This is a genomic window from Sinorhizobium meliloti (assembly GCF_017876815.1).
Classification (GTDB): Bacteria; Pseudomonadota; Alphaproteobacteria; order Rhizobiales; family Rhizobiaceae; genus Sinorhizobium; species Sinorhizobium meliloti.
In genome coordinates, this window is the sequence record NZ_JAGIOS010000001.1 from 786818 (window position 1) to 844488 (window position 57671).

Here is a 57671-nt window from a genome sequence, read left to right on the forward strand (position 1 = left end):
CGAAAAAGGGATTGGTGTCGGTTTTGGTGATGAGGCATGCCGACACCTCGGCTGCCTGCGAGGGCGATGCGAAAGCCACGCCCATGGCGAGCGCGCCGAATGCGGCAGAAAGAACTGTCTTCTTCATTAAATCCTCCCAAGGATGAAAAATGCCGGCGCGCCGGCTTCAGGACCCGCTGCAGCATTCTCCTCAGCTGCAGACGGCGCTTCCGATGGTCAATCAAGCATCAAAAATCCACCGTGTCAATAAATAAATCAAATTGAATTATTATCTCGTTGTGGCATTCTGCACGTGGTATCGCCTCGGTCCGACCGGGAGGATTTGGGCATCGGCGATCGTGGGCTGGATGCGGACAGCCCCACGCGAAGCGAGCGGGTGCCGTGATCGGAGTGCGATCGCGGTAAAGCTTTAAGGTACTGCATGGCCGTACCCGGATCGGGGTGGAACCGTACGGTACCAATGGGAGGAAACGGTGGCATGTCACTGACAGATGGCCCCTATGCGGGGCCGCCCCAGCCGGATGTGGTCGACCCGAGCGGCGGGGCCAATCAAACGCGCGTGCGCGCCTATAACGAACGGCTGGTCATGTCGCTGGTGCGCCGTCACGGCAGCTTGTCCAAGGCCGAGATCGCGCGCCGATCCGGTCTATCGGCGCAGACCGCCTCCGTCATCATGCGGTCGCTCGAAGCCGACGGGCTGCTCGTCCGCGGCGCGCCGGTGCGCGGCCGGGTTGGACAGCCCTCCATCCCCATGCGGCTCAATCCGGATGCGGTCTATTCCTTCGGCGTGAAGATCGGCCGGCGCAGCGCCGATCTGGTGCTGATGGATTTTCTCGGCACCATCCGGCTGCACCTGCATCAGATCCATACCTATCCGCTGCCCGAGGAGATCGTCAGCTTCATCGTCGGGGGCATCGGCAAGCTCGAGGGACAGCTTGGCCCCGGCGAGCGCGGCCGCATTGCCGGCGTCGGCATCGCCACGCCGTTCGAACTGTGGAACTGGTCGGAGGAAGTCGGCGCGCCGCGCGAAGAGATGGACAGGTGGCGCGATTTCGACCTGCAGGCGGCGGTCGCCTCGCGCATCCGGCATCCGGTTTTCCTTCAGAACGACGGAACCAGCGCCTGCGGTGCCGAACTCGCCTTTGGTGTGGGCGCCAGTTATCCCGATTTCGTCTATTTCTATATCGGCTCCTTTATCGGCGGCGGCGTCGTGATCAACTCCGCCCTCTTTTCCGGACGAACCGGCACCGCCGGCGCCGTCGGCCCGCTGCCTGTCGCCGGCAAGGACGGCAAGTCGACGCAGTTGCTGAAAATCGCCTCGGTCTTCGTCCTGGAAAAGCTCCTGCGCGAACGCGGCATCGACCCGGAGCCGCTCTGGTACTCCGCCGACGACTGGATCGATTTCGGCGAACCGCTCGAAATATGGATTCAGGATGCGGCGGCAGCGCTTGCGCAAGCCGTCGTCTCCGCGGTTTCCGTCCTCGATTTTTCGGCGGCCGTGATCGACGGCGGCTTTCCGCCCTGGGTGCGTGCGCGCCTTCTTGCCGCGACGCGAAAGGCCCTCCAGACGCTCGACCTGCAGGGCGTCACGGTTCCGGACCTCGTCGAAGGCACCGTCGGCAGCCACGCCCGCGCGATCGGCGGCGCAAGCCTGCCGCTCTTCTCCCGCTATCTGCTGGACACCAATGTCCTCTTCAAGGAGCTTTAAGCCGTTGCTGAAAGGAATAAGCCCCATTCTGAGCCCGGAGCTTCTCTCCACATTGAGAGCGATGGGGCACGGCGACGAGATTGCGCTCGTCGACGGAAACTATCCCGGGCTGGAGCACGCGCGCCGGCTCATCCGGTTGGACGGGCACCCGCTTGTCCCCGTGCTCGACGCCGTATTGAGCATCCTGCCGATCGACGATTTCGTGCCGGAGGCGATCTTCCGGGCAACCGTGAAACAGGACCGCGACGCGCTCGACCCGGTGCATCGGGACATCATTGCCTGCTGTCGGAAACATGAGCCGGCACAGCCGGTCGTTCCTTTGCTCGGAGCCGATTTCTATCAGCGGGTGAAGGCGGCCCATGCGGTGGTGCAGACCAGCGAACCGCGGCTATACGGCAACGTCATCCTGCGCAAGGGCGTCATCTACCCTTGAGATCGTGACGCAACAAAGAACCCGCCGGCGAGCCGGCGGGTTCTTTCTCGACCAGCAATGCTTGGGTCAGGCAGCAACGGCCCTTCCGGTGCGGGCATCGAGCGAGAGCGCGCCCGGGCCGAAGCCTGCCAGCACCAGGAAGGCGCCGGCGATCGTGATGTTCTTCATCATCATGATCTGGTTGAAGACCGTCAGCAGACCGTTTGCAGCCGGCGGGAAGTCCGGGACGTTGATTGCGCCGCTATGGAAGACGAAAGCGGTGACCACGCAGAAGGCGGCGAGCAGATAGGATGCGATACGGGTCTGAAACCCGACGAGGATCGCAAGACCGGCAACGAGTTCGAAGAGACCGGCGAGATAGGCGAGCGCCGTTGCGGCAGGCCAACCGGCACCGGTGATCATACCGGCCGTCGCCGACGGGTCGGTGAGCTTGCCGAAGCCGGAGGTTATGAAGATGATCGAGAGAAGAATGCGCCCGATGAGCACGATGACATTCTGGGACATGCGCGAGGCTCCTGTTGGGAAACGTGTTGGCAGCAGAGATAACAAGCTTTTCGAAATCCTCTAGCCGCCCGCCCGGCGACAGATCGTTCACAATCTAGAGACGGAATCGATTCGTCGTCAACTGATGCCTTGCCGCTTTGGCCTCGGTCGGCCAAACAAGCGCTTTTCTGTTGCAAGATGAGGCGACAGAGTCAAAACTCCCCGACGCGTAAAGGGGAACGCAGGGGTAATCGCAATGGCTGAAGTCATCCGGAGTTCCGCCTTCTGGCGGTCCTTCCCTATATTCGAAGAGTTCGACAGCGAAACCCTGTGCGAGCTATCGGGCATCGCCAGCTACCGGAAATGGTCCGCGGGCACGGTCATCTTCCAACGCGGCGACCAGGGCGACTACATGATCGTGGTGGTTTCCGGACGCATCAAGCTTTCGCTGTTCACGCCGCAGGGCCGCGAACTCATGTTGCGGCAGCACGAGGCAGGGGCGCTGTTCGGCGAGATGGCGCTGCTCGACGGACAACCGCGATCGGCGGATGCGACCGCCGTCACCGCCGCCGAGGGCTATGTGATCGGCAAGAAGGATTTCCTCGCCCTCATCACGCAGAGGCCGAAGACCGCCGAGGCGGTGATCCGCTTCCTCTGCGCGCAATTGCGCGACACGACGGACCGGCTGGAAACCATCGCGCTCTATGATCTCAACGCCCGCGTCGCCCGCTTCTTCCTGGCGACGCTCCGCCAGATCCACGGTAGCGAGATGCCGCAAAGCGCCAATCTCCGGCTGACGCTCAGCCAGACGGACATCGCCTCGATCCTCGGAGCGAGCCGGCCGAAGGTGAACCGCGCGATCCTGTCGCTGGAGGAGAGCGGTGCGATCAAGCGCGCCGACGGCATCATCTGCTGCAATGTCGGTCGCCTGCTGAGCATCGCCGATCCGGAGGAGGATTGATGCCGCTTGCCCAAAAGCGGGCGGTTTCAAAGACTTGGAGCGGTTGAGCGTAAGGCCGAGGATGCATCACCGCATAACCCCGCTTTCCGGAGGGATCATCGCCAGCCTCGCCGCGGCGCTGCTGCTCTATCTCTATGCCGGAACCATCCTCGACACCCAGCGTGAACTCTTTTTCGACAGTCTCACTCAATGGGTCCCCTCGCCGAGGTCGCCGGACATCATCGTCGTCGACGTCGATCGTAAGGCCTATGAGGCGCATGGCGGCAGCTGGGACAGGGCCGCAACCGCGGATCTGATTACACGCTTGGCCGCGGCCGGGCCGAAGACGATCGCCGTCGATTTCGTTTTCAGTTCCGCCTGCGACCCGGCTTCGCCCGCAAACGCCGCGCTCGCTGCGGCGATCGGCAGAGCCCCGGTGGCCCTCGGCTTCTTGGCGGCCGGCCGCGTTCTCGCACGGCCGCGCCCCGTGCCGCCTCTGGCCCTCAGGCGCCAGCTGGCCGTCCCCGCGCAGTGGTTTATCGAAGGTGCGGAGACCTCCTGCCCGGCTTTCATGGACCGGGCGAAGGCCGCGACGGCCGCTTTTCTCGTCGGCGACGAGGATGCGCGGGTCCGGCGTGTTCAGGCTTACGCCATACTCGGCAACGATGCCTACCCGGCGCTCGGCATCGAAGCGGGGCGGCTTGCCGCCGACAGCAGCACGCCCGTTCTCGGCGGAGAACCCGCCTGGCTAAGGCTCGATCACGCGATCATCCCTCTCGATGAGAGCGGCAACCTGCGTTTCCCGGCAAGTTCCGGAGAGGCGATCGCCGCCCGCACGATCTCTGCCGCCGACATCCTCGCCGGTCGACTGGAGAAAAGCCGTCTGGCGGGAAGGCTCGTCTTGATCGGCAGCAGCATGCCGAGCCTTGGCGGCCTTCGGCCCACCGCCTCCATGCCGCTCCAGCCATCGGTTCAGATCCACGCCGATATCGCCAATGCGATCATGACGGGGTTCGTGCCTTACCGTGGCAGCAATCTGCCATTGATCGAGGCGGTCTTCGCCTTCGCAGCGGGAGTCGCTGCAGCCTACGCAGCAACCAGGCTTCGCCCGATGGCATCCCTTATGTTGGGCGCTGCGGCGGTGCTCGCAACAATCGCCTTTGCCGGTGCGATCTATGCCTCCACCGGTTGGCTCTTCGACGCAGTCGGCACATCCTTGGCACTGGCTGCGGTCCTCATCGTCACCAGCGCATTGCAGCTCGCGCGCACGCGGCGCGCAGAGGCGATCGCCCGGCGGAAATTCTCGCAATATCTGCCGCAGTCCGTGGTGGCGCGCTACATAGACGAGCCCGATCGCGGGCGCATGGCCGGTGAGGAACGCCCGGTGACGGCGCTTTTCACCGATATCGAGGGTTTCTCGACAGTTTCGCAAAAGCTTGATCCCCGCGAACTCGTGGCCCTGCTCGACATCTATTTCGCCGAGGTGAACGCGCTCGTCTCCGGGCATGGCGGCATGGTCGACAAGGTCGTCGGCGATGCCGTCCATGCTCTCTTCAACGCGCCCGAGGACCTGCCCGGCCACGTAGACAAGGCGATCGGCTGCGCCGCAGCGATCCATGCTCTGACCGAGGAGATGCGCAGACGTCCGCAATTTGCCGAACACGGTTTCGGCAGGACCCGCATCGGCATCGAAACCGGGCCGGCGGTACTGGGAGAGGTGGGCGCCGGCGGGAAGCTCGACTACACCGCCCATGGCGATGCGGTGAACCTCGCCGCTCGCCTTCAGGAGGCGAACAAGTTCCTCGGCACCGCCATCTGCATCGGCCCGGCGGCGGCTGCGCAGTCGAAGGCGGCGCTCAGATCCCTTGGCCGGCATGACATCAGGGGCTTCGGATCGATGGAGCTATTTACGGTAGCGGGCGATGGGCTGAACAAGCACCTTGGAGCGGAATGAGGGAACGCCGCCCCTCATCCCGCTGCCGCGACCTTCTCCACGCAAGCGGGGCGAAGGAGACCCCGCGGCACCCGCTCAAATCCCCTCTCCTCTTGTGGACCGCAGCGTGAGAGGGAGCGAGCGTGCGCTGCTTGCCCCTTCGCCCCGCCTGCGGGGAGAAGGGGCCGGCAGGCGGATGAGGGGCACACATCGACAGCAACCGCATCGCGGGATGCCAGCTATCGCCCCTACCTCAACCCGACGCTCGCATAGGCCTGGCGAATCCGCGCCTGGCCCCAGCGCGTCGGTTCGCTGGGTGCAGCACCCGGGCGGTTGATATCCACGCCCTGGCCGGCGGCGACTGTCCGTGTAACGCCGCCGCCCTGAACGGACACCACGCCATGTTCCACGAACACCGCGAAAGCCGCTCGGCTCGGGCCGCAGAAGAATTTCGTTCCCCGAACGCCGATCATGCCGAAGGCGGTGCGCACCGCGACGTCCGTCTTGGGCAAACCTTCGGGCCGGTCGAAGACCATCCGGCCGAGGCCCAGCTCCAGGGTTCCGCCCTGGCCGGCGATGTAGCTGTCGATCAGGAGTTCCGTTTGCGGCCCCAGCAGGATACGCGTTTCGCTGAGCGCGAGATCGGCGAAGCTGTTGCTGCTCGTCAGGACATAATCCTTGTCGAGAACCGCGCCGCCGATCGCCAGCCGTTCCTCGTCCCCGCCCTGCCGGCGGCGGACATTGCCGCGGATTTTCGCAGCCTTGCCCACGACCGGAGCTGCTGCCGTCGAACGGCCGCCCGATACGGTGGCAAGCAGCAGGCCGCCAAGAAAGATCCGTCTCCTCATCTCGAACTGCCGCATCGGCTTCTCCGCTGCGTTTCGCAGCGCTCCCTGTTCGGCCTCCGGCTCCTTACGAGGATAGACCGAGGCGTGCCCGATGCAAGACGCATCTTGGGGGCTGCTTCAACTCACCGTTTCATCGCCTTCACCGCTGTTTCCCGCGGAACAGATGCCGGGTCGGGGCGGCCCTAGGATGGTGTCGGTTAGAGGGAGAGCACCATGAAGAAACACGTTGGATCGAGCCTGTATCACCTGATCGCGGCCGCCGTGGTCTTGCCTCTGGTCGCGACCGCGCCCTCCGCGGCGCGTGCAGGCGATCTCACCGCCGCCGAGCAATGCGACCGCGAGGCCGGTAGCGAATTCGATCTCGAACGCAACAGGGCTTTCCCCGCCGTTGCGACGGAGGACATCCGCATCGGGGTGGCACTTTCCGCCTGTCGGGAAGCCTATAATCAGAACGGCGGCGCCCGGACGCAGTTCCAGCTCGCTCGCGTTCTCAACAGGGCTGGACAGAAGCTGCAGTCGGCACGAATTCTCGCCGAAGCCGCTGGGAATGGCCATGCTCTGGCAATGGCCAGCTATGCCGATCTCCTTGCCGAGCGCGGCATGGCCGGTACGTCCTCCGGCGATTTGCTGACGGCCCGGCGCTTCGCGCAGGCGACCACGGACGGATTGCAGTGATGAGGGCGGCGGACCGGTCTTCCGCATAGGTCCGACCCGCCCGAAAATGCCGCTTGACGCCTGCGAGCAGGCGCAGGAGCGTGACCCGCGAGACATCAACGCGGGACGCACATGACGAAGCTCATCATTTTCTCCGACCTCCACATGGTGCCCGAAGGCGAGACGATCATCGGGCTGGACCCGTACCGGCGGCTCGCCAACGGCATCGCCCACGTAAACCGCTACCATGCGGATGCCGACCGGGTGATCTTCGCCGGCGATCTGACGCATCGGGCGGACCGCGCTTCCTACGAGCGGCTGAAGGCGCTTCTCGGCGAACTCACCCCCCCGGCGGCGCTCATGATCGGCAATCACGACCGGCGCGATGTGTTTCTCGACGTCTTCGCGGAAGCGACGACCGACGCAAACGGCTTCGTCCAGCAGGTGCTCGATTTCGCCGATTGCCGCGCGATCCTGCTCGATACGCTGTTTGCACCGCCCTACGACTATCCGGTGAGTCACGCCGGCCACCTATGCGACAGGCGCCTTGCCTGGCTCGACCGGCAACTCGAGGAGGCCGGCGGCCGGCCGGCGCTGATCTTCATGCACCACCCGCCGCATATCAGCGGCTTTGCCGGCATCGATATGATCCGCCTCGTCAACGAAGACGACTTCTACGCCCTGGTGAAGCGGCACGGAAATGTTCGTCATATCTTCGCCGGCCACGTCCACCGCACCATCAGCGGCTCCAGTCGCGGCATTCCCTTCTCGATCTTCAAAAGTCCGGTGCACCAGCAGCCTATGCCCTTCGACACCGCGGACGCGTCCCTTTCGGTGGACGAGCCGGCGGCCTACGGCATAGCGCTGGTGACCGGCGACGGCGTGCTCGTGCATACGGAAGACTACGAGATAGCAAGGCGCGACGCGGTGGGAGCGTGACCTTCCGGCGCAAGAGGCAGGCATTCCGGCGCCACCCGCTTCGTGATAGGCTGGCGCCATGAGCCAATCCGTTCCCGCCCATCAGAATTTCGACTGCCAGAGCTGCGGCGCGTGCTGCGCGTATTCGGCCGACTGGCCGCGCTTTTCGCTGGAGACGGAGGAGGAGCTCGAGCGCATTCCGGCGGACTATGTGGCTGCGGATCTCGGCGGCATGCGCTGCGAGAGCGGCCGCTGCACGGCGCTTGAAGGCAAGCTCGGCCGTTCCGTCGCCTGCAAGGTCTACGACATACGCCCCATCGTCTGTCGCACCTGCATGCCGGGGGACGACGAGTGCCTGATGGCGCGGGAGCAACTTTTCGGGGCGGCATGCTGACCTATGATCATCCGGAACATTCGCTTGCGCTCCGTATAGTTCTCCTTTTGTCCGGCCTGTCGTGGAGAAACATTCGGCCATCAGGCTAATTTGCCGGATGGATGTTCGGCGATGGCACGCGTATTTTCTGCCACGACATCAGGGCGTCGAAAGCGCCCGCTACCGTTCCGTGGAGGACAGCGTTCAATGAGCCCGAACCCGCTTCAGAAACCCGCGATCGACGCCGCACCTGCGCCCTTCGCCGACTTCGCACCGCCAGTCCGGCCGCAAAGCACGCTGCGCCGGGCGATCACGGCCGCTTACCGCCGCCCGGAAACGGAATGCCTGCCGCCTCTCGTCGAGGCGGCCACGCAATCGAAGGAAATACGGGACGCCGCCGCAAGCACCGCCCGCAAGCTGATCGAGGCGCTGCGCGGCAAGCATAGTGGTTCCGGCGTCGAGGGACTGGTGCAGGAATATTCGCTTTCGAGCCAGGAAGGCGTGGCACTCATGTGCCTTGCGGAAGCGCTGCTGCGCATTCCCGATACGGCGACGCGCGACGCGCTGATCCGCGACAAGATTGCCGACGGCAACTGGAAATCGCATCTCGGCGGCAGCCGTTCGCTCTTCGTCAATGCCGCGACCTGGGGACTTGTGGTCACCGGCAAGCTGACCTCGACGGTCAACGACCGCAGCCTCGCGGCGGCGCTCACGCGTCTCATCTCGCGTTGCGGCGAGCCGGTGATCCGGCGCGGCGTCGACATGGCCATGCGGATGATGGGCGAACAGTTCGTCACCGGCGAGACGATCCGCGAAGCGCTGAAACGTTCTAAGGAGCTCGAGGAGAAAGGCTTCAGCTACTCCTACGACATGCTCGGCGAAGCGGCGACCACGGCCGCCGACGCCGAACGCTATTACAGGGACTATGAGAGCGCCATTCACGCAATCGGCAAAGCCTCCGCCGGCCGCGGCATCTATGAGGGCCCGGGCATCTCCATCAAGCTCTCGGCGCTGCATCCCCGCTATAGCCGCGCGCAAGCCGCGCGCGTCATGGGCGAATTGTTGCCGAGGGTGAAGGCGCTCGCTCTCCTCGCCAAGAATTACGATATCGGCCTCAACATCGACGCCGAGGAAGCCGACCGGCTGGAACTGTCGCTCGATCTCCTCGAGGTGCTCTGCCTCGACGGCGATCTCTCCGGCTGGAACGGCATGGGCTTCGTCGTGCAGGCCTATGGCAAACGCTGCCCCTTCGTTCTCGACTTCATCATCGATCTTGCCCGGCGCTCCGGCCGGCGCATCATGGTGCGGCTGGTGAAGGGTGCCTATTGGGATGCCGAGATCAAGCGGGCGCAGCTCGACGGGCTCGCGGATTTCCCGGTCTTCACGCGCAAGATCCACACCGACGTCTCCTATATCGCCTGCGCAGCCAAGCTGCTTGCCGCGACCGATGTGGTGTTCCCGCAATTCGCGACACACAATGCCCAGACGCTCGCCGCCATCTACCACATGGCCGGCAAGGACTTTCACGTGGGCAAATACGAATTCCAGTGCCTGCACGGCATGGGCGAGCCGCTTTATGAAGAGGTCGTCGGCCGCGGCAAGCTCGATCGCCCCTGCCGCATCTATGCGCCTGTCGGCACCCATGAGACGCTGCTTGCCTATCTGGTCCGGCGCCTCCTCGAAAACGGCGCCAACTCCTCCTTCGTGCATCGCATCAACGACCCGAAGGTTTCGATCGACGAACTGATCGCCGACCCCGTCGAAGTCGTCCGCGCCATGCCGGTCGTCGGCGCCAAGCACGACAGGATCGCCTTGCCGGCCGAACTCTTCGGCGATGCGCGGACCAATTCCGCCGGGCTCGATCTTTCCAACGAGGAAACGCTTGCGTCGCTTACGGAAGCGCTGAGGGAAAGCGCGGCAATGAAGTGGACCGCCCTGCCGCAGCTCGCAACCGGCCCCGCTGCCGGCGAGACGCGGACGGTTCTGAACCCCGGCGACCATCGTGACGTCGTCGGCTCGGTGACCGAGACCTCGGAAGAGGACGCACGGCGCGCCGTGCGCCTTGCCGCCGACGCGGCGCCGGATTGGGCGGCCGTGCCGCCCTCCGAGCGGGCCGCCTGCCTCGACCGCGCCGCCGAGCTGATGCAGGCCCGCATGCCCACGCTTCTCGGGCTGATCATCCGCGAGGCGGGCAAATCGGCGCTGAACGCCATTGCCGAGGTGCGCGAGGCGATCGATTTCCTGCGCTACTATGCCGAACAGACGCGCCGCACGCTCGGCCCCGGCCACGGGCCGCTCGGCCCGATCGTCTGCATCAGCCCATGGAATTTCCCGCTGGCAATCTTCACCGGGCAGATCGCCGCCGCACTCGTCGCCGGCAATCCCGTGCTCGCCAAACCCGCGGAAGAGACGCCGCTGATCGCCGCCGAGGGCGTGCGCATCCTGCGTGAGGCCGGCATTCCGGCAAGCGCGCTGCAGCTTCTTCCGGGCGACGGACGCGTCGGTGCGGCGCTGGTCGCCGCGGCCGAGACCGCGGGCGTGATGTTCACCGGATCGACGGAAGTCGCGCGGCTGATCCAGGCACAGCTTGCCGACCGCCTTTCGCCCGCCGGCCGGCCGATCCCGCTGATCGCCGAAACCGGTGGCCAGAATGCGATGATCGTCGACTCCTCGGCGCTTGCCGAGCAGGTGGTCGGCGACGTGATCACCTCCGCCTTCGACAGTGCCGGCCAGCGCTGCTCGGCACTGCGTGTGCTGTGCCTGCAGGAGGATGTGGCCGACCGCATCCTGACGATGCTGAAGGGCGCGCTGCACGAACTGCATATCGGCCGCACCGATCGTCTTTCCGTGGATGTCGGCCCGGTCATCACATCAGAGGCGAAGGACAACATCGAGAAGCACATAGAGCGGATGCGCGGGCTCGGCCGCAAGGTCGAGCAGATCGGGCTCGCCTCGGAGACCGGAGTGGGCACCTTCGTGCCGCCGACGATCATCGAACTCGAGAAGCTTTCCGATCTTCAACGCGAGGTCTTCGGGCCGGTGCTGCACGTCATCCGCTACCGGCGCGACGATCTCGACCGGCTGGTGGACGACGTCAACGCCACCGGCTACGGCCTGACCTTCGGGCTCCACACGCGCCTCGACGAGACGATCGCGCATGTGACGAGCCGTATCAAGGCGGGCAACCTCTACATCAACCGCAACATCATCGGCGCGGTCGTCGGCGTCCAGCCCTTCGGCGGCCGCGGTCTTTCCGGTACCGGTCCCAAGGCCGGCGGTCCGCTTTATCTCGGCCGCCTGGTTACGACCGCACCGGTGCCGCCGCAGCACAGCTCGGTGCACACGGACCCGGTCCTTCTCGACTTCGCCAAATGGCTCGACGGCAAAGGCGCGCGCGCGGAGGCCGAAGCGGCCCGCAACGCCGGCAGCAGCTCGGCACTTGGCCTGGATCTGGAACTCCCCGGCCCCGTCGGCGAACGCAATCTCTATACGCTCCATGCGCGCGGCCGCATCCTCCTCGTGCCGGCGACGGAGAGCGGTCTATACCACCAGCTCGCCGCTGCGCTCGCGACCGGCAACAGCGTCGCGATCGATGCCGCCTCCGGTCTGCAGGCTTCGCTGAAGAACCTGCCGCAGACCGTCGGCCTGCGTGTCTCCTGGTCCAAGGACTGGGCCGCCGACGGCCCGTTCGCCGGTGCGCTGGTCGAAGGTGACGCCGAGCGCATCCGCGCGGTCAACAAGGCTATCGCCGCCCTGCCCGGCCCGCTGCTGCTCGTGCAGGCCGCATCGAGCGGGGAGATCGCCCGCAACCCGGACGCCTATTGCCTGAACTGGCTCGTGGAAGAGGTTTCCGCCTCGATCAACACGGCTGCAGCCGGCGGCAATGCCAGCCTGATGGCGATCGGCTGAGCGCGCCGATTGAACAAAGGGCTGCCCCTCTCCTCGGGTTTAACCCGAGGACTAACCCTCTCCCCGCAGGCAGGGAGAGGGAACGAGTAGGCCGCGCGTTCGATAAAATGGTGCGCTGGAGGGCGCCGCGTGTCCCTTCTCCCCGCCTGCGGGGAGAAGGTCGCGGCAGCGGGTTGAGGGGCAGACGCCGGCTGCCCCCTTGGCCTAACGATCGGGAATCCGCTATCAAGCTCGAAACGGACAAAGCGGATGTTCACGCTCCAACGCATCGAGACCTCGGCACAGGAAATCAAGAAGAGCCGCTTCCTGGCGATTGCCGGGCCGATCGAGGACGAACTGTCGGCCAAAACCTTCATTGCCGCCCGCTCGGATCCTGCGGCCAACCACAATTGCTGGGCCTGGCGGGCCGGCCAGAGCTATCGCTTCAGCGACGACGGCGAGCCAAGCGGGACGGCGGGCAAGCCGATCCTTGCAGCGATCGACGGTCAGTCGCTGGACCGCGTCGCCGTGGTCGTGACACGCTGGTTCGGCGGCGTCCTGCTCGGCAGCGGCGGACTGGTCCGTGCCTATGGCGGCACTGCGGCGCTTTGCCTGCGGGCGGCGGAAAAGATCGAGCTCATCGAACGACAGCGTGCCGAGATCGCCTGCGACTTCGCCGATCTCGCGCTCATCAAGGCGCGGCTGGCAGCGCGCGGCGTGTCGATCGCCTCCGAGACCTTCACCGGCACCGGCGCAGTGCTGTCGGCCGAGATACGGCAAGACGCGGTGGACGACGTGCTCACCCTCGTGAGCGATCTCACTCGCGGCAAGGCGCTGGTGACACTCTGCGACTGACGGGAGCTTTCATCTGCGCCACTATCGTCATAGTTATGCGGACGACACGGAGCTGAGTTCCGGCATCAAGATGGAGAGGATACATTCGATGAAAACAAGGATCTTGGGACGAACGGGCGCCACGATTTCGGAGATCGGTTTCGGCGCCTGGCAGATCGGCGGCTCCTGGGGCGACGTCAGCGAGGAGGATGGCAAGCGCGCGCTCAATGCCGCCCTCGACAGCGGCATCACCTTCATCGACACGGCGGACGTCTATGGCGACGGGCGTTCCGAAAAAATCATCGCCGCGGTGCTGCAGGAACGGGGCGGAGAGAAACCATTCGTCGCCACGAAGGCGGGCCGCCGGCTCAATCCGCCCTGGCGGAGGGCTATACGGGCGCCAATATCGAGGCCTTCATCGACCGCAGCCTCGCAAATCTCGGCGTCGAAACGCTTGATCTCGTCCAACTCCACTGCCCACCGACGGAGGTCTACTACCGGCCCGAGGTCTTCGGCGCGCTCGACCGGCTGGTGACCATGGGCAAGATCCGCCATTACGGCGTCTCGGTCGAGAAAGTCGAAGAGGCCCTGAAGGCTATCGAATATCCAGGCGTCGCCACGGTCCAAATCATCTACAACATCTTCCGCCAGCGGCCGCAGGACCTATTCTTCGCCGAGGCGAAGAAGAAGGATGTCGGCGTCGTCGTGCGCGTACCGCTCGCCTCCGGCCTTCTTTCGGGCAAGATCAGCAAGGACACCGTCTTTGCCGCCGACGACCATCGCAACTTCAACCGTCACGGCGAAGCCTTCGACGTCGGGGAGACCTTTGCCGGCGTGCCGTTCGACGTGGCGCTGCAGGCGGTCGACGAGCTTCGCACGCTGGCGCCCGCCAATGTGCCGATGGCGCAATTCGCCTTGCGCTGGATCCTCGCGCAGGACGCGGTTTCCGTCGTCATTCCCGGCGCCCGCAACGCCGCGCAAACGCAATCGAACGCCGCCGCCAGCGCCCTTGCGCCGATCGACGGCGCGACGCTCGCGGCAATCGCAGCGCTTTACGAGCGGCTCATCAAGGTTCATGTTCATCAGCGCTGGTGACAGATGAACCGGTAAGAGGCTGATGACGAGGGAGGCATTCGATCTCGAACGCTTCGTCGCGGCGCAGGAAGGCATCTATCCGGCCGCGCTCGCGGAGCTGCGCGCCGGCGCCAAGCGGACGCATTGGATGTGGTTCATCTTTCCGCAGATCGCGGGCCTCGGCCATTCGCCGACGGCGCAATATTATGCGCTGTCGGGCCTTGGCGAGGCGCAGGCCTATCTCGCACACCGGGTCCTCGGCCGGCGCATTCTCGAATGCACGGAAGCGGTCAATGCGGTCGGGGGGCGCAGCGCTCTTGATATCTTCGGCCGGCCGGACGATTTGAAGTTCTGCTCATCGATGACGCTCTTCGAAGCGGCAGCGCCTGATGTCGACGCTTTCACCCGGGCGATCGACCTCTACTTCGGCGGCGTTCGGGACTCGAGGACGATCGAGATTCTCGGCAAGAGCTGAACTGCGCTCAAAAGGACGCGGCCGCTCCCTGCGACAGGACGAGCAGGAACAGCACCGCACAGACCGTCAGGCCGGCGATGATGAGCATCAGTTCCTTCATCATATAGCGATACATCGCGTCCCTCCTTTGCGGACGGCGAGTGCTGCTCCAGCACCGCACGTCCTATTCGGCGTGCAAAGGTCGCTGTCGCGCTTCGCATTGCTGCATTCTTTGATCCTTGAACCGGTCAGGGCCCAAGCGAAGATGCAGCGGGTCTAATATGGGAATCCGGTTATGCGGCTTTAAGTTCCGCGCGAAGCACAAGAGTGTGAACGCTTCAGGCAAGCGCCGATGAAGCCTCGCAGGCACGCGCCGTTTAATCCCACCTCACCCGCCTGAAATGAGAGTTGCGAGCGCTGACCGAAACACTATCTCAGGAGTTCGTCGCGCCGGGACGCGGGCGGAAAGCCGCATAGAGTTTCCGTCCCGCGCTAAGGCGCCCTTCATCGCACAAACCATGCAGGAGCTTGCTCATGCTTGTCAGGCTGACCGTACAGACGATCGTCTGGTTCGGGTTCATCGGAGCCGTCCTCTTCCTCTCGGCCGGAACGCTCGCCTGGCCGGCGGCGTGGACCTATCTGTTCCTCATGCTTGCGCTTTCGTTCCTCGTCGGGCTCCTCCTTGCCCGGCACGATCCCGCGCTGCTCAAGGAAAGACTGGCTGCCCCCATCCAGGAGGGCCAGCCCCTGGCCGACAAGGTGCTCCTTTCGGTTATCCTCCTGTTCCTCGTCGGCGGCTTCGCCTTCATGGCGCTCGATGCCGCGAGATTCAAATGGTCTTCCATGCCGGTCTGGGTGCAGGCTCTGGGCGCGCTGCTCGTCGTCCTCTCCATCGGTTTCAGCTATCGGACATTGCGCGAAAACAGCTTCGCATCGCCGGTCGTCAAGGTGCAGACGGAGCGTGCGCAAAGCGTGATCACCACGGGACCCTATCGTTATGTCCGTCATCCCTTCTATACGGGCAGCCTTCTCTTCGTCGCCGCGACCTCTTTGTTCCTGGGCTCCTGGTGGGGGCTGCTCGTGGCACTCGGACTGGCGGCATTGCTCGCGATCCGGATCGGCATAGAGGAGAAGGCGCTTCGCACCGGGCTCGCCGGCTACGATGCCTATGCGGAACGCGTGCGCTACCGGCTCGTGCCCTACGTGTGGTAGCCGGCCCGGCCGTTCGCCGTTGACTCCTCCGATGATGAGAGGAGAATGTCATCTTCCGCGTCACTACAGTGCCCCGCGTCCTGCCGGACGCCCAAAAGCCGCTGTAGCACTTTGAAGCGCTGCATTTTTTTCGTGAGTCGCAACGGCTTGGGGAGACTGCAGCAGGATAGAAGAGGCGCCTACGATGACGATCGCCAGGAGACTTCAGGACTATATCGACAGCGAAGGGATCACCTACGACACCCTCGCCCATCACCGTACCGCAACCACCAGTCAGACTGCCGAAGCCGCCCATGTGCCGGGCAACAGGCTCGCCAAATCCGTGGTCGTTCACCACGAGATGGGCTATGCGCTCGCCGTCGTTCCGGCCACGCATCGGGTCGAGCTCTCCACCCTGCAGGACGTCATGAACCGCCGTCTCGGCCTCGCCTCGGAGGAGGAGGTCAGCGAGCTCTTCAACGATTGCGAGACCGGAGCCGTCCCGCCCATCGGCGAGGCCTATGGCGTGCCGGTCATCCTCGACGAAAGCCTCGACAGGGCAAACGATATCTATTTCGAGGGCGGCGACCACAGGACGCTCGTGCATATGAGCGGCACCAATTTCCGCAACCTCACGAAGGATGCGCGGGTCGCCCGGTTCAGCCATCCGTCGTAAGCCGGGCCGCTTATCGGCGGCGGGCCATATCGGGGCTCACTGGGCGATCGCCGTCGTGGATATGGCGATGCAGGACGCGCTTCCCGCGGGAATGAGCATCCCCTGCCCCTGGCCCTTGCCGAGGTTGTATGTCTGGACGCCCGAGAGCGTATCGGCCGCGGTGCTGCCCGGGGGCAGGAGCGGAAGGACATCCTTGCATGCCCTGGGGAAGGGCGCCACGCGCAGCATTGCGCCTTCACACCCGCCCTTCGGCAAGGGAGCCGCGAAGACGAAACCGCCCGCCGGACCTTCGTAGCCGGGGGTCTTGTAGCTGAGGCCGACGATCGCCTGGATCATATGCTCGTCCGCCTTTTCGGCGTTCCAATGGGAGCGGACGGCATATTGCGACCCGGTCACCAGCATTTCGCCCAGCAGCGGAAATGCCGTCGTGCATCTTTTCATGCCGGCCTGCTTTATGTGATCGGCGAAAACGTTGCTCGGCACCTTGGCCGGCGTCTCCGCGGCCCGGACCGAGCCATCGGCGGATTGAGCCAGACCGATCACGCCCTGAAAATACAAGAGAGCGACGGCGGCGAAGCCGAGAACGAGGGTGCCCAGGACACCGAAGAACATTCTGCGCCAGAGGTGCTCCCCGGCAGGAGTCTGTGGGAATGAAGCTCCGCCGGTCTGCGGCCGGCGGAGCCGGTCGTTTGCATCTGTCTCGGTCATGAGGTCTGCACTTCTACTCTATGGCCTCCAGTGCCGGGTTCAGGCCCTTCAGAGGCAGGTTGATGCTGATGGTTCCGTCGCCCGTGCCGTAGGAGACCCCGACCGTCGCCTCCCGGGCGATGTTGTCACGCAGGATGGGGCCTACCGGCACCGTCGCCAGGCAGACGCCGCGGTCGCAGCTTTCCACCTCCACCTCGACCGGCTTCTTGCGGTCGGGGAACGAAAGGCTCACTCTCGACCCCTTGCCGGCGGCCGGAGGCACCCTCAGGATCATCATCGGCCTGCCTTCCGCGGTTGCGGCGAGCGACCAGCTGAAAATGCTTTTTCCGGACTCGTCGGCGACGTTTTGCGTGATGTTGCAGATCTTCTGCTTCGTCTTGAAATTCTCGTCGCAAATGAGCGTCCAGTTTCCGAAAGGATGGATGACGCGGCGATACATTCCGATCGGCACATCGGGCGGAACGGCCACCTCGGAGGGCTTTATCCGGTAGCGAGGGGCCGTCTCCCCCTCCTGTCCGACGGAGGCGCCGGCAGACAGGATGAAACCGGTGACGGCCGCCAGGCCGCCGGTGAGGCGCCCCATCGTCCGGCTCAGTTGAGCGTGATGCTGAGGCCGGCACCGACACCGACGTTCCCCCCGGCCGCAGCACCGGTCAGGTTCGCCCGGACGCGTCCGTCTTCGCTGGTGTAGCCGGCACCGAAGGCGAGCGCCCCTTCGCTTCTCCAGAAGCCGCCGCCGAGCGCCACGCTCAGCTTGCCCGGCTCATTGTCGAAGCGCAGCGAGGCCGCCGCAAGTCCGATGGCGGCGGCTTGCCGCGCTTCGCTCCGAACCTGCCCGATCTCGCCCGAGAGCTGCGCGAACCGTTGTTGCGCATAATTGTTCACCGCGCTCACCTTGGTCTCGATAACCTGGTCGGTGTAGATGGCCGCCTGATCGATCGCCCACTCGGTCTTTTCGTCCGTGTAGCTCTTGCTTTCCGCGACGCTTTCGTCGAGCTGGCCGACATTGACGGCGTCGGTCGCCTTCACGCCCTTGGCCACATTGGCGATGAGCACCGGCTTGTCGGGATCTCCTCCCTCGAGCGTCAGCGTGTTGAGCCTCTTGCCGGCAGCGTCGGTATCATAGACGGCAGCGTTCTCCAGATCGCCCTGGAAGCTCTCGATATAGGTTACGCGGCTGTCGATCTCTTTCACTTCGGTATCGAGCCGATCGACCTTCACGTTCGTGGCGTAAAGCTGGCTGCCGTTGACCGCGTCGGTCGAGTTCGCGTTCAGGTCGCCCGCGGCGACATTGGTGATCTTGGTGCCGTTAGCCCCCTCCAGCGTCAGGGTGCCCTTGCTTTTGTCGTCATAGCCGACGCCATTCGCAGTGGCATTCGCAACGACGTCGAAGAGCTGGCCGCCGTTGACGGCATCCTTCGAATCCTTCGCCACCGTACCGTTTGCCACATTCGTGACCTTCATGCCGCCGGCATCGATGCCATCGGTCGTGACGCTCGGCCCCCCGGTGATGACCAGGCCGTTGCTGCCGAGCATGGTGCTGCCGATCACGATCGAACCGCCGGTGATAACAGTGGTCGGCGCATTCGGATCGGCGGGATCGGCACCCACCGTGATGCTTTCGGAGACGTCCAGATCGTCGGCCAGGTCGAAGCTCACGGTGTCGCCGGTCTCCGCCTTGCTGACGACGATATTGCCGTCGCCGCTGCGAAGATCCACCGTCTCGCCCGGCGCGACATTGGACGCGTTCGCACCCTGCGCCGAGAGGCTCCAGCCGGCACCGGCCGTGCCGCCCACCGCCGCCAGCGCGTCGCCGACATTGCTGTAGTCGGTGCCGCCGATCGTGTATTTCGGGGCGATCCACTCATCCTTGACAGGGTCATAGGCGGCTCCCCCGCCCAGGGCGACGGCCACGTTGGATACGCGGCTGCGAAGCCCGAAGAGCTGGCTGCCGTTGACGGCATCGGTCGATGCCGCGCTCAAGGCGCCGGGCGCAAGATTGGAGATCCTGGTGCCGCCCATGCCCCCGGCAAGGGTCACGCTATCGAGGTTGAGTTCGCCCTCATCGATCACGCCATTCGTATTGGCGTCGGTCCAGTCATATTTGACCGCCCGCTGGTCGGTATTGCCCGATGCGGTCTCGACTTGCCTGAGCTGGGAAAAGTTCACCGCGTCGGTGTCGGCCTCGCCCGCAGCGACATTGGTGATTTTGCCGGCCGCTTGGATGCCCGCCGCCGTCACGCGCGGGCCGAGCGCCGTGTCCTCCCCGTTCGCGTCCTGCGTCGTGAAGCTCAGGCCGTTCTCGTCCAGCACCGTGGATGCACCCGTGTCGGGATCTCTCGCCGTCACCCTGTTCACCTCGATCTCATCGGCCAGATCGATGCTCACGTCGTTGCTCAAGATCTGATTGCTGATCACGATATTGCCGTCGCCGCCTTTGAGGACCAACTCGTCGCCCGGCCCGATGCCGTCGATGCTGCCGCTGTCCGTCGTGAGCTTCCAGCCTGTCTTGGCGATCGTCTCGACCGATTTGAGCTGGGCCACGTTGGCGGCATCGGAGTCGGCCGTGCCGGCGGCGACACCTGTGATCTGGCGGTAGACGCCGGTTTCGGCGTCCGGATTGCCGACGGCGACCGCGCCGCGCGTGCTCTGCGTCGCCTCGATGGCGTTTTGGTCGGCCGTCGAGGCCCCGCCCGGCACATAGCCCGCCACGTCGGCACCCGTATCCGAAACCGAGCCGGAACCCAGCGCCACGCCGCCGACTTCGGTGACGTCGGCACCATTGCCGAGCACGAAGGCATCGGACACATCGATATTGTTGCCGTTGCCGATGACGCGGCTGCCATCGGCGGCATCCGCCAATGTGTTGTCGTTGCCGAAGGTGCCGGCGTTGTCGGCGGCGATGGTGTTGTCGTTGCCCAGCGAGTAGGAGCCGGTACCGGTGATATCGGTCGGATCGCCGATGGCGCCGCTCGAAGCGCCGCTGACGGTATTTCCGACGCCGATGCTGATGGACTTCAAACCGGAAGCCACGGCGCCGGTGCCGATTGCGATGGCTTCATCGGCGCTCGCCAGCGCCTCATTGCCGATGCTCACCGCGTCACTGACCACGAGGTCGGCGCGCACGGCGGTCTCATGTTCGCTCTCGGAAAACTGGATTCCCGCATTGGTGCCTATGGCGACGTTGTTATCGCCTTCCCGGGAACCGCCCGCCGAATCGCCGATCGCTATGTTTGACGACCCCTTCACCTTCTGACTGGCCGCAACGCCGAGGGCGACATTGTTCTGACCGGAGGTGGAACCAGTCCCTGAACCTGTGCCGATCATGATATCGCCCGCCGATCCCGACGTGGCTCGGGTACCGATGCTGATGGAATCGTTCAGGGAGGTACTGCTATTCCAGCCTATGCTGATGGACCGGTCGTCGTTGGCCAGCGCATCCGTGCCTATAGCGACGGCGTCGCGCGCACCGCCGTCCGCCTGCGCCGGATCGGCGGCCTTCGTTTTCGCACGCGAGCCGATTGCAATCGACCGATCCGCATTGGCTTCGTTTCTGGCACCGATAGCAATGGCCTCGATGCCCGGCGACTGATTGAAGGCTCCCAGGCTGACAGAGGTTTGCCCGCCTTTGATTCGGTCATTCCCTTCAAACCCGGCGTTGTTGACGAGGCCGATGCTGACCGATTCGTCGCCATCGGCCCAGCTTTCGGTACCGATACTGACGGATTTGTCACCCACAGCCTTGGCTGCATCGCCAATACTGACGGCTCCGCTGCTGGCTTGACTGCCCGTTCCGATGCTGACGGACCGGTCGCCGTTGGCCTTGGTATTGGTACCGATAGCGATGGCGTCGATCGCGGCCACGTCATCCGGAATATCTAGATTGGCTTCTTTCGTACTCGCGCGCACGCCGAAAGCGATCGACCGGAGACCGCCGGCTGTGGTTTCGGTACCGATGCTGATGGAGCCCTGCCCCAGGGCATTGTTGCCGGCGCCGAGGCTTAGGGATTGCTCGCCGCTGGCCACGTTGCTGCTGCCGATGCCGATCGAGAGTTTGCCTGTTGCCGTGTTGCCCGCGCCGATGCCGATGGATTGCTCATTGCCGGCCTGATTCTGTCTGCCGATGGCGAGAGACCGGTCGCCATTGGCCTGTGCATCCGTACCGATTGCAATGGCATCAGACGCGCCGCCCGGGTCCGCTTCGTTGGCCACCGTATCCGGGTCGTCGACTACCAGCGATTTCGTACGCGCACGCACGCCCATGGCGATCGACTGGGAGCCCCCGGCCTTGGTCTGCTCGGCCTCTCGCCAAGCGAAGGCATCATCTCCACCGATTGCGATTGCCCGAACATTGGCCGCGTATGCAGACTGCCCGATGGCAACCGATCCGTTTGAATTCGCGTAACTACCGTTACCGAATGCAAGTGAACCGCTGCCGGCCGAGACCGATTGGCGTCCCAGCGCCACAGAGTTGCTACCAAGCGATTGCGCGACTGAACCTATGGCAATGCCGGAAACCCCAGAAGAAGTCGCCAGGCCGCCGATCGCTATTGCTGAGGCCCCCGTCGCCTCGGCTGTAGATCCAAGGGCGGTTGCGCCAAACCCGGTTGCAACAGACCCAGAACCCACTGCAGTGGGGCAATAGTCCTTCGTGAAATCGATATCAGATGGGGTTCCCTGATTTCCATTACTGGCGATTGAAGTCGAGCAAGCGTTGCCCGTCGCCGCATCGGCGCCGGTCTCGTTGTTGTTATCGCCCGAGACTTGAGTGGACTTCGTCACCTGCTGCGCCGCGGCAATCGGCGCTAGACCGATCGCCATTGCCACTGCAACCGCGGCCCCTGTGACCCCGGACATCCAGCCGCCCCGCCCCGCCCCGGCGCCGGCCCCGAGCAGGCCACCTCCCCGGCCGCGGCCGAAGCCCGGCACCCGGCACGACAGCCGCAGCACCGCCATCAACCGGCGGCGGAGTGAGCTGTTCGCCCCCGCGTCCGGATGCCAGTGTCTTGCCAAATCCCGGTTTCGGCGGGTGTCGGAAGATGGATGATTCCTGTAGGTCAAGATACACTCTCGCAAATCTGATGAACATGCCCGGGGGCAGGGCCCGGACGGGTGCGCTTCATGTCCCCTTATTTCTCGACCTGAACGCGGTAGGTCGTAACCAGCGTTGCGCCCGGCGGGAGGGCTTCCGAAACCCGCCAGCGGATCTGGCGGTAGTCCGACGCTTCCGCCTCGACGCGGCTTTTCGTGCCATCCTCAAGGGTAACGGTCTTGTAGGCCGGCACCCCCTGCCAGGACTCGCCGTCGATCAGCACTTCGAAGGCGGCCTTGAGCGAGACCGCGCGCCCGGCGTCGACAAAAGAGGTATTGGACGGGATCGGCCCGTTGATGACCAGGCCGGAAAGCGGCTCCTTCGCCACGTTCTCATAGCGCCCCGTGTACTGCAGAAGGTCTCCCGGAGCGGCGGCCTCGGCGGGCGAGAAGGTTTCCTTTCCACCTTCCCCGATCTCCACGCTCTGTACGCCGAGATTGGCTGAAAGCGGGCTCGCCGGCTTCTGATCCTGCGCCGCCGCACTCCATGACAGGAGCATCAGGCCGGCCGCAAAAATGGACGATGTAATCGAGTGCCTCACACGTTGTCTCCATCTGAAGCGCCGCGCGTCTGACGGACGTCGATACGGCGTTGAGCGCTGCAAGGCCTGACCTCGAATCGGTCCCGGCACGCAGGGGCGGCTTGGCGCAAGTGGCCGGCCCCTGTGTTTCGGCCGTCGTCACTTGCGCCGTGACGGTACAGCTGCTCGGCCCGGCCGCAAGTTTGCCCCCGCTGAAGCTGATTTTGTTGCCGTCGGTTACGGAAACACTGCCTTCGCACTGGGAAACTGCCGGCGTGCCGGCGAGCACCAGGCCGCCCGGCAGGGTGTCGGCGAAGGCAAGCCCTGTCTGCGCGGCCGCATCGGCGGGGTTTGTGAGCGTGAAGGTCAGCGTGAAGGTCTCGCCCTTCTTCACCGAACCTGCTGAGAATTTCTTGGTCAGCGACGGTTTCAGTTCGGTGATCTGGACATAGCCGTCGGCGCCTTTGTTGTTTTCGTTGGAGTTGACTGCGGTCAAGGAAGAGGAAGGAGTCCTGACGAACAGGCCGCTTTTGTTGCTGTAGCATGAGCCTCCGCCCTCCGAGGCGGTTCCGCTGCTCGTGGCGTTGTAGGGATATCCGCTGCCGGCTTTGCCTCCGGTATATCCGCCCCCGCCCCCGCCGCCGCTGCCGCCGTCGCTACTGCCGCTGATATCGGCGGCAGATGCGCCGTTACCGGAACTATTGCAATTGGCATTCGCTGTGGGAGTTCGGGCGTTTCCGCCATCTTTCGGATCGGGAGCGGTCGAACCGGACGAGGCTCCGGCCGCGCCGCCGCCGCCGCCGCCGCCGGCTTTCAATACGGTTGTTCCTCCCAGTGCCAGCGAGGTCCCGCCACCACCGCCGCCGCCGGGAGAGCCACCGGTAATGCTCGTGGTGTCGCCGCCATCACCGCCTCGTCCCGTGCCGGAGCCTCCGGCCCCTCCATTGTCGCTAAAGCCATTGACGCCGCCGCCGCTGCCAACCGTGCCGGTGATCGTGTCACCCGGGACAACATTCACGATCGCGTCGATGATCCGGGCTGCACCTCCCTTGCTGAAGGGGGTCCTGAGGAAGTTATCACCCGTCCCGCCGACGCCACCGACCAACCGCACCTTCACCCGCGTTACGCCCGCCGGGACGGTATAGGTGTAGAGCTCGCCGCCGACGCCGGTCGTAACGCCGTCGAAACCTTCCAGCCCCGTTGCCGGCTCGACGCTGCCGGGCAGGCGCACCACCCCCTCGACGACGCCGGCAACGATCCGCTTGCTGTCGTCGGCAAGGAGCTTCACCTCGGCCTCGTAGCGGCCGAGGCCGTTGCGCACCGCGATCTTGTGGGTGCCGGAGAGCGCCGGCGGATAATAGTCGACGAGGGCCTCGCCCTTGTCGACGAAGACCTGGACACCGGGTTCGGTCGCCCGTATGTCCTCGGCCCCCCACCGGCCCCGGCCGGAGGTCTCGAGCGTCACGTCCATCGAGGCATGGGTGGGAACGCCGTCGGCGTCGACGAACCGGATCAGCACCGGGATGGCCGAGGCCGGATCGGCGAAGGCCGCGGGCGGAGCCACGAGTTCGATCCGCGCCGGACGCCCGGGCGCCAGAACGGTGATTTCATTGCGCTCGCGGACATTGCCGAACGGGTCGGAAAAAGTGGCCTCGAGCCTGTTGCGGCCGCCTTCGAGGCGGATCGCGACATATTCGGCCGCCTGAACGCCCCCTGAAGCGTAGACGACCCGCTGGCCGACCTGCCCATCGGAGACAGGTTCGCCGTTGAGATTGAGCCCCAGCTTCCCTTCCGCCGGTCCCTTGATGCGGACCGAGACGATGTCGCTGTTGACCAGGCTGTCGGCCTCGAGGTCCAGAAAGCCGAGTGCCGGCGAGAGCCCGCGGATCTCCGCTTCCAGATCGCGCGTGCGGTCGAGCGCGAGTGCCTGCGGCGCGTCGGCCTTCCCGGATTCTGCCGACTCTTCCTCCGACTGTTCCCGCGCGACGATCTGCGTTTCGGTGGTCTTGGCCGCTTCGCGGCGGGAAGACGACAGACGCCCGAAGTAATCCACCCATTCCTCGCCTCCCGGATTCAGCCGCTCGGGAACGCTTACAGTCTTGCTGGCGGCGATGTTTTCGGCATAGGCCTGCCGGCGAGACTCGAGTTCGGCAAGCACCTCCTCGCGGCTCACGCCCTCCCTCGGCGAGACGGCGAAATATTCGCTCACCACCTGCCCCGGCAGCAAACGCAGATAGCGGCTCTGCGGGCTCAGCGCGTCGCGCGCCGTGGTCGACCGAAGCTTTACCGTTGCCGGCAGCGTGGGCGTCGAAACGGCGATGACATGCGAACCGGGCGGCAGTCCGGGCAGCGAATATTTACCGTCGATATCGGTGACGACGCTCGCTCCGTTCGAGAACTGGAGCTTGACGCCCGGAACTCCCGGCTCCACGCGCTCCAACGCACCGTCCGCCGCATTGCGGCCGGCCGCCAGATAGCGATCCTGCTGCCCGTTTCCGTTGAGGTCGGCATAGACCTTTCCGAGGACGACGCCCTCGTCGCTGAAGACGCCGCCGTCGCGCTGGATGCGTACCAGAGCGCGAGCCTCGTTGGAAAGCACTTCCCCCCTGCCGGCCAGGTTGCCCGAAGCAAGGGCGACGTTGGCAAGCCGGCCCTGGGCGGTGGGGTCGACGGCAGCCATATAGGTCAAGGCCACCGTGTCGTCGGGACCGACGAAGCCGAGGTCGAAGGTGAGATTCCGGCCGGGGAAGCCGGAGACCTCGACCGGCTTGCCGTCGAGCCGGGCCGTGCCTTCGAGATAGGATATACCTTTCGGCAAGCCGTCACGGATTGCGGCGCTGACGAGCCCAATGCCGGTCGTATTGGTCAGGGTGAGCGAATAGACCAGAATATCGCCGGGCGCGGGATTGGCCTCATCGACCGATTTTTCGAGGCGCAGGACCGATGAAGCGTCCGGATCGAGCGGAATGTCGATGCCGCTGAAAGCGCCCGTTGTCGTAAACGCAGCTCCGTAGGAGGCTTCGGCATCCACGTTGCGGCCCAAAGCGGGGAACACCTTGCGATCGGAAGGGAATGAAAAGCCTTCGGGCGGCAGCACTTCGATCCGGTACGCGCCCGCGTTCTGCGCCGCGCTCACGACATAGAAGCCGTCGGCATCGGACACGATGCGCTCGATCTCCGCTCCGGATGCATCGTAAAGGATGACCGTTGCGCCCGGTATCGCGACATTGCTGGCGGAATGGAAGACGAACCCGCCCGGATTGACGGTGAGAATGGCGGACACGGTCTGACCGCCGCATGTGGCGCTCGCGGAGACTTTCGTGTTCCGGTCCCCGGACACGACGCTGTCGCCCTGCACCACCGGCAAAACCCGCTGAATCGGAATGAGCGCGGTCGTGAAGAGGCCGGTATTGGGTCCGGTTTCCGTCGCGACGGCCGTCTCCAGATCCGCCTCCGGATCGGTCGCGATCCGGATCCGGACGCTGTCCGCACCCGGGGTCGTGTTGCACGCGGCCGCGCTCAGATGGAGGCGAACGTTGCTGTTGAGGGCTGCGGTCGAGATCGGCCGACCGTCCGGCGCTGCGTAGGTCAGTGCCGCCTCGCCGCCCTCTACGGGCGTACGAACGAGATTGGACCGGACCTCGACCAGATCCTCCCCCGACTGCTGCCATGTAGAGGCCTCGTTGAGGATGAAGCCTTCCTGGGCATTGCCGGCGACGGCGACCTCGAAAGCGAGGTTGGCCGAGATGCCGCCCGGATAATCGCCTGCCCTGAAGAAGGCGACGGCATCGACCGCCGACGGATCCTGCGGAAGGGTCGTCACATATGTGTGCGTAGGCTGTCCGGCGACATGATACAGGCCTACGAAGCCGGCGGCGGATTCCGCGTTGACGACGCGCGTATTGAGCGGCCGCGCGTCGCGCACGAGGATGCCGGAGGCCGCAGCCCCGTCGATGAGAATGGAGCTTCCGTCGAGCTGCGCGTAGGCTGCCACGGCATTCGCGCCGTTGTTGCGCAGCCGCAGTCCATAACGCAGCCTGCCGCCTGCCTGGACTTCATTCTCCGTGGCGGATTTTTCGAGAACGAGGCCCGTGGAGGACATGATGACCGTGCCGGTGGCTGCATCCGCAACACTTCCGTCCTTCGCACTCAGCCGGAGAGCCGCGAGCTGGCCATCATGCGAGGACGCCGGCGTTGCGAATTGCACGATGACGGGAAGCTCGCCACCCACCGGCAGCTCGATCGCCATGTCCGGCGTCAGTTCCCACTCGCCGGGATCGGCGGTTCCGTTGCGATTCTGATCTATGACGGCGCGGATATCAACGAGATTGGCATGGTGGCCGGCGACCTGCTCGAGGGTGGCCGACGGACTGAGGGGAGCGTTGCCCGTGTTGCGGATGAAGAATGCGAACTGGCCGACCGAAGCCGGCGCCATGAAAACGGTCTGGTCGGAAACCACCTCGATGGCTTTCACCGAATTGACGCGGGTGACCACGACATTGGTCGATACGGACTCGTAGATGCCGAGTTCGGTATTGAAATACGAGACGACGGCCTGGCTTTCGATGAGCGCGCCGGCAGGAGCGGGAACGGCAAGGGCGACGGCCGGGCACAGGGCGGCGAACGCCGCCAGACAAGCCATGACCCTGCCAACTATCCCGCGTATTCCCCGCATTATTTTCCCGATTGTGCTCGCCTGGAAGTGCCCGACATGCGGTGCGGGCAGGAGACGCCCCTGCCCGCCCGCCGACCGAGGAGGGCTACTGGTCGATCCTCACCCGGACGGTGAGCCGCGCGACCTGCCCCGAGGGCACGGTGCCATGCTCGGAGCGGATGGCACCCGTCGCGCCATCGGCCGGCTGAAGCGTCAGCTCCGCCTCAGTATCGCCGGTTGTCGCCGTGCCGGACGATCCGACATAGGTGGTGTAGGCCGGCGTTGCATCGTCGATTTGCAGCTCCGTCGCGTCCGCCGTGCCCATATTGGTCGCCGTGATGCGGTAGACGATGCATTCGCCCGGATTGGCCGCCTGCCCCGCCTGGGTGAAGCTGCCGTCGGCAGTTCCGTCGCATTTGGCGTCGACCGCCTGCTCCTTGACCACGACGACATTACCGGAAACGATGGTGACGGTTTCGGTGACCGTGTTGTTGCTCGGATTTTGATCCTCCACCGTTGCCTCGCCTGGCGCAGTGAGGGTGCTGTTCACGACGATTCTCGCGCTCTCGGAAAGTCCTCCCACGGCGCTGGCGGGTGCCTGGACCCGCGAAAACAGCAGCACCCTGTCCCCGGGAGCGAGTTCCGTCTTGTCGAGCGCGGTCAAGATATTGGCAATGCTGGTCACCGTAGCGTCGGTGGAGTCCAGCACGCCGTTGCCGTTCGCGTCCACGCGAAGCGTTTCCGCGAAGCTCGGAAAATCAGGGTTGTAGCCGATGGGACCGTTGGTGATCGCGACGTTGCCGAGGTTCTCCAGCGTGTGGGTCATCACCACGACGCCGCCGGGCGCCGCCTGAGCGGTCTGGTCGGTGCGAATGGCGAGGTCGACGACCTGAACGACAGTGACTTCGTCCAGTTTGGTATCGACGACCGCCGCACTGCTCGCCGAAGCGGCGCGGAAGTAAACATCCGTGTTGCCGGGCGCAGCCGTGTCCGGCGGGGTTACGACGGCGGTGAACGTCGCGGACGCGCCCGGTGCGATCACGCCCGTATTGGTGACCGTGCCGTCGGCATTCCTGAACACCACCTGCCAGCCGGCCGGCATGGAGCCGGGCGCGAAATTCGAGCCGCTGAAGGACAGATTGAAGCTGTCGGAAACCGAACGATTGTTTTTGACCACGAGGGTGAATTCGGCGGCCTCGCCCGGATTGGTTTTGACGGTCGTCCACGGGTCGCCGTTATCATTGGCGACATTGAGACCTGCCGCCAGTTCGCCCGCGTTCTGCAGATCGACGGTACCGCCGCCGACCTTACTTGCGATCCGCAGCCTTGTCTTGTTCAGCACCGCCGTGTTGCTGATGGAGGACGCCGTCATCGTCGCCTCCCAAGCTTGCGAACCCTCCTCGCGCGCCGCTCCGTCCGGCAAATTGGCATGCACAAGAAAGTTCGACACCGAGTTCGCGCCCAGCTGTATGTCCGGCCGGCCGTCGGAGTTCGTATCAAGGAGCGGCGTGCCCTCGGTGGTGGTAAAGCTGAACGTCGTGCCGGCGGGAAACGTGCCGGCGGGAAAACTGTTGCTCGGTTCGACGGAGAGATTGAACCTCTGCGTGGTGTTCGAGTGATTGGTAATGATCACGTCAAAAGGCACAGGGATACTTGAGGACAGATAGCCCTCTGTATAGGCAATGGTATCGTTCGCAGCGTTGTCGTCATCGGTGCTGGATGCCAGTCCGCCGTCGGTATAGTTCACGTCCGGCAGATCGCCACCGAATCGGCCTGCATAGGAAGGATCGGCCGCTCTATCCGCCAGCGTGACAGCCGTCGCCTGGCCGTCGTTGATGACGAGCCGCGCTTCGTTCGAGGTTTGCAGGTCGGTCTGGTCCGAGTCGATCGTACCGGTGTTGGAAATCGTGCCGGCTGCGCCAGTGGCGACCGTACCGACGAACTCGATATAGCCGCTCTTGCCGACAGGCACGGCGGACAGCGTCGCTTTCACCGTGCGGTCATCAAGCGAATACGAATAGAAGATCTTGTGGCCCTGGCCGTTGGTGTGGTCTCCATCATCCTCGCGGGCGTCCGTCATCGCGCTGCCGTCGGACCACCGACCCGTTCCCGCCACATATGTCAGTTCGCCTGGCAGCAGGTCCGTGATGATCACATCCGTCGCATCCGCTCCACCGGTATTGCTGTAGTTGAAGCGGACGCGCACGGTGTCGCCGGGGGTGAGCGAACCTGACCCGTCCCCGTCGTCGAGCAGGCTCATGGTCTTGGTGAACTCGAAAACGGCACCGGTCGTGACGGTCACGGTATCCGTGTTGGTGTCGTTCGGCTGGTTCGGCTGGTTCGCCGTGCCCGCGGTGAAATTGCTCGCCGTTGTCAGCGTGCTCGCCGCGGTGATCTTGAAGGTGGGACTGCCGGTCGCCCCGGCCGCGACATTGACCTCTACGACGACGCAGGCGCTTTCGCCCGCGTTGAGCGAGCCGGTCTGGTCGATCGATGTCAGCGTATCGGGCACGCCGTCGCAATCGCCATCGGCATAGATGCCGACGAAGGAAAGGCCGGTACCGAAGTCGGAAGTCGTAAGGTCGTACCTGTCCGCCGCGTTACCGACATTGGTGATGGTGTGCGGAAAGAGCACCTTGCCGCCGGCGACGGCGGATTTTGTCGTATCGGTCTCGATCTGAACGCCGGCGATGGTGTTGATCGTCGTCTGGACCAGGTTGGAGGTGACCGAAAAGGTCTGCCCGCCAGACTCGAAGGTCGCAACCGCCTGATTGCCGATGACGGTACCGGCCGCAGGCGGCGCCGCAAGCGCCGAAGACGCGAATGCCATTATACTCGCAGACGCAACCAAAAGATGCGCCGACAATTTTCCTGCGCCACCGATTTGTCTGCCGGTAGCCTGCTTCCAAGACGCTAGAATTCGCTCGCATAACTCGCCTTCCCGTGACCGATTTCGAACGGGAGTTGCAGGAGATGCCCACTTATATGCAAATAACCAAAACAATTTTAGGGGAAATTTCGACTCGACGCTGCCGTCGCCAACATGCGGGGCCCTGCCGAATCCGGGCCCGACTGCCGGCAAATAGCTGTTTTGTTTACAACCACAGGAAGAAAACACGTGCGATGAAGATCGCATATCATCGCCGGCGCGGTGTTCTCGCGAGCAACGGAAAAAGCTGCTTTGCCCTTGAAGGCGGGGGGTGATTCGGAAAATGCCTGCGAGGCGCGCTTCAGTCGGGGACGCCATCGTTCGGGATAGGTGAAGGTCAAGCCGCTTGTCGTCTCCCCCCTTGTGGGGGAGAATATTTGCGGCGGGCTCTCGTTTCCACTTCTGCGTTCTGCCCGTGGCATCGTTTGGGCATGCGAACGTCAAACCGTTTACCATCTGCCCCCAAGGCAATGGTCCCGCGAGAGGATCAGAAGTGCATATGCCCTGGCGGCAACGCGAAGTGCTTCCTCACCGGAAACGCAGGTTTTCTTTTGTAAGCTCGTCGACCGATGAGCAGCCCATCAGCTTCATGCCGCGTTCGATCTCGACACGCATCAGTTCGAGCGCCCGTTCGACGCCAGCCTGTCCTGCCGCAGCGAGCGGGAAGAGATAGTAACGGCCAAGCCCGACCGCCTTCGCTCCCAACGAGAGCGCCTTGAGCACATGGGTGCCGCGCTGCACGCCGCCGTCCATCATCACATCTATCCTGTCCCCGACGGCCTGGACGATCTCGTCAAGCTGGTCGAATGCGGTGCGTGAACCGTCGAGCTGGCGCCCGCCGTGATTGGAGAGCACGATTCCGGTGCAGCCGATCTCGACCGCGCGCTTGGCATCCTCGACCGAAATCACGCCTTTCAGGCAAAACTGGCCGCCCCAGTGCTGCACCATCTCGGCGACGTCGTCCCAGGACATGGACGGATCGAGCATCTCGGTGAAATAGCGGCTTATCGACATCGCGCCGCGGCCCATATCGACATGGTTTTCCAGCTGGGGCAGCCTGAAAGGCTCATGGCGAACATAGTTGACCGCCCAGGAGGGCTTGATCGCAAATTGCGTGATACCGGCGAGATTGAGCTTGAAAGGAATGGCAAACCCCGTTCGCTTGTCGCGCTCGCGATTGCCCCCGGTGATGCTGTCGACCGTCAGCATCATCACCTCGATGCCGGCCTGCTTGGCGCGCGCCATCATCTCGCGGTTCAATCCACGATCCTTGTGGAAGTAAAACTGGTAGACCTGCGGACCGTCGCAAATCCGCCGGGCCTCTTCCAGACTGACGGTGCCGAGCGAGGAGACACCGAACATGGTGCCGAACTTCGCAGCCGCTGCCGCCACCGCACGTTCGCCCTGATGGTGGAACAGACGCTGAAGCGCCGTCGGCGAGCAATAGACGGGCATCGCCAGCCTTTGCCCCATGACCGTCACCGACATGTCGACGTCGCCGACGCCGCGCAGGACATTCGGAACCAGATCGCAGCCCTCGAACGCAGCCGTGTTGCGCCGGTAGGTGACCTCGTCATCGGCCGCGCCATCGATATAGTTGAAGATCGGCGACGGCAGGCGCCGTTTTGCCATCCGACGGAAATCGTGGAAATTGTAACAATCTTTCAGACGCATCTGCCCCTCAAACCCGAACGGCCGAATCAATAGCACTTTTTCGATAAGGCGGGATGAGGAAATCAAGCCGCGGCGGGAATCCGGCGCTCAGTCCGCCGTCGAGCCCGCAATGATGGTGAGGCGCCGCATAGATGGTATGTGGACACTGAACAGGAAGACGCCCCACCATTCGGCGCCGTCTTCGAAATAGTCGGAAACCTCCGGCAGCCGCGCGTCTGACCAGTCGAGAATTTCGCTTCGGTGGAGCGGCGGCAAGATAAAATCCCTGATCTCCTCGAACACCGCCTGCACTTCGCCAGGCCTGGCGTTCAGTGGATAGGGTGGATGCGAGAAGGCGTAGGCGAACTGCCCTCCAGGCTCAGGGCAAGAGCTCGCACCCGACATGATCCTCACATCGTCGAGCGAACTCAAGACCGGATCCGTCAACTGCGATCCGTCGGCGGTTTTATAGGAGCCGAGCCTCAGCAGGCTGCCGCTGTCCGGGTCGTACCAGTCGCCGAAGAATGCCTTTTCGCAGATGCGCCGGCTTCCCAGAGCGCGCAGCTTCCCGGCGTCGAATCTATGGAAGTGGCGCAACGCCTGAGGGACTGCCGAAAGGATCTCCTCCTCCGTACCGCCTGCATCCTCGAAGATCGCGAAATCGAGCACGCCCAGCATTTCATCGAAGCGCTCGAAGGCAGGCGGTAGCTTCTCGATCCGGTTCATTCGCCTGTTTTAGGGCGCTGCCATGATAACTGCAATCGGCGGCAGAGGAGACGAGGATAGCTTTGGTATCGAGCATCCACAGGCTCATTCCTTCCAGCCCTCGAAGGGATCGCGATCCTGCGAAGTCTGGTTGCGGTCGGCCGGCCCCAGGGCAGCCCCTCGGTACTCGCCCTCCCCGTTGGCATTCGCGCCTGATATGCCGCCGCCACTATTCCAGCATTACAACGGCATCGACTTCGAAGAGCATCGGGTCGATTGCAAGCTTGGGAACGGGAATCAATGTCTGCGCCGGCAGCGCCGCGCCGAACATTTCCTTCACGTTCCTGGTCAGCACCTCAAGCTTGGACATGTCGTGATCGACGACGAAGACCGTGAGCTTGGCGACCTGATCCGGCCTGGCACCGAGCGCATCGAGGGCCGTGCGCAGGTTTGCATAGGCCTGCTGGACCTGGACAGCGAAGTCGGGCGACAAGGCTCCGCTGCTGTCCTGGCCGCCCTGTCCCGAGATATAGGCCACCCGGCCCTCGCGGGGCACGATCACTGCCGTGCTGTAGCCGTTCGGCGTCGGGTCGTAGAGGTTTTTCGGATTGACGATGGTCAGCTTGAGATCATTCTCATTCGCTGTCGTCGCAGCGGGAACGCCCATGGTCATGATGATCAGCCCTCCGATAAGCAGATGCGTGATTGCGCGTGACATGTTTTTCTCTTGGCTCCGGGGACTGCGGGCAATAGAGCCTCGCCGCCTCCGGGATTGAACTTTTACTGCCGTATGATCCGACTCGTACGACGTACTATCCGTGCCATCGTACATTGTACGAGTCAACCGTTCAGGATCGACATTCGCAGGTTCGTCGGGTTAGATCGGCATTCTGATCAGCAAGGAAGACGGATGACGGCCAAACGCAGCGGCGCCCCGAGCAAACGGCCTCGACGGACAGGTGTATCGCCCCGGGTGCCGGAGGCGCGCAGTGAGCCGTCTCTCTCCCGGGAGCGCATCGTGGCGACCGCGGTGGAACTGCTGGACGCCCAGGGAATAGACGGATTGACGATGCGTCGCCTGGCCGATCGCCTCGGCTCGGGCGTGATGAGCCTGTATTGGCACGTCGACAACAAGGAGGATGTCTTTGATCTGGCGCTCGACTCGGTGCTCGAATACCGCGGACCGCCGCAATTGGTCGAGTCTCGAGATTGGCGCGGAAAAGTCGTTCATATGCTCGAGGACTGGCGCGCCGGCATGCTGCGCCATCCCTGGTCGGCATCGCTGCTGCCGCGCCGGGCACTCGGCCCGAACATCCTCAGCCGCCTGGAACTGCTGAGCAGGACGTTGTCCGGAGCCGGTGTAGCCGACGCAGATCTGAATGCCGCGATATGGTCGCTCTGGAACTATGTGATGGGCGCCACCATCACCCGGGCGAGCTTCGGCCTCTCGGACGAAGACAGGGCCGCGGCACAGCAGCGCCTCACACGTCTCAGCGAACACTATCCGACGATCGAACGCTCCCGCCTGCTGCTGGACAACGATTGGGACGGCGCCTTCCGGAAAGGCCTCGACTTCCTGCTCGACGGCCTCGCTCCGAGACAATGAGCGCTCGTCATCTTCCTGACGAGACGGTGCCGGATCGGCTTAGCTGGAGCGGGATGAGGAAAAGTGTGTGCGGTTTTCCGCCCGCATCGTGATCTAGCCTAAACTAAGACCAGGAACGTATCGGAGGACTGCAATCTCTCCTCACCCCTCATCTCTGTGCTTGTCACAGAGATCCAGCAGCGCCGCGTCTGCGGTGTGGGGAAATGTTCTTTCAGCCCAAGGACTTGGTCTCGCTGGATCCCTGTGACGAGCACAGGGATGAGGAGATCAAAGACACATCCCGGCGACGAATGGCCCGCATCCGGATGGGGCAATAACGAAACCATTTGAAAGGAAATGGCGCGCCGGACGAGATGAAACTGGGCACTCTTATGTGATTGTAATTTCGATATAATTTATGGAAGTGTACGAACTCCGATCAGGGAGGCGAAGGTCGCGACATCGTCCGCAGGTGACAGAAGAACCAAGTTTGCCCCGGATGGGTGCTTGGTCGAACCGTAGCTGATCGCATCGAATCCAGCATAGATAGCACAATCGGCAACGAACCGTGTGAAAACGTACTCGCGCCTTACCCACCCTTCTCCAGTACGTGGCGCTGAGCATAGCGATGACCGTGCCAGACACTGAATGAGGATTTCGGCGGGCGTTTCTGCTTCGGGCTTGGGTTGAAGATCGAGAATTTTCAGCGAGGTGTTCAGTGATATCTCTGCGACATGAAAGCGATCTCCCGGCGTAGCGATCTCAGCGAACGCTGTCTTCTCCGCCGCAGCGAGATAGATCATCCCGTGGCCGGCGTGATTGTAGCGACCCTCCGCCACAAGATGAGCTGGAGGCGCTCCAAAATCAGTAAGTGCCGGAGACGGCAGATTCGCGGCCTTGCGCGCACGGAACTGAGTGCCCACGACCGACTGTGGAAGAGCGGCAACACCGAGCGCTACGATTACATCTAGGACCTCACGAGCGAGCGCGTGCGTGAGCAGCAAGAAAGGGGCGCGTGACGCCAGGCCAGCAATTTCATCAAGTGCATCTGAGAATTCGGGAGGAACATCGAATGGATGTTCGTAAATCCAGAACTCGCCGTCCAGAACCGAGCCGCAATTCGGACAGGTGAGCGATTTTGAGAAACGCTCGATTTCCTCGGGATAGAAATCATCCTGAACGCGGCTATTTCGCAAAAAATCGTCAATAGTCATGTACCCGTATTGAAGCTCGACATCATGGGAAACGGTACCTGGCCACCGAGCGTTGAATTCGTCGTGGCATTTGCCGCAGCATAAGATTCGTGACGAGAAAAAAGACTCAAGGTCCCGATCAAAATAATCTTGAAAAATGAGGACGCGCTCTTCCTCTGTATTTTCTTCGAAGTACTTGCTTCTCACTGGGAACCCTTCAAGACCGTGTTGAACCGCTCTACAAGCCGGAAGTGATGGTCCTGCGCCAGCCTATCCAAGTTGATTTTCTTCCATTTCACTGCTGGCAATTCTGCGGCTCCAGGCAGCCCGAGCAGGTTTGAAAGCCACCTAAAAGACCCAGTCTAACTTAGCAAAAGGGGCGAAGGTCAAACCAAAGGGGCCAGCCTCAAACCAGAATCGACGGGGATGTTTACGCTCCTGCCGCGATACCAGCGCGCACTGGCACACCAAGTCGTTCCCGTACCTGCTCATAGACAGGAATACCGGTGTCGATGGCTACTTCAAAACTCACTGCCAATGCGTAAGGAACAGGATCAGCAAGAGTCCCTGCAGCAGCGCGGCACGAAACTCTCAGCAGAAGATTCCCATCATCTACAAAGACCCGCGCTGCCTCGCCTGTCCGGCGTTCATGGCAAACCGTTCCGCGGACAACGGCCTTATCAGTCGGTTGATAGGAATCACGTTCATCCGCCATCCAGTATTTGTCGTCACTTGCCGCGCTCACATCAAGAGCTGCCATGCGATAACCCTGATGGCGTGGATTGACCGGCGAAAACCAGGCGAGCGTGGTGGTCAATCCGCGAAGCGCGCGCACCCCATCCAGACCATCGGGAAGTGGTATCCGGTACAACACCGCACTGTCGGCATCGATCGTCCCGGTCCCCAGCAGAGTCGCCCGGTTCTCAGCACAATCCAGGACCCGTTGAATGTCAGGCACACCGTACCCGAGTAGTCGCGTGATATCGTCCCGCCGCGCAAGATGTGATCCTTGGCCTTGCGGGCCGAAGAAGCCGTCCAGCATGGCGCCCTTGTTGCTCCATTGCGCGCCATGAACCATCAAGGCCTTCAGAAGCAGAGGGAGTTCGTTAGTGGTCACGTCGGCATGATGGGAGCCGCCGTCTCCGTCGAGCAGGACATCATGAATGCGGTGTGCGGCACGCGTCGCGAGCGCCGTAGCTGCGCTCGTCCCCCATGTGAAATCTTCGAAGCTGGTCCCGCCGGCCGCAGAAGGCCGCGCCACCTTGAGTCCGAAATGCTGCGCACCTGCACGTACCGGCATCACAACAAGTTCACCCCCCGTAGCCGCCATCTGCACGGGCGCTCGGCCACCGCTGAATAGAAGCTCCGGCTTTACGACCTTCTTGAAACCCAGCCCCATCGCCGAGATTATGTTGGGAACACCCTCAGCGGTGAAAGGGTCGATCCGCCCGGCAGGAAAGCCGCCGTTGAACGCCGACCCCGCGTGAGCGGCCCCGATTGTCAGGGCGTTCATCGACTCGGCAGGCGACAACAGCGTGCGCTGGCTTTTCTGTGCATTGAGGGAAGCAAAAACAGCTTTTTCGCGATCCTCGGCGTTGGCTGCCTCGAAGTCCGTCCAGTTCGCATAGCCTTCTACTTTCAGGCGGTCAGTTATGTTTCCGGCGCTCACGAGAAACAGCACACGATAGCGCCAGCTCAAGTAGTCAAGCAAGCGACCAAGGGGACTCATGATGCGGGCAAACGGCCGTTTCTCATCTGCAAGAGAAAGATTGATCAACACGACTTGCGGAGCAGCTGCGGGCTCTTGGCCTTCTCCCACTTTTATGCGGCGCACGGCTTGGTGAATAACATCGACGAGCAGGCGATCGTCCGGTGTGCGCTCCCCGCCCTGCGTGGGCCGGAACACAGGCCTAACGTAGAGCGGTCGGGGCAGTGGCGGCTCACCGTGGTTCAGATCGCCGTGGATAATCAGCGACGCCATCTCGGTGCCGTGTTCGCGCTGCGCCACGGGGTAAGTTTCGGCAAGACCTTCCGGATCGTCGACTCTCAGGCGGCCTGCGAGTCGTGCATGATTTTCCACAGGAAGGCCGTCAAGCAGTGCGGCGATCGGTTCATCGCTTACAAACACCGGAGCTGCGCCCGCGCCAGGACCGTTCTCGCCCTCGATCTCACTGGCCGGCGATCGTGCTACGGACTGGGGGCGCAGGAACATTACGTCATCAGCGCGGGCGAGGCCGATATCGGGATTATCGAGAAGCGTTCTGACTGAAGCGGCAGGAAGATCGACGAGCGCAGCATCGTAGCGAATCTCGCTGACCACGGCATGATCGACGACGGCACCTCCAGCGGACTCTATATCCGCGGTGAGCCGACCGATCGCGCCTGCGCGACGTTCGGCATTCTCGTGATACCAGAGCTCTACCTCAAAACGCACCGGCGCGTCGGGTGCGCGCTCCAAGTCTTCCGCGAACGCTTTGATCGTCTCGTCAGGGATACGGTCCTGAGGCCCCCAAGGACGCACATCGATCAGTTGTGAAAACAATTCACGCCACGGTCCGCGCCCGGTGGGCATCCGCTCATTGTTCTTGTAGCGTCTCCAGAGGCTCAGCAGTTCCCGAAGCGCCTGAACGTCGGGCATAGCGAGGTAAATGCGTCCGGCGAGCGACTTTCCAGGATCATCCTGATCGTAAAAATCGCCGCTTGGCGCGAAATCATCCTCGTAGTCGCCAAGATATTCGAGGCCGATGGCTCGTGCCTGTTCGTAGAAGTCCTTTAGCGAGCCTTCCACCTCAAAAACGATAGCGCGCTCGGGCGCGATTGAGGCCGGATCATTGCGAAGCGCCAGAATTTGCTGGGGGTCTGCAGCCACGCGATCGAGCCGCTCAAAGCGGGGATCAATGCGAGCGCGCTGGCGGTCCCGCGTAGGGCGGCTAATGTCCGCTCCGCCTCCAGCCCTACCTCGTAAGGTGAAGGGCTCAGGCTGAGGGAGATTAAGGAGCGGCCGATCCGGCATCACTCTCGTCCTTACTGATACCCGGCGCTGCGCGCGCGCGTCCCATCCACAACTTCATCTGCTCACGGATAATATCAACCACGGCCCGGCCATCGCCTGAAAGTATCCGCCGACGCAGAATGTCTGTGAAGAACTCTTCCGCTTCGCTGTAACTGACGCGGCCCAAAGCCTTTGCGATCTGCTCCGTACCCAAGCCAAGTTTTATCTCGGCTCTTGCAGAGAGGCTGGATAGAAAAGCCGCTAACTGCTTCTGTGTCGGCGCGGGCAGTGTCAACCGTAGCTGGAACCGCCGCCAAACCGCACGATCGAGCAGCTCGGCATGGTTTGTGGCCGCGAGCACGACGACATAGCTAGGCAAGTCATCGATCTGCATAAGTAGCGAAGTGACTACGCGTTTGATTTCACCAGTTTCATGGATGTCGCCTCGCTCTTTGCCAACAGCATCAAACTCGTCAAAGAACAATACGCAAGGCGTCGTCCGCGCGTAGTCGAATACGCGCTTGAGGCGCGTCGCTGTTTCCCCCAGAAAGCTACCGATCATGGCCTCATAGCGGACTACAAAAAAGGGCACGGCGAGGCTTTCGGCGATCGCCTCGGCCAATGTTGTCTTACCGTTGCCGGGCGGTCCGACAAGCAGGATGCGGTGGCGGGGCTCTAAGGAATGCGAGCGCAGCAACGAAGCGCGCTGCTGCTCCTCAATCAGCTGAGTCGCTGCAAGGCGCGTGAGATCAGGGAGGACAAGTTCGTCCAGTCGCCGTCGCGGGATCATCTCCGCTATGAATTCGCGCGCGCCGCGACCCGAGGCTTCTGCCGACACGCGGGCGATGTTTGATTGGCCGTTCATGGGCGGCGTCTCCACTACTTTTTCCAGACGGTCGGCCAGGACATTGTGCTGCTTGGCCCGCTCTTCGGCGACGATAGCCTCAACGGTGCGCTTCACCGTCCGGGTGTCACCTGACACACCAGCCTTTACAAGATTTATGAGAAGGTCGCTGCGGGCCATACTGCTACCTCCTGCGCCTGCCACGACGGTCAACTAGCTCGGTCTCGGCGATATCGACGCCGACTGCCTGCAAGCCGCGGAGAACAACCGTACGCATTGACTCTCCACGTTCAGCACAGAGAAGAGCCACCTGTCGTCTCACGCTGCTGGGAACCATAACCTGAAGCGGCACTTCCTTTTCTGCTGGCACTTCACCAGATGGCGCGACCCTTCGCTCTCCCTTGGGCGGGGTGCGCTTTGTCATAACCATGGCGGACGCCTCATGAGAACTCGTCATGAAATCCTAATATCATGAATTCATGACGAATCTCCCTTTTCAGTCGCCGGACGAGGGAGGAAGTTGTGGATAGATTTATGGGCGCTAATATGTAGGCAGGCGGTGATCGGTGGGGCAGCGCCCTCACGCAATGGTGCCGTCAAGCATTGGCGCCAAACTCACCCCTCATGGCCTGCTGCCAAATATGGGCGTATACGTTGCTAGCCACCAGCTTCTTCTCCTCAGCCGTGAATGGAGGTGTCGGCAAGCTGGCAAACACGTTGTCCAGGATGAACACCTCGATATCGGCTTTCGTCTGTTCTTTTTCCCAGAAGCGATCGAGTTTCGCGAGCCGCGCCTTGATTGAGGCAAGAAGTTCCCGGCTCGCCTGCTTCACCCTTTCGCGCGCCGTCTTGTCCAGCTCGTCCTTGAGAAGCAGGTCAAACAGCGCCAGTTCATCCTCGCGAAGACCTTCGCGCGTGGCGCGCTTCTGCTCCTCGTCCAAGCTGGCTACGAGTTCGATAAGGCGCCTGAACGTCTCTTCGATGGTGGTCCGGTCCTTCTCCCGGTTATAGTCGGCGACGATTTCCTCGTACTTGATCTGATAGTCCATACGCATTGGATTACGCGCCATCATCTCGGCGAGCTTCTCCTCAACTATGTCTCTGATATCCTGTAGGGTCGTCGCCTTACGCCGGACCTTCTTCGCAAATTCATCGCGAAGACGTTCCAGATCGATCTTGCTGAGATCGAACGTAAGCCCCTCGGCCTGATCGTCCCCCGCAGATTGTGTCGCGATGGCTGCATTGACAATACGATGCAGCTCTTTGAGGAGTTCTGTTACATCAGCGGTGTCGCGTCGCTCGATCAGCTTCTTGTAGATTGCTTCGATGTTGTCGTGCCGCTCCGCATAGGCGTATGCAGAGGGCTCCATAAGCAGTGCCTTAAAGCGGATGAAGACCTGCCGCGCCATGATCTCAAATCGCCGCTTGGCATCATCGCTCGAATATACGGCCTCGACCGCATCAGCGAGCCCCTTGATCCGGACAAACCCTTTTGCACCAAGCAGCGCAACCGGATCGAAGCCGAGGCCGCGGAGATGTGCTTCGGTCGCTTCAATGGCCTCGATGAGGGCCTGCACACGTTCCTCGATCGGCGCAATGATTTCTTCCCCGCCTGTGCCGTCATCGCCAAGTGCATACTGGGCGAGCGCGGCCCGCAAACTGGCCAGCATGCCGTTGTAGTCGACGATCAAACCAAAATCCTTGCCAGGATAGACACGGTTGGCTCGCGCAATCGCCTGCATCAGCGTATGCGCCTTCATCGGTTTGTCGATATAAAGTGTTGAAAGGCATTCCACGTCGAAACCGGTCAGCCACATGGCGCAAACGATGGCGACGCGGAAGGGATGCTTGGGGTTCTTAAAGGCCGTTTCGACATCAACCCGCTCGCCTGCTTCCCCTTCAAACCCTCTTTTCATCAGGGCGCGATGGGGAATGATGTCAAAGCCCCATTTCTTGAAGTCGGCGACTTCGTTCTGAGCCTCGCTGATTATGATTTCGACGATTGTCTCATCTAGCCATCTGGCCTGCGCCTCAAGTTTTTGGGCCTTTTCCGCAAGTGCGGCACGGACTGTTTTGTCGACAGCAGCCGCCGCCTCTGCCCTTTTGGTCTCACCCTCTTTCCGCACCTGAATGGCCTTCGCCTTCCAGTGGGGAACGATGCGCTGGTACATCCGGGCGCAAGTGATTTTGTCAATGCAGACGAACAGCGACTTCCCTGATTCCCAACGTGTCGCGCAATGCTCGACAAAGTCGTGCGCGATTTTTTCAAGCCGCTCGTCGGCGGTGATGATCTCGTAATCCTTGCCAAGCAGCTTATCCAGGAGTGCGGCCTGATCTGGGTCGAGCTCAGCCTCCTCGATCTTCGCCGCGATCCGGTCGTTTAGATCGACCCTTGCGACGCCCAGTTTCTCACCTCGGTTCTCATAGACGAGCTTGACGGTCGCCCCGTCTTCTTCCGACCGCTTGAAATCATAGCGCGAGACATAGTCGCCGAAGATACGCTTGGTGATCTCATCCTGTTTGAACAGCGGCGTGCCCGTAAAGCCGATGAAAGCAGCGTTCGGCAAAGCGAGGCGCATGTTACGCGCAAGTCGTCCGGCCTGTGTCCTATGTGCCTCGTCAGAGATGACGATGATGTCGTCGCGCTCGCTGTAGGGCTCTTTCGGGTTCACATCCTGATTGAATTTATGGATCAGGCTGAAGACGTAGCGATGGTTTTCCTTCAGCAGACGCTGGAGGTCCGTGCCCGACGCGGCCCGCGGCGTTTCGTTGCTCGCGACATCGCAGCCGACGAAGGTCTTGTAAATCTGGCTATCCAGATCGTTGCGGTCGGTCATAAGCAGGAAGGTAAAATTGCCCGGCACCTTCCGGCGCACTTTTTCAGCAAAGAACGCCATGGAATAAGACTTGCCGCTACCCTGGGTATGCCAGAACACGCCAAGCCGCCCGAGGTCCGGATGTGCCCGCTCGATGATATTCACGGGCCCTTCCGGGATGAATGACGGAAGGGCTGGCGCAGCTTCCTTCTCCATCGTCGCAAGCCGTTTCTGATCGGCAATCGCCCGGTTCTCTAACGGCAACTCAATCACACGATGCCGTAGGCGTTCCTCACGGGGGAACTCGCGCTTTAACTCCTCCTGGTAGGCAACCGATGCAACGGCGCGGTTGACCCCCAGCACTTGATGGTTGCGCGCTACCACCTTGCGCGTCGCGCCGGCCTTGCTCTCGTCGAACAGGATGAAGTTCTCTATGAAGTCCAGAAGCCGATCATGTGTCAGCATGCCATTCAGCAGCACCTCGGCGTCAACATTACCTTTATCCGTCTCGTCGAGCCGCTTCCACTCCGCAAAATGATCCCATTCACTGGTGATCGAACCGTAGCGCGCGCGGTCACCATTGCTGACAATCAAAAAAGCGTTGTGGTGAAAGGCATGCGCGACAACATTCTCATCCATGTAATCACGCAGGTTGCCATCAAACCCGGCGCGGATGTTTTTGTAGACCGCCTTCAGCTCGATGAAGACGACCGGCAGCCCGTTGACAAAGCATACAAGATCGGCGCGGCGATTGTAGTTCGGCGTCCGCAAACCGGTCAGTTTCAGCTCTCGTACCGCAAGAAAACGGTTGCTGCCCGGCGCGTTGTCGAAGTCAATTACGCGCGCGCGGGCATCGCGCACACGCCCCATGGCATCCCGATAGTGAACCGGAACGCCATTGCGGATCAGCCGCGTAAACTCCTGATTGTGCTGCACCATCGAGCGGCTGAAATCATGGACCGTAAGCGCCCGCACCGCATCATCAATGGCTGACGGCGGCAGCTCAGGATTAAGCCGCACAAGCGCGGCGCGCAGATCACGCGTAAGGACCGCCTCACTTGTACTGGCACGTCCAAGCGTCCCTCCCGGCCCGAACGTTTCATCATTCCAGGCATAGATACTATCCCAGCCAAGCGCCGTCTCAAGGTGGACGGCGAAAGTCGCCTGTACCAGCCGATCCTCGCTGTTGATGCCTGTGACCGCCATGCTACTAAGCCCTCCGCTCCGACATCATACCGCGATCTCCCCGTTCATTAGACGAGGCATCAAAATGTCACGAGCTTGAGCGAGTTTATCAATCTGCCGCAGCAACGTTTGCATTTGCTTGGCAGCGTTTCCTGCAAAATCACCAAACAGCGTTTGTAGCGGGCGCGGAGGAGTTGTTACACGAACCTCGGCAATCCGGTTCTTCGAAAGTTCTTTCTGATTAGTTGCCCCTTCGCCCATTCCCTCGAAGACCGGCTGCAGCTCAAGGAGCGCGTATCCAAACCAGAACGGATGAACATCACTATTCGGTCTAGCGACAGTTAGGTGAGAGTCAAATGTCATGGCCACCGGTTCGAACCAGCATTGAGCCACACGCCCCAGCGTCCCTGTACCCGTCGAATTTATGAGAACGTCCAGGTAGTTGAGCGCCTTTTCGACCTTATACTCTTTTCGTTGCCGTCGGGCTGGAGCGGTTGAAAGGAGTCGATCGCGAACGCATTTCTGGCTCAATACGATTGAATCACCATCGTCGTCGTATGTCGGCGAAATTCCTCGTCCTAAGAAGCAGCACGCATCGCCTATTCTTTTTCGTTCCCACCCTTTGGGGATACCCTCTATGATCTCAATATGCTCGTGACCGGGGTAGCGGAATCGACTAAACCACTCAAGGTAAAGCATCCGCACTGACTCATCCAACAATGCAATTCGCCGTCTGTTGTTCTCGATCAGATTGTCGTAAGCAGCAAGGATGGAAGCGATCTTGTCTTGGACTGGATGATCTGCCAAACGGATTGGAAGACCATGAATGTGATTTCGATTGAGCGTGGGATTAGCCCCACCGACATTAAATCGTTCCAAGCCCAAGCACTTCAAAGCATAGTATACGAAACGTGCGTTGTTGCCGTTTAGTGATTTGCTCCAAAGCGTCGTGTCATGAGGCCAATAGTCGCCCGCGCTGTAGTGGACGGAGCCGAGCGTGCCTTTTCGGCCAATGACAACGCCGGGGCCGGCAGCCATGGCTTCGTTGTGCCAACTGCTCGGCCCAGATGACGAGATAACCGGTACATCTCCCTCCTTCTGATGATCCTTGGTTATGTCGAACCCACGTTGCAGGTAGACGAGGTCTTCAAGAATGGCAGGCTGCCAGTGCTTTGCGCCCAGGTATGATGTCATGCGCCCAACTCCTGGAAGTTGCGCGCGATCTGCGCGGCGAGCTCCACCGCCTCTTCGTTTAGGCCTTTTAGGTCAATGTGGATCGCGCGGAGCGACTCTTCAAAATCAAAATCTTCATCCTGCTCGACGGGCGCAACACCGACGTATCGCCCTGGCGTCAAACTCCAATCATAATCTTTGATCGCGGCACGATCGACCAGCTTGACCAGCCCTTCGACATCACGCAGCGCGGCGTCAGGGAAGCGCTCTTGAAGCCAGTCAGCTTGCTTCACAAAGTAACGCGCCATCCGCAGCGCCTCGACGGCGTTCGCGCGTGCATCTTCCAGTCGCTTGCGCGTGCGGCTGATGTCAGCGTTCGACCATTTGCCGGAGTCTTTCGCTTCGAGCTCCTTCAAGCTGATGTCGATCACACGGCCTGCGAGCTTCGCCGCAAGGTCGATCTGCTTCGTCAGATCGCGGCAGCTTTCCGCTATCGGATGCAGTGCCGCCCGCGCTGCGTTCAGCCCGGCATTGTCGCGACCCGCCTTCCAGCTCTTTTCCTGTTTCGCAGGCTCGGCGACGAACTGCTCGATATCTGCCGTCAGTGTAGACTGCGCGCTGGTTAGCTCCCCCCAGGGCTCCGCCAGCGGATCATCCTTGCGCCTGGTTCTGGCAAAAGGCTCGATCAACTCGATGAGTTTTCCAAGGACGTCCTCGAACGTGTCAAGGGGCGCTGCCGCCGCCTCGCCATCAGCGATGGCACGCGCCAGGTAGGATTCAACGAGCCTCAAGAAGCGATCCTGTTGACCGCGATAAAGCCAGATGATCGCGGCAATGTTCTTTTGTTGCTCGGGACTAAAATCGACAACCGAACGCGACACCTTATTGTAGATGCCGCGCGCATCGAGCATCAGCACATGATCGCGGCGTGCGGCGTCCTTTTCCTTTGCCCGGTCGAAAAACCACAGCTGGCACGGCACCGTGCGCGTGTAAAAGAAGTTGCCGCGAATATCGATCATTACATCAACGGCGCCAGTCTCGACCAGCTTTTGGCGTACCGTCGCCTCATCCCGTCCCGCGCTTGATGCCTGCGAGGACATCACCACGCCGGCGCGGCCATTTTCATTCAGGTAGCTGTAAAAATACGAAAGCCAGAGATAGTTGGCGTTCGACACTTTCTTGCCTTTGTTCACGCCCGGCAGGCCAAATGGCAGGCGCTTGTCACCCGTCACCTTATCGGCGTCGACCTCATCAACGTTGAACGGAGGATTGGCCATGACGAAGTCGCACTTGCCGGCGAGCTCATGCGGGTCCTTGTAATAGGTGATAGCTTCGTTTCCGGCCCGGATCGTGCCTTGAAGGCCATGAACCGCCAGGTTGATCTGCGCGATCTTCGCGGTCGTTTCATTCTTCTCATGGCCATAGAAGGTGACACGCTTCATTGTGTCCTGGCCCGCGTCCTCAATAAAATGGCTCGACTGAACGAACATGCCGCCCGAGCCGCAAGCCGGATCAAACACGATCCCATGGTCCGGCTCGATCACGTTGACGATGGTTTGGACAATGGAAGGCGGCGTGAAGAACTCGCCGTTATCGTGCGCGCCCTGCTTGGAGAATTCAGCGAGGAAGTATTCGTAGATGCGGCCGAACACGTCGCCAGAGGCTTTTCGCAGACCTTCGGAATCAAACATACGCAGCATGCGTTCGAGCAGATCGCTCTCGAAGCGCTGGTAGTCTTTCGGCAGCTGACCCGCGAGCGGCGGAAAGGCTGCCTCGATAACATCCATGGCGGCCGTGAGCGCCGCACCGAGATTGCCGTCCTTTGGCATTTTCAGGAGTACGTCAAAGCGCGCAGCCTCGGGCAGCATGAGCGCGCGGCGACGCGTGAAATCTGCCTCGATCAGCGGACGATCCGGCATCTGGCCGGCGGCCTTGTCCGCCTCGATCGCCGCTTTTGCCTCATAATACCGATTGGTGGCGTGACGCAGAAAAATGAGCCCCATGATCGGCATGAAATACTCGTTTGACGCCAATCCCGAGTTGGCGCGCAGGTCGTCAGCGATCTTCCAAAGCTCGGATTCGAACTTTTCAAGATTGTGAAAGTGATCTGCGCTCATTTTGCTTATGCCTTTGAGTCCCTGGCGTTCGTCGCGAACCTCAGCACGCTGTCCGGCTTCCGCCGGCATGCGCTCTGCTTCACTGCTTTTTTTCTTTAGGTTCGGCATCGTCGCCCTTTCCGTGTTTTGCGGATTCTCGTCTTATCCAACTGTCGATTTCGCCGCTGTCGAAACGCCATGAGCCTCCGACCTTAAAGCCCGGAATCTCCCCCTTAGCGGCGAGCTTGTAAGCCGTCTTCTCATTGATTTTGAGAAGGGCGGCCACCTCGCGCACCGTGAGTATCTCGCTCATGGCTTTGGCGCCCCGATACAATCCCGGCGAGTATAGAGAAAATCGGAGAAAATTGGAGCGAAAACTCGCAGATTTACCTAGATTATGAAAATTATGAAGTTGGCGAAGTCTAGACTCGCAAGCTGGATATCAGCCTGCTTCGTCTGGAGCCGTCCGTCGCCTCACAAGAGGCGGGCGACGGCGCGACAGCGAACAGGCTGCCGGCCTGCTTTGATGGTGTGTTCCCGAGCCTCTTTTCGCGCGAATGATCGTCACGGTCATGAGAATGCTAGGCAATTGTCCGGCAGAGCCATAATATTCGATCAAGGGGGCCGTATTGACTGCGAAGCGAAAGATTCCTGAGAGGCTTTACAAGTACCGGGCGTTTAGCAATCGCACGCTGGATGCGCTGATCGCCGACGAGCTGTTCTTCGCTGATCCAAGCACGTTCAATGATCCGCTCGACAGCAAGCCGTCTCTGGCTACCGACCTCGACGCGGACGCCCTCGCTGATATGCTGGCGCGGTTGGTCGAGCAGCGAATCAGCGCAGAGATGAGCGCGGCCGCCAAGACGATCAAGTATCGCGGCCCGAAGACGCTCAACCATATTGCGGTGCATAGCCGCCGGCGCGCTGAGCAGGTGATCGCGGAAATCCGCTACAGCGCGACGAATCCTGAATACGAGATAGAGGACCCGGCCCGGTTTCTGTTCGGCCAGTATGTCGAGGACGAACTCCTGCGACGGTATGACAAGGGCATCGTCTCGCTGGCAGGACGTTCGGATTGCCCGTTGATGTGGAGCCACTATGGCGACCAGCACAAGGGTGTATGCATCGGCTACTCGGTGCCGGAAAGCGCTGCCGCAAACCTCCACAAGATCACCTACGGCGGTAGCAGGCTTATCGAAGCGACTGCGGTTTCAGCGATGCTTGACGGCGATGAATCCGCACGCCGGAAAGTGGACTCGGCCGTTCTGACAAGAAAGGCCATTGACTGGCGCTATGAACGTGAGTGGCGGCTTGTCGGCCCCCGTGGAGCACAGGGCTCGCCACTTGAACTTGAAGAGGTCGTGTTTGGAATGCGCTGCTCGCATACAGTCAAATTCGCAATTGTCAGGGCGCTCGCCGGCAGGCGCCGACCTGTCAAGTTCTACGAAATACGCGAGCGACGTGGACGTTTCCTGCTCGGCAGGTACGTGCTGGACACCGACGAGCTGTCAGTTTCTCTTCCTCGGCGCGCACTCGATATCGATGATTTCTTCGAGCCGATCACAGGAGACGAATAGACCCCTCTTTACGCGCGCGAAGGATCGTCACCCGCATGGGCCGAGACCCTGCGGAAGCAGGGCTCGGGGCGAACGCCTAGAGCCTGACCCATCGCGCCGTAGCAGAGCGAAGGCGGAGGGACGCGCCCTCAGAGAAAGCGATCGTTACCTGACTTATACGCGAGTGCGTATATCCGCGTTTTATACGCGTATGCGTATTACCCCAACGGGGATTCCCCGAGGAATAGCGGCGGAAAATAGCGCGAGACTCCTCCAGCAGACAGGAAGGAGTCACCGTCATGGAAACCGGACCGATTGTAGATACCGACCGCATCACCATCACCAAAGGCGATGTTAAGAACGATCTCTGGGTGAGCGGCACCGTCAACGAAAACCCCGCCTACAGCTTCACCGCCAAAGTCTTTGATGTGGGGAGCAGGTACGGGCTGGATGGGGGCCAGATTTCAAAGCTGACTGTCTGGCACAGCGGCAACGAAGTCGCCTCTTACGATCGCGGTTGGGACAGTCCGCCCCAGACACACGACGACAAGCGCGCGGTCGAGATCATCAAAAGCTCATTCCGGGAGCATGAACAAACCCAAAGCTCCGACACAACCATCCGGGTTGACCTGCACTGGCGCCGGGCCGCCGGCCGCACCCGCCATGCCGACGACACCGGCCGGGAGCGTTAGCCGCCGGCCGCCGGCGGCCGCCACGCGCGGCCGCCTTTCTTGCGATGAGGCGCCGGTGCGCTGCCGCTGCAATTCAGCCTGCTTCGTCTGGAGCCGTCCGTCGCCTCACAAGGCGGGGGTGACGGCGCTCCAGCGAACAGGCTGCCAGCCATGCTTTGGTGGTGTGTTCCCGAGCCTCTCTTCGCGCGAAGGATCGTCACCCGCATGGGCCGAGACGCACGGCGGCTCGGGGCTTTAGCCTAGAGCCTGACCCACCGTCCCCTTGGGTGGGACGCGCCCAAACTGCACGGATATGCAATCCACCTCTATCGACGGCGTCCGCCCTTCCGCTCAAGGGTGGTCGTAGCCGGCGTCTCAAACGCCGCCATAAACTCGTCTTCCACCGCTGCGAGCTGGTTCAATATCCAAGGCGCAGATCGGCCAGCATTGCGCCAGAAGAGTGCGCTGCGCCAGATGCCGTTGAGCTTGGTTCGATAGTCGCTCTCAGACAAAGCCCCGGCTTCCCAAATCCGCTTCAGCAGACCCTGGAGCTCAAGAAGCTTTTCATCGACCTGATCGTCACCCGGCAAACGCCCTCTCTTTCAGACGGTCAGTCTAAGGTTCTGCTGCCTGCATGAGAACAACGAAATCAATTGGCATAACATCCGGGCAGCCACGGACGCGCCCTACCTCTCCCTCTCAAAGTCATCATCCCGCTTCCGTCCCCGCTCGCTCTTCCGTTCCGCCCGCGAGATGCGCAGCCGCTCTCCGCCCTCATCCCCACCGCCGTCATCCCCGTCACCATCGCCCGCCGCGCGCGCAAAATCACCTGCCAGATCGACCTCCTTGCTCCACGGCTGCTCGCGCATGATCGCCTCCTCCAGCGCCTCGCGTAGGTCGATCTTGCCCCTCGGCACCGCGCGCCTTTCCTGCTGCTGCTGGTCCTGCTGCTGCTGATCATGCTGATCCTCCCGCTCCTCCGCGCCGCTCCGATCACGATGCCGCATCGATGCGCACCGCACCGCTGGCCCGCGCCCTTTGGGCTTGAGATCAAGATTTAGCGCGGGCATGTGGTTATGCCCGTACCGCCCGATGATGCGCTGCTCGCGCACGCGCTTCACCTCCAGCGCCTGCCGCTCCCGCGCCTCGACTTTGCCGAGCGCCTTCAACTGCCGCCCGGTCTCCAGCGCCTGCACCTCCTGCCGCCGCTGCAAGGACAGCGCCGCCTGCTTCTGCGCCAGCCCAAGCGCCTGCTTCTCCGCGGCAAAGGCGCGGAACGCCTTCGCATCACGATGACGATGCAGCTTGCCGATGACGAGCGATACGCCCGTTACCCGCCCGAGGAATGCCGCAAGGCCCGTCGGCCGCGCCTCCGCCCGTGCCGCTCGAACGCTACGGACCTGCGCGAGATAAGCGCCCTTCTGCATCCGCCGTGCCGCTAGCTGCTCCCGCTCCAGCAGCGCCCGTTCCTGCCGGTGCCGCTCACGCTGCTCATCCTGCGCCGCCACAAACTGCGCCCGCCGCACCTGCTGCGCTGCTTCCAGCTTCGCAAGACGCTCTGCCTGCCCCTGCGCCTTCGCGAACTGCTCGCGCGCCTTCCGCAGGTCCGCGACCAGCGCCCGCGCTTCCTCGACCGTGGGCAGCGACTCCGCCGGGAAGTCTTTTTCAAGGAAGGCCCTTATATCCTTCGTGCGCACGCTCCGGTCGTCGATCATCTTCGGCAGCGCATTCATCGTGCCGTACATATCGACCAGGACGTAAGGCCGCTTGCCGGTCGCCAGCACATAGCCCATGGCCTCCAGCGCCCGGACAAACGAGCGCGCATTATCGCTCTGCCGGAAGGCCTGCGTGACCATGACCATGCGCTCTTCCTTGGAGAGCCCGGTCATGCGCTCCTGCTGCGTCTCGTACAGAGACTGCTTGCGCGCGCGTCCGGAGCCGTCACGCTTATACCCGTCCGGCAGATCGAGGCCATGATCGCGCGCGAACTCGCGGCTGACCATCATGAGTTTCTCATGATCGAAGGCGAGATGGATGGCCTTTTCCGCCTGCCAGTCGATACGCGACCAGACGATGTGGCAGTGCTCGCGGCCATCCTTGATATGGAACACCATGGCCCGCGGCTGGCCTTCGAGACCGAGCTTTTTCTCGACGCGCTCCGCGTAGTCGAGATACTGCGCCCGGCTCAATTGCTGACCGGGCTCGGGATTGATGGACAGGCTGTAGAGATATTCGCGGCACTTGGTGAGACCGGTCGCGATGGCCTCCCACTCGGCGAAGGCGCCGTGGAGGTCGGACGCCACCGCGCCGCTGACCTCGGCCAGCTCGACATATTCATTGTCGAGCGCGTTCAGCAGATGAGTGGCGAGGTCCTGCCCGCCGGCACGCTGGCTGGCCTTGGGGATCATGGGACGATCATCGCTCCCGCCCCAGGGCCTGCATCAGCAGTGTGCGGATATCGGTCAGCGCGGCGACGGCCTCCTCGTGAAGCTGGACCTGACGCGGCCCTTCCATGGGCTGCGTCCCCAGCTGCTGGCGCAGCTGCGCGGCTTCGGCAAGAAGCCGCGTGAGGTCCTGCGTGGCGACGGACGGACGGCGGGACTGCCGGGCCGGCGGAGTGGCGAAGATGGCTTGCGTGATGAAGGCATTGACGGAGAGACCCGACTTTTCGACGCGCGCCCGGAATTCCTCACGGAGGATCTCCGGCGGGCGGTACGAAATCGGGGCGTCTCTCTTCTTCTCCGTCATGCCAAATCAAATAGCCGCATCCGCCGCTCACAAACCGCGCGCTTTCCACGCGCGCGAAAAGGTTTGTGATCCGGCAGCCGGCCAGCGCATCCGCGCCTCATGCGAGGGTCCGGGGAGCGCCATCCCCGGTCTATGGGTTTGCGAAGGGAGAGACGACATCTCCCTTGGCTCGAAGCCGGTGCCGAAACACCGGTCGTGGTCCAGGATGCGAAAGTCCTGGCCGTGGTTTGCAAAGGGGCGCGGAAGCCCCTTGTGCGATGGGTTCCAAGGGAGAGCGGCAGTCTCCCTGGTCGTGATGCAACGCCGAGACGTTGCCATCAGCCGGAAGGGTTCGATACCCGCACCCGGCTGAACGCATCCCTTGGCAAGACGCCGCCACGAGCGGAGTCGCGCCTTACGGGATGCCCCAGGGGGGTCTGCGGGGGACAGGATGGTCCCCCCAGCAAGGTGAGCGCGGTACTACCGCGCACACCTTGTACTCTTGTCTATGCCGACGGAACCCCCACACTACCATGATAGCAAATGAGGGGGCCAAAGTGGAAATGTGCATCCATCATAAAGACGAACTGACTGGAGTGTACATCGCACTATCCAGATGAAGCAAACGAGGAAAGCGCGCGGAATGAGGAAGACGGGACCGTCTACTTAAAGAGCCTTCACCGACCGGCACCAAACGCCCTTTTGTAATGTACATCCCAAAAGCAAGGGGCCGGTGGAAAGGATGGTCCGCCATGAATGCCCACACAACGCCCCAAGTCGATACCGCTCCCCTTCAGCTCAAGCCGACAAAGGAGACCTATGACAGGCTCCAGCAGGCTTACGAGCATTTCAACAAAGGGCTGTTCGAGGGAAAGCTCCCGAACGCCCTTATCACCCTTCAGCGCCGCAAGAACACATACGGGTACTTTGCCGGTGCACGGTTCCGCAACGATGACGGACGCCCGGCCGACGAGATTGCCCTGAACCCCGCCACCTTCCGCGAGCGTCCTGTGAAGGACATTCTCGCGACCCTTGTCCATGAGATGGTGCATCTATGGCAGCACCATGAGGGAGAACCAGGACGCGGCCGCTATCATAACCGCGAGTGGGCCGACAAAATGAAGGTGCTCGGTCTTCAGCCCACCGACAATGGCGCAGAAGGCGGCAAGGAGACGGGCGAGACAGTCGGCCACTTGATCGTGCCCGCAGGGCCATTCGATCAGGCCGCCGACAAGCTGATCGCGAAAGAGTTTGCGATCGCATGGAAGGAAGCGCCGTCCCCGCTAGAACCATCCAAAGGCGAAGGCGAAGCCGAGCCTGAAGCCCTCGTCCAGAAAAGCGGCAAGCGCGTGCGTTACAACTGCCCCGAATGTGACCTCAAAGCCTGGGCAAAGCATGATGCCCGCCTCATGTGCGCGGACGACAAGGCGCTGATGATCGCGGGCGACTAAACCACCCGCCAAAAATTAAGGCGCGGAGCCAAAGGGCACCGCGCCTTTTTCCTGCCCGGTACGCCCATCAGAATAGCGTCATTTGTCGTGCCGCCTCTTCACGCTTTTTCCATTGCGTGGACTGCGCGGCTTTTTCGAGCCACGCCTCCACGAAGGCCACCGGTCCGCCCGCGTCGTCGATCTCCGACGCGGGCGTGAAGTGAGAACGGTATCCCGTTTCAGTGAACGGGAGGGGGCGGCGTTCCGGCCACTTCACGTCAACTTCGAGATGTGCGGTGCTGAACGGCCCGTCCGTACCGAGCCACTGCGCCTCGTAGCGGACCTCGATGGTAAGGCCCCGCCACACGATGGTGTGGGTTTCGATGGAGCGCTTCATGAGAGCCCCCGAACGCTGGCTGTGACGCTGATAGCACGCTCCAGCCATGGCCGTCCGGCAGTGTCGGATTCGCGTGCGCCCTCAACATGCGGGAGCAGACCTTCCAACGCGGAAAGCAGGGCCGGCGCACTATCGTAGAGGTGGCCGTGGCACCGGACCCGCTCGCGCAGTTCACGATACTCTTCGGCGCCTCCGCGATCTTCGATGAACTGCCAGAGCGCAGCCACGAGGCTGATATCGGGTTCTATGACATTGTTCATGTTCGTTTCCTTTCCGAAAGTGGGAGGGGCGCTTACGCGCCCGCTCCTTCGTTGTCGGCGGCTTTCGGGACCCGGAGGGTGATCCGGCCGCCATTGACCGGGACCAGATCGAGCTGGAGGGTCAGGCCTTCGCCGTCCTCGTGACGCCAGGCGGCGCCGATGCGGGTCCAGAAGGATTTCTTGCCCTTCTCGTCCACATGCCAGGCGATGTAGGCCGGGGCCTGATGCTCGCGGGACTTGCGGGTCTGCTTTTCGTTCTGTGTCATGATTAAGCTCCTTTCGCTTGTGGTTTTCCTCGACACGCCTCACCACGGAGCGGGCGGAAAAGCAGACGGTTCATGGCTGTCGCGCAGGAGGGGTATCACCCGCTTGGCAGGGAGCAATGCGACCGAAAGAAGGGGAAACCCGCGCGGCACCCGAAGGGCCTGGCCTTGAAGCGGCTGCGCGCCCGATCAGGTTAGGGCGTTCCAGTCGAGGGAAATTCCTCAAGCCGAACGGATGCTCTTATGACGATAGAAAAGCCGGGACACAGCCGCAACCCATGAGCACTCTCCCCGGCCACGCTTGAAAATGTGCAAAGAGAAAGGGCGCGCCCGGATGGATCGGAACGCGCCCCTTAAAGTCAGGTATGACGGCGTTAGGCCGCGATCAGGTTGCCGGTCGCGACCAGAGCCGCCTCGTCGGTCAGGCCTGTCACGCCGGTCAGCGTGGCGATCTGCGTGAAGCCGTAAGTCGAGCCTGTGCCGTCGCGGTCGACGGAGACGGTCGTGTCAGAGCCAGACAGAGCCAGCTTGACCCGTTGCAACTGCCGATGCAGACGCAACCCCATACCGCCCCTTTCAAGAACGCCCATCAAACATTCCAGGGATGGTCCTGGGCTAGTCGAAATTTCCCTTGCGTACGCAGCGGACTCTTAGATTGGTGGTCTTGGCGGAAGTGCTTTGCGTGCCCGTATTGAAACTCTGCTGTTGTGCATTAGCCGAGCTGGATTCGGTCGAGGACCAGTATGTTCCCGTGGTGAACCCGCCGATGGCAGCCCGGTTGGTATACAGGCGGTTCAATTCGTCCCGCGACGGCAGATACCAGTCGCCATGGCCGTTGTTGGTCAGGTTCTCGCATAGCTGCATCGCCGGGTACTGGCTGAGTGTAGCATTATGCGCGATCCACGCCTGATCGGCCGCGCCATTCATATTGGAATCGGCGGCCGTATCTGCGCTGACGCTGCTCCACTGGATGGATGTGCTCTGGTCCGCCGCGGGCACATACAGCTTCGTTCCGGGAAGATTCGGATGGTCGCCCGCATAGACCGTGCTGTCCGAGCATACGTTTCCGACACTGGCGCAGCCGGTCGGCGCGGTCTCGCTACTCGTGGCGGCGGGTTTGCGAATGCAGCGCAACAAAGTGGAGCCTGGACCATAGGACTTGATATTGGCGTCAAGTCCGTCGGGATCCTTGAAATACATCGTTAAAGCCCACGTAGAATCTACCTCCGCCGAAATCCAGTAATAGGCATACGGGTAGCCGGTGCGGTCTATATCCCCGATGAGCGTATGCGCATCGCGGATAAGCTGCATTTCATAGACCGAGGGCATGTACCAGTCGCTGTAGCCGTGGACCGTGAGATCGCGGCAAAGCTTCGGCGCGTTGTGATTCTGAAAGCCCACGGCAGTGTCGGCGTCCGTATTGACGATGGCGGCGGTATTGAAATGGCCGTCATAGCCGTTGGTCGTATACCCTATGTTTGTTGTCACGGTGTCGGAGCAATTGTCCCAGCATTCCCTGCTCGGGTCACCGACGCATTTCAACCCATCCCAGGTGCGCCCGTGGTCGCAGCGCGTGGCGTAGAGCGGCTGGCCGTCGAGCGGAGAGTCGCCGATATAGACCGTGTCGTCAGCCGAGCAGACATTGCCGATCTGCGTGCAGTTGCCCGACGCCGAATCCGGGCAAGTCCATGCCGTCCCGTGGCAAAATTCTGCTCCGCAGGACGAAGCGCTGTTGTAGCGAATGGAGCCCTCCAGCGCGCCGTTGCATGTGCGGTTGTCGTAGCCGATCCTGATCGAGCCGCCCGTGAATCCGCCCGATGTTTCCTGCGCTTCCACCTGAGGCGGAAGAATAAATAACACGAACAAAACCGCCAGCGCGGCGGCACATCTTTTTGACATTAATTCCCCCAAGGCACCCAGTTGGATGTTCCGTCACAGACTTCGATTGAAGGATTGGCGGATGCGGAAGGCGTAATGACCACCTTGCCAGTGCTGCCCGTTCCCCCGGCACCGCCCGTTCCCGGCCCCCCGTTGGCTGCCGCCCCACCGCTTGTTGACCCGGTGCCGCCGTTGCTGCCGAGGATAACGGTATCACCATATCCGCCACCACCGCCGCCGCCGCCGCCGTCACCGCTCAGGCCGTTCCGGCCGTTCGTACTCGTTCCGCCGCCACCCGAACCGTCGGAGCCGCCGCCGCCGCCGCCGTAGGTACTATCGCCGCCATTGCCCGCACCATTATCCTTACCGGCACCGCCGCCGCCGCCGTAGGTACTGTTGCCACCGCCGCCCGAGCCGTCATCGGCGCTGCCGCCGCCGCCGCCATAGACGCTGTTGCCTCCTGTGACACCGCCAGCAGTGCCCCCCGAAACGCCACCGCCTGCTCCACCGTTGACAAGCGCATTTGTCGCGCCGCCGCCGCCGACCCAGACATCAAGTTGTTCGCCACCGGCAACGGTCACTGTCGCGCTGCCGTAGCCGCCGCCGCCGCCGCCGCTATTCCCATCCGCGCCGCCGCCGCCACCGCCGCCGCCTGCGACAAGCAGTGTTCCCACCGCCCGCTCAACTACACTGCCGCCGCCGCCGCCCGCGCCGCCCTCACGGCCACTGCTGCCGCCACCGCCGCCTGCGCCATAGGCCTCTATCGTGGCGGAGTCACACCCGGCAGGAACATTGTAAGTAAATGTGCCCCCCGTGGTGTATTCTGTGGGGGTGGTATTGCATGCTCCACCGCCGCCATTGTAGCGGAGCGACCCTTCAAGGCTCGCGTCGCAGGACCGGTTATCATAGCCGATCTGGATAGAGCTTTCCGTGAAGCTAGCGGAAGTCTCCTGCGCGCGCGCAGGGGGCGCGATCAATAACGTCAGCGCGATGAGAAGGGCAGCACGCTTCACTCGGCTTTCGCTTTCTGCGCGATGTGTGCGTCAAAACCGGGCGAGTCGTAGTCGGTAATCGAGCCGCCGTAAGATAGGCCCTTGCGAACATGCAGCCCGGTAGAGTCGAGACGGGCGACTTCCAGCCCGTCGATCATGAAGCGGAAGGCTTTAACCTCTGCGTCTTCGACAATAATAACGGAATCGTTTTGTACCGCTGCTACGGTATTGATGTGCTCGTCGGCCGATAGGGCAGTGTACGGGCACAGCATCACCCAAGCCGAAATGCTTGTAATTGCTAATGCTGTAAGCGTGTACTTCATTCCCCATCCTCATAAAGGCTTTTTGGGCAAAATCGGCGAGTTTAATTGACCGTATTTGATACCTAATAATGCATAGGAATATTATATCATGCAGTCAGTAATGAAGCTAAATCTTCCTATTTTGTTATGTAAATTCAGTGTGTTAAGGTATATAGAATGGCGAGAGGTCAGGGACTTTGGTTTTGAAAAGATCGCCAGAGGAAATCTCGGTCGAAATCGGGGGCTTGACCTACCACGGCGCCTTTTGGACCGACAAAGATCTTGTCACGCTCCGCACGGCTTACGGCATAAAAACGAGAACACAGGGCGCTACGCCGGCCGATACAATTGCCCGGGAACTTCTCCGTGAACTGGTTCTGGAGCGGAAGGCGGACAGAACCATCTGGCTTTAGGCAGATAGTGAGCAACAGGTTCCAGAGCAGGCCGCGACCGCGCGGCAGGCCGGCACTGTGTGGCAGCGACACGAGGAATTGGCGAGGAGGGACAGCGGAAACCCGCTCTAAAAAATGGCGTCGAACACGAACACGCGAGCAACGGTAATGAACGCCTTTGTCAGTGAATTCACCCGCGACATCCCCCGCGGAATCACCACAAGATTCCTCAATCAGCAAAAGCAGCCGCA

46 protein-coding genes and 1 pseudogene (2 of these 47 running past the window's edge) are annotated in these 57671 nt (G+C 62.2%); 18 read left to right on the forward strand and 29 right to left on the reverse strand.

What is annotated here, in order from left to right:
- Nucleotides 1–127: the start of a sugar ABC transporter substrate-binding protein gene (locus tag JOH52_RS03825; protein WP_003531511.1), read on the reverse strand. Its footprint begins 899 nt before the window's first position; 127 of the gene's 1026 nt are visible here — the first part of the coding sequence; the start codon lies at nucleotides 125–127; its stop codon lies off the left edge, out of view.
- A gap of 351 nt (nucleotides 128–478) precedes the next feature.
- Between JOH52_RS03825 and JOH52_RS03830 the strand changes: the two genes are divergently transcribed.
- The gene (locus JOH52_RS03830) at nucleotides 479–1708 is read left to right on the forward strand and encodes an ROK family transcriptional regulator (protein ID WP_014528913.1); all 1230 of its coding nucleotides are present in this window, start codon (nucleotides 479–481) and stop codon (nucleotides 1706–1708) included.
- Nucleotides 1709–1712: 4 nt separating this feature from the next.
- The gene (locus JOH52_RS03835) at nucleotides 1713–2141 is read left to right on the forward strand and encodes an RbsD/FucU family protein (RefSeq protein WP_010968602.1); all 429 of its coding nucleotides are present in this window, start codon (nucleotides 1713–1715) and stop codon (nucleotides 2139–2141) included.
- 66 nt (nucleotides 2142–2207) lie between these two features.
- On the opposite strand, the gene JOH52_RS03840 is transcribed toward JOH52_RS03835, so the two are convergent.
- Entirely contained in the window at nucleotides 2208–2645 is a 438-nt protein-coding gene (locus JOH52_RS03840) for a DoxX family protein (protein WP_010968601.1), read from the reverse strand.
- 235 nt (nucleotides 2646–2880) lie between these two features.
- On the opposite strand from JOH52_RS03840, the gene JOH52_RS03845 reads away from it, so the two are divergent.
- On the forward strand, nucleotides 2881–3585 hold the full coding sequence (locus JOH52_RS03845; protein WP_003531516.1) for a Crp/Fnr family transcriptional regulator: 705 nt from the start codon (nucleotides 2881–2883) through the stop codon (nucleotides 3583–3585).
- Between the two features lie 61 nt (nucleotides 3586–3646).
- Nucleotides 3647–5518, forward strand: coding sequence for an adenylate cyclase CyaD1 (gene cyaD1 / locus JOH52_RS03850; RefSeq protein WP_107010429.1), 1872 nt, complete (start codon nucleotides 3647–3649; stop codon nucleotides 5516–5518).
- Between the two features lie 227 nt (nucleotides 5519–5745).
- Here the strand turns inward: cyaD1 and JOH52_RS03855 are convergent, their stop codons facing one another.
- Nucleotides 5746–6360 (reverse strand): FecR domain-containing protein, encoded by a 615-nt coding sequence (locus JOH52_RS03855; protein WP_003531518.1) that lies wholly within the window; start codon nucleotides 6358–6360, stop codon nucleotides 5746–5748.
- Between the two features lie 198 nt (nucleotides 6361–6558).
- On the opposite strand from JOH52_RS03855, the gene JOH52_RS03860 reads away from it, so the two are divergent.
- The 9 genes and pseudogenes from JOH52_RS03860 to JOH52_RS03900 all read left to right on the forward strand — a co-directional run bounded on the left by JOH52_RS03860 (nucleotide 6559) and on the right by JOH52_RS03900 (nucleotide 16407).
- On the forward strand, nucleotides 6559–7020 hold the full coding sequence (locus tag JOH52_RS03860; RefSeq protein WP_010968599.1) for a hypothetical protein: 462 nt from the start codon (nucleotides 6559–6561) through the stop codon (nucleotides 7018–7020).
- A 111-nt stretch (nucleotides 7021–7131) separates the two neighbouring features.
- Nucleotides 7132–7938: a 2', 3'cyclic nucleotide phosphodiesterase SpdA gene (gene spdA / locus JOH52_RS03865; RefSeq protein WP_003531522.1), complete on the forward strand. Its 807-nt coding sequence runs from the start codon at nucleotides 7132–7134 to the stop codon at nucleotides 7936–7938.
- Between the two features lie 58 nt (nucleotides 7939–7996).
- Nucleotides 7997–8311, forward strand: a complete 315-nt coding sequence (locus tag JOH52_RS03870; RefSeq protein ID WP_003531524.1) for a YkgJ family cysteine cluster protein — start codon at nucleotides 7997–7999, stop codon at nucleotides 8309–8311.
- 186 nt (nucleotides 8312–8497) lie between these two features.
- The gene (gene putA, locus JOH52_RS03875) at nucleotides 8498–12199 is read left to right on the forward strand and encodes a trifunctional transcriptional regulator/proline dehydrogenase/L-glutamate gamma-semialdehyde dehydrogenase (RefSeq protein ID WP_010968598.1); all 3702 of its coding nucleotides are present in this window, start codon (nucleotides 8498–8500) and stop codon (nucleotides 12197–12199) included.
- Nucleotides 12200–12448: 249 nt separating this feature from the next.
- A complete protein-coding gene (locus JOH52_RS03880; RefSeq protein ID WP_010968597.1) occupies nucleotides 12449–13033 on the forward strand; it encodes an IMPACT family protein in 585 nt (194 codons plus the stop codon).
- An 88-nt stretch (nucleotides 13034–13121) separates the two neighbouring features.
- Nucleotides 13122–14107: pseudogene (locus tag JOH52_RS03885) on the forward strand (aldo/keto reductase).
- 22 nt (nucleotides 14108–14129) lie between these two features.
- Nucleotides 14130–14561, forward strand: coding sequence for a DUF1810 domain-containing protein (locus tag JOH52_RS03890; protein WP_010968595.1), 432 nt, complete (start codon nucleotides 14130–14132; stop codon nucleotides 14559–14561).
- A gap of 513 nt (nucleotides 14562–15074) precedes the next feature.
- A complete protein-coding gene (locus JOH52_RS03895) occupies nucleotides 15075–15752 on the forward strand; it encodes a methyltransferase family protein (RefSeq protein ID WP_010968594.1) in 678 nt (225 codons plus the stop codon).
- Nucleotides 15753–15936: 184 nt separating this feature from the next.
- Nucleotides 15937–16407: an aminoacyl-tRNA deacylase gene (locus tag JOH52_RS03900; protein WP_003531541.1), complete on the forward strand. Its 471-nt coding sequence runs from the start codon at nucleotides 15937–15939 to the stop codon at nucleotides 16405–16407.
- Nucleotides 16408–16443: 36 nt separating this feature from the next.
- Here JOH52_RS03900 and JOH52_RS03905 read toward each other — a convergent pair whose 3' ends face one another.
- The 9 genes from JOH52_RS03905 to JOH52_RS03945 all read right to left on the reverse strand — a co-directional run bounded on the left by JOH52_RS03905 (nucleotide 16444) and on the right by JOH52_RS03945 (nucleotide 33386).
- The gene (locus JOH52_RS03905; protein WP_014528909.1) at nucleotides 16444–17115 is read right to left on the reverse strand and encodes a hypothetical protein; all 672 of its coding nucleotides are present in this window, start codon (nucleotides 17113–17115) and stop codon (nucleotides 16444–16446) included.
- 13 nt (nucleotides 17116–17128) lie between these two features.
- Nucleotides 17129–17698, reverse strand: coding sequence for an invasion associated locus B family protein (locus tag JOH52_RS03910; protein ID WP_010968592.1), 570 nt, complete (start codon nucleotides 17696–17698; stop codon nucleotides 17129–17131).
- Between the two features lie 8 nt (nucleotides 17699–17706).
- Nucleotides 17707–21972, reverse strand: coding sequence for a YadA-like family protein (locus JOH52_RS03915; RefSeq protein WP_014528908.1), 4266 nt, complete (start codon nucleotides 21970–21972; stop codon nucleotides 17707–17709).
- A 272-nt stretch (nucleotides 21973–22244) separates the two neighbouring features.
- Nucleotides 22245–22535: a putative signal peptide protein gene (locus JOH52_RS03920; RefSeq protein ID WP_014528907.1), complete on the reverse strand. Its 291-nt coding sequence runs from the start codon at nucleotides 22533–22535 to the stop codon at nucleotides 22245–22247.
- A 4-nt stretch (nucleotides 22536–22539) separates the two neighbouring features.
- A complete protein-coding gene (locus JOH52_RS03925; RefSeq protein ID WP_014528906.1) occupies nucleotides 22540–27402 on the reverse strand; it encodes a DUF7933 domain-containing protein in 4863 nt (1620 codons plus the stop codon).
- Between the two features lie 85 nt (nucleotides 27403–27487).
- A complete protein-coding gene (locus JOH52_RS03930; RefSeq protein ID WP_015241019.1) occupies nucleotides 27488–30211 on the reverse strand; it encodes an NEW3 domain-containing protein in 2724 nt (907 codons plus the stop codon).
- Nucleotides 30212–30838: 627 nt separating this feature from the next.
- Nucleotides 30839–31984, reverse strand: coding sequence for an alpha-hydroxy acid oxidase (locus JOH52_RS03935; RefSeq protein ID WP_013843875.1), 1146 nt, complete (start codon nucleotides 31982–31984; stop codon nucleotides 30839–30841).
- An 87-nt stretch (nucleotides 31985–32071) separates the two neighbouring features.
- Nucleotides 32072–32689: a hypothetical protein gene (locus JOH52_RS03940; protein ID WP_014528904.1), complete on the reverse strand. Its 618-nt coding sequence runs from the start codon at nucleotides 32687–32689 to the stop codon at nucleotides 32072–32074.
- Between the two features lie 208 nt (nucleotides 32690–32897).
- Nucleotides 32898–33386, reverse strand: coding sequence for a RidA family protein (locus JOH52_RS03945; protein ID WP_003531560.1), 489 nt, complete (start codon nucleotides 33384–33386; stop codon nucleotides 32898–32900).
- Between the two features lie 192 nt (nucleotides 33387–33578).
- Between JOH52_RS03945 and JOH52_RS03950 the strand changes: the two genes are divergently transcribed.
- A complete protein-coding gene (locus JOH52_RS03950; protein WP_010968585.1) occupies nucleotides 33579–34274 on the forward strand; it encodes a TetR/AcrR family transcriptional regulator in 696 nt (231 codons plus the stop codon).
- A gap of 395 nt (nucleotides 34275–34669) precedes the next feature.
- On the opposite strand, the gene JOH52_RS03955 is transcribed toward JOH52_RS03950, so the two are convergent.
- The 7 genes from JOH52_RS03955 to JOH52_RS03985 form a co-directional block, all read right to left on the reverse strand.
- Nucleotides 34670–35653, reverse strand: coding sequence for an RES family NAD+ phosphorylase (locus tag JOH52_RS03955; protein WP_107010428.1), 984 nt, complete (start codon nucleotides 35651–35653; stop codon nucleotides 34670–34672).
- Nucleotides 35654–35876: 223 nt separating this feature from the next.
- Nucleotides 35877–38315: a S8 family peptidase gene (locus tag JOH52_RS34995; RefSeq protein WP_165803134.1), complete on the reverse strand. Its 2439-nt coding sequence runs from the start codon at nucleotides 38313–38315 to the stop codon at nucleotides 35877–35879.
- Nucleotides 38316–38436: 121 nt separating this feature from the next.
- Nucleotides 38437–39462, reverse strand: a complete 1026-nt coding sequence (locus JOH52_RS03965) for an AAA family ATPase (RefSeq protein ID WP_107010426.1) — start codon at nucleotides 39460–39462, stop codon at nucleotides 38437–38439.
- Between the two features lie 416 nt (nucleotides 39463–39878).
- Nucleotides 39879–43304, reverse strand: a complete 3426-nt coding sequence (locus tag JOH52_RS03970) for a type I restriction endonuclease subunit R (RefSeq protein WP_107010425.1) — start codon at nucleotides 43302–43304, stop codon at nucleotides 39879–39881.
- A 24-nt stretch (nucleotides 43305–43328) separates the two neighbouring features.
- On the reverse strand, nucleotides 43329–44477 hold the full coding sequence (locus JOH52_RS03975; RefSeq protein ID WP_107010424.1) for a restriction endonuclease subunit S: 1149 nt from the start codon (nucleotides 44475–44477) through the stop codon (nucleotides 43329–43331).
- A complete protein-coding gene (locus JOH52_RS03980) occupies nucleotides 44474–46681 on the reverse strand; it encodes a type I restriction-modification system subunit M (protein WP_234896684.1) in 2208 nt (735 codons plus the stop codon). Before JOH52_RS03980 ends, JOH52_RS03975 begins: the two co-directional genes overlap by 4 nt.
- Nucleotides 46653–46865, reverse strand: coding sequence for a helix-turn-helix domain-containing protein (locus tag JOH52_RS03985; protein WP_107010423.1), 213 nt, complete (start codon nucleotides 46863–46865; stop codon nucleotides 46653–46655). Before JOH52_RS03985 ends, JOH52_RS03980 begins: the two co-directional genes overlap by 29 nt.
- Before the next feature lie 316 nt (nucleotides 46866–47181).
- On the opposite strand from JOH52_RS03985, the gene JOH52_RS03990 reads away from it, so the two are divergent.
- Nucleotides 47182–48129: a DUF2971 domain-containing protein gene (locus JOH52_RS03990; protein WP_107010422.1), complete on the forward strand. Its 948-nt coding sequence runs from the start codon at nucleotides 47182–47184 to the stop codon at nucleotides 48127–48129.
- Nucleotides 48130–48407: 278 nt separating this feature from the next.
- The gene (locus JOH52_RS03995; protein ID WP_107010421.1) at nucleotides 48408–48800 is read left to right on the forward strand and encodes a DUF7678 domain-containing protein; all 393 of its coding nucleotides are present in this window, start codon (nucleotides 48408–48410) and stop codon (nucleotides 48798–48800) included.
- A 305-nt stretch (nucleotides 48801–49105) separates the two neighbouring features.
- Here the strand turns inward: JOH52_RS03995 and JOH52_RS04000 are convergent, their stop codons facing one another.
- The 3 genes from JOH52_RS04000 to JOH52_RS04010 form a co-directional block, all read right to left on the reverse strand.
- Complete coding sequence (locus JOH52_RS04000) at nucleotides 49106–49369, reverse strand: hypothetical protein (RefSeq protein WP_107010420.1); 264 nt, start codon at nucleotides 49367–49369, stop codon at nucleotides 49106–49108.
- 96 nt (nucleotides 49370–49465) lie between these two features.
- The gene (locus JOH52_RS04005; RefSeq protein ID WP_107010419.1) at nucleotides 49466–51187 is read right to left on the reverse strand and encodes a relaxase/mobilization nuclease domain-containing protein; all 1722 of its coding nucleotides are present in this window, start codon (nucleotides 51185–51187) and stop codon (nucleotides 49466–49468) included.
- 7 nt (nucleotides 51188–51194) lie between these two features.
- Nucleotides 51195–51527 carry a hypothetical protein gene (locus JOH52_RS04010; protein ID WP_107010418.1) on the reverse strand — a complete coding sequence of 111 codons (333 nt, stop codon included), beginning with the start codon at nucleotides 51525–51527 and terminating at the stop codon, nucleotides 51195–51197.
- Between the two features lie 731 nt (nucleotides 51528–52258).
- Between JOH52_RS04010 and JOH52_RS04015 the strand changes: the two genes are divergently transcribed.
- Nucleotides 52259–52957, forward strand: coding sequence for a SprT-like domain-containing protein (locus JOH52_RS04015; RefSeq protein ID WP_107010417.1), 699 nt, complete (start codon nucleotides 52259–52261; stop codon nucleotides 52955–52957).
- Between the two features lie 67 nt (nucleotides 52958–53024).
- On the opposite strand, the gene JOH52_RS04020 is transcribed toward JOH52_RS04015, so the two are convergent.
- The 7 genes from JOH52_RS04020 to JOH52_RS04050 all read right to left on the reverse strand — a co-directional run bounded on the left by JOH52_RS04020 (nucleotide 53025) and on the right by JOH52_RS04050 (nucleotide 57049).
- Nucleotides 53025–53333 (reverse strand): hypothetical protein, encoded by a 309-nt coding sequence (locus JOH52_RS04020; protein WP_107010416.1) that lies wholly within the window; start codon nucleotides 53331–53333, stop codon nucleotides 53025–53027.
- The gene (locus tag JOH52_RS04025) at nucleotides 53330–53593 is read right to left on the reverse strand and encodes a hypothetical protein (RefSeq protein WP_107010415.1); all 264 of its coding nucleotides are present in this window, start codon (nucleotides 53591–53593) and stop codon (nucleotides 53330–53332) included. The genes JOH52_RS04020 and JOH52_RS04025 overlap by 4 nt, the downstream gene beginning before the upstream one ends.
- Before the next feature lie 32 nt (nucleotides 53594–53625).
- Nucleotides 53626–53859, reverse strand: a complete 234-nt coding sequence (locus JOH52_RS04030; RefSeq protein WP_107010414.1) for a hypothetical protein — start codon at nucleotides 53857–53859, stop codon at nucleotides 53626–53628.
- 371 nt (nucleotides 53860–54230) lie between these two features.
- Nucleotides 54231–54446 carry a hypothetical protein gene (locus JOH52_RS04035; protein ID WP_141333294.1) on the reverse strand — a complete coding sequence of 72 codons (216 nt, stop codon included), beginning with the start codon at nucleotides 54444–54446 and terminating at the stop codon, nucleotides 54231–54233.
- Nucleotides 54447–54471: 25 nt separating this feature from the next.
- The gene (locus tag JOH52_RS04040) at nucleotides 54472–55755 is read right to left on the reverse strand and encodes an Lcl domain-containing protein (RefSeq protein ID WP_107010412.1); all 1284 of its coding nucleotides are present in this window, start codon (nucleotides 55753–55755) and stop codon (nucleotides 54472–54474) included.
- On the reverse strand, nucleotides 55755–56747 hold the full coding sequence (locus JOH52_RS35880; RefSeq protein WP_153530222.1) for a glycine-rich domain-containing protein: 993 nt from the start codon (nucleotides 56745–56747) through the stop codon (nucleotides 55755–55757). The genes JOH52_RS04040 and JOH52_RS35880 overlap by 1 nt, the downstream gene beginning before the upstream one ends.
- Nucleotides 56744–57049 (reverse strand): hypothetical protein, encoded by a 306-nt coding sequence (locus tag JOH52_RS04050; protein ID WP_107010411.1) that lies wholly within the window; start codon nucleotides 57047–57049, stop codon nucleotides 56744–56746. The genes JOH52_RS35880 and JOH52_RS04050 overlap by 4 nt, the downstream gene beginning before the upstream one ends.
- A 539-nt stretch (nucleotides 57050–57588) precedes the next feature.
- Here JOH52_RS04050 and JOH52_RS04055 point away from each other — a divergent pair.
- Nucleotides 57589–57671, forward strand: partial view of a type IV secretory system conjugative DNA transfer family protein gene (locus JOH52_RS04055; protein WP_107010435.1) — the beginning only. It continues 1444 nt past the right edge of the window; 83 of the gene's 1527 nt are visible here — the first part of the coding sequence; it begins with the start codon at nucleotides 57589–57591; its stop codon lies beyond the right edge, outside the window.

What these genes read in the sequence shown, in the direction of transcription:
- JOH52_RS03830 (WP_014528913.1), top strand. Translation starts at nt 479, where the DNA reads ATGTCACTGACAGATGGCCCCTATGCGGGGCCGCCCCAGCCGGATGTG.
- JOH52_RS03840 (WP_010968601.1), bottom strand. Translation starts at nt 2,645, where the DNA reads ATGTCCCAGAATGTCATCGTGCTCATCGGGCGCATTCTTCTCTCGATC.
- JOH52_RS03845 (WP_003531516.1), top strand. Translation starts at nt 2,881, where the DNA reads ATGGCTGAAGTCATCCGGAGTTCCGCCTTCTGGCGGTCCTTCCCTATA.
- cyaD1 (WP_107010429.1), top strand. Translation starts at nt 3,647, where the DNA reads ATGCATCACCGCATAACCCCGCTTTCCGGAGGGATCATCGCCAGCCTC.
- JOH52_RS03855 (WP_003531518.1), bottom strand. Translation starts at nt 6,360, where the DNA reads ATGCGGCAGTTCGAGATGAGGAGACGGATCTTTCTTGGCGGCCTGCTG.
- JOH52_RS03860 (WP_010968599.1), top strand. Translation starts at nt 6,559, where the DNA reads ATGAAGAAACACGTTGGATCGAGCCTGTATCACCTGATCGCGGCCGCC.
- spdA (WP_003531522.1), top strand. Translation starts at nt 7,132, where the DNA reads ATGACGAAGCTCATCATTTTCTCCGACCTCCACATGGTGCCCGAAGGC.
- JOH52_RS03870 (WP_003531524.1), top strand. Translation starts at nt 7,997, where the DNA reads ATGAGCCAATCCGTTCCCGCCCATCAGAATTTCGACTGCCAGAGCTGC.
- putA (WP_010968598.1), top strand. Translation starts at nt 8,498, where the DNA reads ATGAGCCCGAACCCGCTTCAGAAACCCGCGATCGACGCCGCACCTGCG.
- JOH52_RS03880 (WP_010968597.1), top strand. Translation starts at nt 12,449, where the DNA reads ATGTTCACGCTCCAACGCATCGAGACCTCGGCACAGGAAATCAAGAAG.
- JOH52_RS03890 (WP_010968595.1), top strand. Translation starts at nt 14,130, where the DNA reads ATGACGAGGGAGGCATTCGATCTCGAACGCTTCGTCGCGGCGCAGGAA.
- JOH52_RS03895 (WP_010968594.1), top strand. Translation starts at nt 15,075, where the DNA reads ATGCTTGTCAGGCTGACCGTACAGACGATCGTCTGGTTCGGGTTCATC.
- JOH52_RS03900 (WP_003531541.1), top strand. Translation starts at nt 15,937, where the DNA reads ATGACGATCGCCAGGAGACTTCAGGACTATATCGACAGCGAAGGGATC.
- JOH52_RS03905 (WP_014528909.1), bottom strand. Translation starts at nt 17,115, where the DNA reads ATGACCGAGACAGATGCAAACGACCGGCTCCGCCGGCCGCAGACCGGC.
- JOH52_RS03910 (WP_010968592.1), bottom strand. Translation starts at nt 17,698, where the DNA reads ATGGGGCGCCTCACCGGCGGCCTGGCGGCCGTCACCGGTTTCATCCTG.
- JOH52_RS03915 (WP_014528908.1), bottom strand. Translation starts at nt 21,972, where the DNA reads ATGTCCGGGGTCACAGGGGCCGCGGTTGCAGTGGCAATGGCGATCGGT.
- JOH52_RS03925 (WP_014528906.1), bottom strand. Translation starts at nt 27,402, where the DNA reads ATGCGGGGAATACGCGGGATAGTTGGCAGGGTCATGGCTTGTCTGGCG.
- JOH52_RS03930 (WP_015241019.1), bottom strand. Translation starts at nt 30,211, where the DNA reads ATGGCATTCGCGTCTTCGGCGCTTGCGGCGCCGCCTGCGGCCGGTACC.
- JOH52_RS03935 (WP_013843875.1), bottom strand. Translation starts at nt 31,984, where the DNA reads ATGCGTCTGAAAGATTGTTACAATTTCCACGATTTCCGTCGGATGGCA.
- JOH52_RS03940 (WP_014528904.1), bottom strand. Translation starts at nt 32,689, where the DNA reads ATGAACCGGATCGAGAAGCTACCGCCTGCCTTCGAGCGCTTCGATGAA.
- JOH52_RS03945 (WP_003531560.1), bottom strand. Translation starts at nt 33,386, where the DNA reads ATGTCACGCGCAATCACGCATCTGCTTATCGGAGGGCTGATCATCATG.
- JOH52_RS03950 (WP_010968585.1), top strand. Translation starts at nt 33,579, where the DNA reads ATGACGGCCAAACGCAGCGGCGCCCCGAGCAAACGGCCTCGACGGACA.
- JOH52_RS03965 (WP_107010426.1), bottom strand. Translation starts at nt 39,462, where the DNA reads ATGGCCCGCAGCGACCTTCTCATAAATCTTGTAAAGGCTGGTGTGTCA.
- JOH52_RS03970 (WP_107010425.1), bottom strand. Translation starts at nt 43,304, where the DNA reads ATGGCGGTCACAGGCATCAACAGCGAGGATCGGCTGGTACAGGCGACT.
- JOH52_RS03975 (WP_107010424.1), bottom strand. Translation starts at nt 44,477, where the DNA reads ATGACATCATACCTGGGCGCAAAGCACTGGCAGCCTGCCATTCTTGAA.
- JOH52_RS03980 (WP_234896684.1), bottom strand. Translation starts at nt 46,681, where the DNA reads ATGCCGAACCTAAAGAAAAAAAGCAGTGAAGCAGAGCGCATGCCGGCG.
- JOH52_RS03985 (WP_107010423.1), bottom strand. Translation starts at nt 46,865, where the DNA reads ATGAGCGAGATACTCACGGTGCGCGAGGTGGCCGCCCTTCTCAAAATC.
- JOH52_RS03995 (WP_107010421.1), top strand. Translation starts at nt 48,408, where the DNA reads ATGGAAACCGGACCGATTGTAGATACCGACCGCATCACCATCACCAAA.
- JOH52_RS04005 (WP_107010419.1), bottom strand. Translation starts at nt 51,187, where the DNA reads ATGATCCCCAAGGCCAGCCAGCGTGCCGGCGGGCAGGACCTCGCCACT.
- JOH52_RS04010 (WP_107010418.1), bottom strand. Translation starts at nt 51,527, where the DNA reads ATGACGGAGAAGAAGAGAGACGCCCCGATTTCGTACCGCCCGCCGGAG.
- JOH52_RS04015 (WP_107010417.1), top strand. Translation starts at nt 52,259, where the DNA reads ATGAATGCCCACACAACGCCCCAAGTCGATACCGCTCCCCTTCAGCTC.
- JOH52_RS04020 (WP_107010416.1), bottom strand. Translation starts at nt 53,333, where the DNA reads ATGAAGCGCTCCATCGAAACCCACACCATCGTGTGGCGGGGCCTTACC.
- JOH52_RS04025 (WP_107010415.1), bottom strand. Translation starts at nt 53,593, where the DNA reads ATGAACAATGTCATAGAACCCGATATCAGCCTCGTGGCTGCGCTCTGG.
- JOH52_RS04030 (WP_107010414.1), bottom strand. Translation starts at nt 53,859, where the DNA reads ATGACACAGAACGAAAAGCAGACCCGCAAGTCCCGCGAGCATCAGGCC.
- JOH52_RS04035 (WP_141333294.1), bottom strand. Translation starts at nt 54,446, where the DNA reads ATGGGCGTTCTTGAAAGGGGCGGTATGGGGTTGCGTCTGCATCGGCAG.
- JOH52_RS04040 (WP_107010412.1), bottom strand. Translation starts at nt 55,755, where the DNA reads ATGTCAAAAAGATGTGCCGCCGCGCTGGCGGTTTTGTTCGTGTTATTT.
- JOH52_RS04050 (WP_107010411.1), bottom strand. Translation starts at nt 57,049, where the DNA reads ATGAAGTACACGCTTACAGCATTAGCAATTACAAGCATTTCGGCTTGG.